Source organism: Agarivorans sp. QJM3NY_33, from assembly GCF_050870865.2.
In the GTDB taxonomy this organism is placed as follows: domain Bacteria; phylum Pseudomonadota; class Gammaproteobacteria; order Enterobacterales; family Celerinatantimonadaceae; genus Agarivorans.
The window spans coordinates 3432028-3489698 of the sequence record NZ_CP194039.2; the positions used below are offsets into that span (position 1 = coordinate 3432028).

50 protein-coding genes and 1 pseudogene are annotated in these 57671 nt (G+C 44.2%); 19 read left to right on the forward strand and 32 right to left on the reverse strand.

What is annotated here, in order from left to right; translation table 11 throughout:
* Nucleotides 1–57 precede the first annotated feature (57 nt).
* Both alc and ACRRSY_RS15515 read left to right on the forward strand, forming a co-directional pair.
* Nucleotides 58–1062 carry an allantoicase gene (alc, locus tag ACRRSY_RS15510; protein WP_432452338.1) on the forward strand — a complete coding sequence of 335 codons (1005 nt, stop codon included), beginning with the start codon at nucleotides 58–60 and terminating at the stop codon, nucleotides 1060–1062.
* An 8-nt stretch (nucleotides 1063–1070) separates the two neighbouring features.
* Complete coding sequence (locus ACRRSY_RS15515; protein ID WP_432452337.1) at nucleotides 1071–1574, forward strand: ureidoglycolate lyase; 504 nt, start codon at nucleotides 1071–1073, stop codon at nucleotides 1572–1574.
* A gap of 57 nt (nucleotides 1575–1631) precedes the next feature.
* On the opposite strand, the gene ACRRSY_RS15520 is transcribed toward ACRRSY_RS15515, so the two are convergent.
* The 3 genes from ACRRSY_RS15520 to ACRRSY_RS15530 all read right to left on the reverse strand — a co-directional run bounded on the left by ACRRSY_RS15520 (nucleotide 1632) and on the right by ACRRSY_RS15530 (nucleotide 4113).
* Nucleotides 1632–2168, reverse strand: a complete 537-nt coding sequence (locus ACRRSY_RS15520) for an NUDIX hydrolase (RefSeq protein WP_432456160.1) — start codon at nucleotides 2166–2168, stop codon at nucleotides 1632–1634.
* Nucleotides 2169–2271: 103 nt separating this feature from the next.
* Nucleotides 2272–3135, reverse strand: a complete 864-nt coding sequence (locus ACRRSY_RS15525) for a hypothetical protein (protein WP_432452336.1) — start codon at nucleotides 3133–3135, stop codon at nucleotides 2272–2274.
* Nucleotides 3136–3249: 114 nt separating this feature from the next.
* Nucleotides 3250–4113 (reverse strand): hypothetical protein, encoded by an 864-nt coding sequence (locus tag ACRRSY_RS15530; protein WP_432452335.1) that lies wholly within the window; start codon nucleotides 4111–4113, stop codon nucleotides 3250–3252.
* Nucleotides 4114–4942: 829 nt separating this feature from the next.
* Here ACRRSY_RS15530 and ACRRSY_RS15535 point away from each other — a divergent pair.
* A pseudogene (locus ACRRSY_RS15535) lies at nucleotides 4943–5065 on the forward strand (hypothetical protein); the annotation flags it as partial.
* Nucleotides 5062–5607: a nidogen-like domain-containing protein gene (locus ACRRSY_RS15540; protein WP_432452334.1), complete on the forward strand. Its 546-nt coding sequence runs from the start codon at nucleotides 5062–5064 to the stop codon at nucleotides 5605–5607. The pseudogene ACRRSY_RS15535 and the gene ACRRSY_RS15540, both read left to right, overlap by 4 nt.
* A 211-nt stretch (nucleotides 5608–5818) precedes the next feature.
* On the opposite strand, the gene ACRRSY_RS15545 is transcribed toward ACRRSY_RS15540, so the two are convergent.
* The gene (locus tag ACRRSY_RS15545; protein WP_432452333.1) at nucleotides 5819–6292 is read right to left on the reverse strand and encodes a DUF1348 family protein; all 474 of its coding nucleotides are present in this window, start codon (nucleotides 6290–6292) and stop codon (nucleotides 5819–5821) included.
* A gap of 362 nt (nucleotides 6293–6654) precedes the next feature.
* Between ACRRSY_RS15545 and ACRRSY_RS15550 the strand changes: the two genes are divergently transcribed.
* The 4 genes from ACRRSY_RS15550 (at nucleotide 6655) to ACRRSY_RS15565 (ending at nucleotide 11906) form a co-directional block, all read left to right on the forward strand.
* Nucleotides 6655–7239, forward strand: coding sequence for a TetR/AcrR family transcriptional regulator (locus tag ACRRSY_RS15550; RefSeq protein WP_432452332.1), 585 nt, complete (start codon nucleotides 6655–6657; stop codon nucleotides 7237–7239).
* A 260-nt stretch (nucleotides 7240–7499) separates the two neighbouring features.
* Nucleotides 7500–9953 (forward strand): EAL domain-containing protein, encoded by a 2454-nt coding sequence (locus ACRRSY_RS15555; protein ID WP_432452331.1) that lies wholly within the window; start codon nucleotides 7500–7502, stop codon nucleotides 9951–9953.
* Nucleotides 9954–10183: 230 nt separating this feature from the next.
* Nucleotides 10184–10885: a hypothetical protein gene (locus tag ACRRSY_RS15560; RefSeq protein WP_432452330.1), complete on the forward strand. Its 702-nt coding sequence runs from the start codon at nucleotides 10184–10186 to the stop codon at nucleotides 10883–10885.
* A 187-nt stretch (nucleotides 10886–11072) separates the two neighbouring features.
* Nucleotides 11073–11906 carry an N-acetyl-ornithine deacetylase gene (locus ACRRSY_RS15565; protein WP_432452329.1) on the forward strand — a complete coding sequence of 278 codons (834 nt, stop codon included), beginning with the start codon at nucleotides 11073–11075 and terminating at the stop codon, nucleotides 11904–11906.
* Between the two features lie 307 nt (nucleotides 11907–12213).
* Here the strand turns inward: ACRRSY_RS15565 and ACRRSY_RS15570 are convergent, their stop codons facing one another.
* On the reverse strand, nucleotides 12214–14928 hold the full coding sequence (locus tag ACRRSY_RS15570) for a bifunctional acetate--CoA ligase family protein/GNAT family N-acetyltransferase (RefSeq protein WP_432452328.1): 2715 nt from the start codon (nucleotides 14926–14928) through the stop codon (nucleotides 12214–12216).
* A gap of 521 nt (nucleotides 14929–15449) precedes the next feature.
* Here ACRRSY_RS15570 and ACRRSY_RS15575 point away from each other — a divergent pair.
* On the forward strand, nucleotides 15450–15854 hold the full coding sequence (locus tag ACRRSY_RS15575; protein WP_432452327.1) for a CBS domain-containing protein: 405 nt from the start codon (nucleotides 15450–15452) through the stop codon (nucleotides 15852–15854).
* A gap of 68 nt (nucleotides 15855–15922) precedes the next feature.
* Here ACRRSY_RS15575 and ACRRSY_RS15580 read toward each other — a convergent pair whose 3' ends face one another.
* From ACRRSY_RS15580 to pomA, 4 genes are all read right to left on the reverse strand, one after another.
* Nucleotides 15923–16426, reverse strand: a complete 504-nt coding sequence (locus ACRRSY_RS15580; protein ID WP_432452326.1) for a glycine cleavage system protein R — start codon at nucleotides 16424–16426, stop codon at nucleotides 15923–15925.
* Nucleotides 16427–16621: 195 nt separating this feature from the next.
* Nucleotides 16622–18079: a tRNA uracil 4-sulfurtransferase ThiI gene (gene thiI, locus ACRRSY_RS15585; protein ID WP_432452325.1), complete on the reverse strand. Its 1458-nt coding sequence runs from the start codon at nucleotides 18077–18079 to the stop codon at nucleotides 16622–16624.
* 298 nt (nucleotides 18080–18377) lie between these two features.
* A complete protein-coding gene (locus ACRRSY_RS15590; RefSeq protein ID WP_432452324.1) occupies nucleotides 18378–19289 on the reverse strand; it encodes a flagellar motor protein MotB in 912 nt (303 codons plus the stop codon).
* Between the two features lie 10 nt (nucleotides 19290–19299).
* Nucleotides 19300–20064: a flagellar motor protein PomA gene (gene pomA, locus ACRRSY_RS15595; protein WP_432452323.1), complete on the reverse strand. Its 765-nt coding sequence runs from the start codon at nucleotides 20062–20064 to the stop codon at nucleotides 19300–19302.
* 224 nt (nucleotides 20065–20288) lie between these two features.
* Here pomA and ACRRSY_RS15600 point away from each other — a divergent pair, with 224 nt between their 5' ends.
* The 3 genes from ACRRSY_RS15600 to dxs are packed head-to-tail and all read left to right on the forward strand — an operon-like array spanning nucleotide 20289 to nucleotide 23329.
* Complete coding sequence (locus ACRRSY_RS15600) at nucleotides 20289–20534, forward strand: exodeoxyribonuclease VII small subunit (RefSeq protein WP_432452322.1); 246 nt, start codon at nucleotides 20289–20291, stop codon at nucleotides 20532–20534.
* Entirely contained in the window at nucleotides 20531–21415 is an 885-nt protein-coding gene (gene ispA / locus ACRRSY_RS15605; protein WP_432452321.1) for a (2E,6E)-farnesyl diphosphate synthase, read from the forward strand. Before ACRRSY_RS15600 ends, ispA begins: the two co-directional genes overlap by 4 nt.
* Before the next feature lie 30 nt (nucleotides 21416–21445).
* The gene (gene dxs / locus ACRRSY_RS15610; RefSeq protein ID WP_432452320.1) at nucleotides 21446–23329 is read left to right on the forward strand and encodes a 1-deoxy-D-xylulose-5-phosphate synthase; all 1884 of its coding nucleotides are present in this window, start codon (nucleotides 21446–21448) and stop codon (nucleotides 23327–23329) included.
* A 76-nt stretch (nucleotides 23330–23405) separates the two neighbouring features.
* Here the strand turns inward: dxs and ACRRSY_RS15615 are convergent, their stop codons facing one another.
* From ACRRSY_RS15615 to glyA, 15 genes are all read right to left on the reverse strand, one after another.
* Nucleotides 23406–24941 (reverse strand): ABC transporter substrate-binding protein, encoded by a 1536-nt coding sequence (locus ACRRSY_RS15615; protein WP_432459809.1) that lies wholly within the window; start codon nucleotides 24939–24941, stop codon nucleotides 23406–23408.
* 100 nt (nucleotides 24942–25041) lie between these two features.
* Nucleotides 25042–26076, reverse strand: coding sequence for a peptide ABC transporter ATP-binding protein (locus ACRRSY_RS15620; protein WP_432452318.1), 1035 nt, complete (start codon nucleotides 26074–26076; stop codon nucleotides 25042–25044).
* Entirely contained in the window at nucleotides 26073–27053 is a 981-nt protein-coding gene (gene dppD, locus ACRRSY_RS15625; protein WP_432452317.1) for a dipeptide ABC transporter ATP-binding protein, read from the reverse strand. Before dppD ends, ACRRSY_RS15620 begins: the two co-directional genes overlap by 4 nt.
* An 11-nt stretch (nucleotides 27054–27064) precedes the next feature.
* Nucleotides 27065–27967, reverse strand: coding sequence for a dipeptide ABC transporter permease DppC (gene dppC, locus ACRRSY_RS15630; protein WP_432452316.1), 903 nt, complete (start codon nucleotides 27965–27967; stop codon nucleotides 27065–27067).
* 13 nt (nucleotides 27968–27980) lie between these two features.
* Nucleotides 27981–28991, reverse strand: a complete 1011-nt coding sequence (locus ACRRSY_RS15635) for an ABC transporter permease subunit (protein ID WP_432452315.1) — start codon at nucleotides 28989–28991, stop codon at nucleotides 27981–27983.
* Between the two features lie 58 nt (nucleotides 28992–29049).
* A complete protein-coding gene (locus tag ACRRSY_RS15640) occupies nucleotides 29050–30639 on the reverse strand; it encodes an ABC transporter substrate-binding protein (protein WP_432452314.1) in 1590 nt (529 codons plus the stop codon).
* Between the two features lie 532 nt (nucleotides 30640–31171).
* The gene (locus ACRRSY_RS15645; RefSeq protein ID WP_432452313.1) at nucleotides 31172–31651 is read right to left on the reverse strand and encodes a phosphatidylglycerophosphatase A family protein; all 480 of its coding nucleotides are present in this window, start codon (nucleotides 31649–31651) and stop codon (nucleotides 31172–31174) included.
* A 9-nt stretch (nucleotides 31652–31660) separates the two neighbouring features.
* Complete coding sequence (gene thiL / locus ACRRSY_RS15650) at nucleotides 31661–32650, reverse strand: thiamine-phosphate kinase (RefSeq protein WP_432452312.1); 990 nt, start codon at nucleotides 32648–32650, stop codon at nucleotides 31661–31663.
* A gap of 4 nt (nucleotides 32651–32654) precedes the next feature.
* Nucleotides 32655–33071 carry a transcription antitermination factor NusB gene (gene nusB / locus ACRRSY_RS15655; RefSeq protein WP_432452311.1) on the reverse strand — a complete coding sequence of 139 codons (417 nt, stop codon included), beginning with the start codon at nucleotides 33069–33071 and terminating at the stop codon, nucleotides 32655–32657.
* A gap of 15 nt (nucleotides 33072–33086) precedes the next feature.
* A complete protein-coding gene (gene ribH, locus ACRRSY_RS15660; protein WP_432452310.1) occupies nucleotides 33087–33557 on the reverse strand; it encodes a 6,7-dimethyl-8-ribityllumazine synthase in 471 nt (156 codons plus the stop codon).
* A 104-nt stretch (nucleotides 33558–33661) separates the two neighbouring features.
* The gene (ribBA, locus tag ACRRSY_RS15665) at nucleotides 33662–34774 is read right to left on the reverse strand and encodes a bifunctional 3,4-dihydroxy-2-butanone-4-phosphate synthase/GTP cyclohydrolase II (protein WP_432463623.1); all 1113 of its coding nucleotides are present in this window, start codon (nucleotides 34772–34774) and stop codon (nucleotides 33662–33664) included.
* A 68-nt stretch (nucleotides 34775–34842) separates the two neighbouring features.
* A complete protein-coding gene (locus ACRRSY_RS15670; RefSeq protein ID WP_432452308.1) occupies nucleotides 34843–35499 on the reverse strand; it encodes a riboflavin synthase in 657 nt (218 codons plus the stop codon).
* Between the two features lie 5 nt (nucleotides 35500–35504).
* Nucleotides 35505–36632: a bifunctional diaminohydroxyphosphoribosylaminopyrimidine deaminase/5-amino-6-(5-phosphoribosylamino)uracil reductase RibD gene (gene ribD, locus ACRRSY_RS15675; protein WP_432452307.1), complete on the reverse strand. Its 1128-nt coding sequence runs from the start codon at nucleotides 36630–36632 to the stop codon at nucleotides 35505–35507.
* Nucleotides 36633–36635: 3 nt separating this feature from the next.
* Complete coding sequence (gene nrdR, locus ACRRSY_RS15680) at nucleotides 36636–37085, reverse strand: transcriptional regulator NrdR (RefSeq protein WP_432452306.1); 450 nt, start codon at nucleotides 37083–37085, stop codon at nucleotides 36636–36638.
* Between the two features lie 1123 nt (nucleotides 37086–38208).
* Entirely contained in the window at nucleotides 38209–39462 is a 1254-nt protein-coding gene (gene glyA, locus ACRRSY_RS15685) for a serine hydroxymethyltransferase (RefSeq protein WP_432452305.1), read from the reverse strand.
* A 928-nt stretch (nucleotides 39463–40390) separates the two neighbouring features.
* On the opposite strand from glyA, the gene ACRRSY_RS15690 reads away from it, so the two are divergent.
* Nucleotides 40391–40654: an Lpp/OprI family alanine-zipper lipoprotein gene (locus ACRRSY_RS15690; protein ID WP_432452304.1), complete on the forward strand. Its 264-nt coding sequence runs from the start codon at nucleotides 40391–40393 to the stop codon at nucleotides 40652–40654.
* Nucleotides 40655–40699: 45 nt separating this feature from the next.
* On the opposite strand, the gene ACRRSY_RS15695 is transcribed toward ACRRSY_RS15690, so the two are convergent.
* Complete coding sequence (locus ACRRSY_RS15695) at nucleotides 40700–41611, reverse strand: L,D-transpeptidase family protein (protein WP_432452303.1); 912 nt, start codon at nucleotides 41609–41611, stop codon at nucleotides 40700–40702.
* Nucleotides 41612–41873: 262 nt separating this feature from the next.
* Here ACRRSY_RS15695 and ettA point away from each other — a divergent pair, with 262 nt between their 5' ends.
* On the forward strand, nucleotides 41874–43538 hold the full coding sequence (gene ettA / locus ACRRSY_RS15700; RefSeq protein WP_432452302.1) for an energy-dependent translational throttle protein EttA: 1665 nt from the start codon (nucleotides 41874–41876) through the stop codon (nucleotides 43536–43538).
* Between the two features lie 448 nt (nucleotides 43539–43986).
* Here ettA and prsT read toward each other — a convergent pair whose 3' ends face one another.
* The 5 genes from prsT to ACRRSY_RS15725 form a co-directional block, all read right to left on the reverse strand.
* Nucleotides 43987–46800: an XrtA/PEP-CTERM system TPR-repeat protein PrsT gene (gene prsT / locus ACRRSY_RS15705; RefSeq protein ID WP_432452301.1), complete on the reverse strand. Its 2814-nt coding sequence runs from the start codon at nucleotides 46798–46800 to the stop codon at nucleotides 43987–43989.
* A 135-nt stretch (nucleotides 46801–46935) separates the two neighbouring features.
* Nucleotides 46936–47691 carry an exosortase-dependent surface protein XDP1 gene (gene xdp1 / locus ACRRSY_RS15710; RefSeq protein ID WP_432452300.1) on the reverse strand — a complete coding sequence of 252 codons (756 nt, stop codon included), beginning with the start codon at nucleotides 47689–47691 and terminating at the stop codon, nucleotides 46936–46938.
* 245 nt (nucleotides 47692–47936) lie between these two features.
* Nucleotides 47937–48674: a ferredoxin--NADP reductase gene (locus ACRRSY_RS15715; protein ID WP_432456159.1), complete on the reverse strand. Its 738-nt coding sequence runs from the start codon at nucleotides 48672–48674 to the stop codon at nucleotides 47937–47939.
* A 105-nt stretch (nucleotides 48675–48779) separates the two neighbouring features.
* Nucleotides 48780–49304, reverse strand: a complete 525-nt coding sequence (locus ACRRSY_RS15720; RefSeq protein ID WP_432452299.1) for a lipocalin family protein — start codon at nucleotides 49302–49304, stop codon at nucleotides 48780–48782.
* A gap of 15 nt (nucleotides 49305–49319) precedes the next feature.
* On the reverse strand, nucleotides 49320–50081 hold the full coding sequence (locus ACRRSY_RS15725) for a sulfite exporter TauE/SafE family protein (protein ID WP_432452298.1): 762 nt from the start codon (nucleotides 50079–50081) through the stop codon (nucleotides 49320–49322).
* Between the two features lie 156 nt (nucleotides 50082–50237).
* On the opposite strand from ACRRSY_RS15725, the gene lhgO reads away from it, so the two are divergent.
* From lhgO to ACRRSY_RS15750, 5 genes are all read left to right on the forward strand, one after another.
* Complete coding sequence (gene lhgO / locus ACRRSY_RS15730; RefSeq protein ID WP_432452297.1) at nucleotides 50238–51434, forward strand: L-2-hydroxyglutarate oxidase; 1197 nt, start codon at nucleotides 50238–50240, stop codon at nucleotides 51432–51434.
* A gap of 65 nt (nucleotides 51435–51499) precedes the next feature.
* Nucleotides 51500–52561, forward strand: a complete 1062-nt coding sequence (locus ACRRSY_RS15735; protein ID WP_432452296.1) for a CobW family GTP-binding protein — start codon at nucleotides 51500–51502, stop codon at nucleotides 52559–52561.
* Nucleotides 52562–52608: 47 nt separating this feature from the next.
* A complete protein-coding gene (locus ACRRSY_RS15740) occupies nucleotides 52609–53082 on the forward strand; it encodes a peroxiredoxin (protein ID WP_432452295.1) in 474 nt (157 codons plus the stop codon).
* 60 nt (nucleotides 53083–53142) lie between these two features.
* Nucleotides 53143–53898 (forward strand): S1/P1 nuclease, encoded by a 756-nt coding sequence (locus ACRRSY_RS15745; protein ID WP_432452294.1) that lies wholly within the window; start codon nucleotides 53143–53145, stop codon nucleotides 53896–53898.
* Nucleotides 53899–53993: 95 nt separating this feature from the next.
* A complete protein-coding gene (locus tag ACRRSY_RS15750; protein ID WP_432452293.1) occupies nucleotides 53994–54953 on the forward strand; it encodes a YbgA family protein in 960 nt (319 codons plus the stop codon).
* A gap of 115 nt (nucleotides 54954–55068) precedes the next feature.
* Here the strand turns inward: ACRRSY_RS15750 and pelA are convergent, their stop codons facing one another.
* Both pelA and ACRRSY_RS15760 read right to left on the reverse strand, forming a co-directional pair.
* A complete protein-coding gene (gene pelA / locus ACRRSY_RS15755) occupies nucleotides 55069–56607 on the reverse strand; it encodes a pectate lyase (RefSeq protein ID WP_432452292.1) in 1539 nt (512 codons plus the stop codon).
* A 770-nt stretch (nucleotides 56608–57377) separates the two neighbouring features.
* Nucleotides 57378–57506, reverse strand: a complete 129-nt coding sequence (locus ACRRSY_RS15760; protein WP_432452291.1) for a hypothetical protein — start codon at nucleotides 57504–57506, stop codon at nucleotides 57378–57380.
* Nucleotides 57507–57671: the final 165 nt, after the last annotated feature.

Consider the following 57671-nt stretch of genomic DNA (forward strand, 5'->3'; position numbering starts at 1 on the left):
CATTTGACTCAAATCTTGAGTCTGTGAACACAACATACAAGAACGATAAGGACAATCATGAGCCAAGTAATCACCGCCAGCGCTAACACCGATGCGCCAGAGTTTAGCCGTCAATTTATCAACTTAGCCGATCACCGCCTCGGCAGCACTGTGGTTGCAGTCAGTGATGACTTTTTTGCCAAAGCCGACCGCATGCTTAATCACCTACCAGCGGTTTTTTATCCTGATAAGTATGACGATAACGGTAAATGGATGGATGGTTGGGAAAGCCGTCGTCGCCGCGATGCGGGCCATGATTGGAGCATTGTAAAACTGGGCGTAAAAGGTATCGTGAAAGGTGTACAAGTAGATACCCATTTTTTCACCGGCAACTTTGCCCCCGCCGTAAGTTTGGAAGTTTGTCATAGCGATCAGGAACAGCCCGACAGCGAAACCCAATGGCAAGCCCTGCTCCCTGCCAGCGCTCTCGCAGGCGACAGTAGCCAGTTTTTTGAAGTGAGCACAGCTCAGGCGGTGACCCATATACGAGTAAATATTTTTCCCGATGGCGGGATTGCTCGCTTAAGAGTATTTGGCCTGCCACAAGCCGATATTCAAAGTGACGAGAAAATCGATTTGGTCGCCTTAGTCAATGGTGGCCGGGTGGTTGGCTTTAACGATGCCCACTACGGTACTCCCAGTAATTTGCTGGCACCAGGCAAAGGCGTCAACATGGGAGATGGCTGGGAAACCCGCCGTCGCCGTGAACCCGGTAACGACTGGTGTATTATCGCCTTGGGTCAAGCAGGCAGCGTTGAAGAAATTGAAATCGCCACCACCCACTTTAAAGGTAACTTCCCCGATAAGTTATCGATTCAAGCGGCGCACATTAGTGACCCGAACGATTTAAGCCTCATTAGCCAGAGTATGTTTTGGCCGGAACTATTGGCAGCTCAGCCACTCAGCGCTGATCATGATCACCACTTCAGCCAAGTAAATCCACTGGGTCCGATCACCCATATTCGAGTTAACATCTATCCCGATGGTGGGATCAGTCGCGTCAGATTGTGGGGTAAGGCATAGGAAGTCATATGGTAAATCACATAGATTTATATCTGGAGCCTCTCAGCCAAAGCGCATTTAGCACCTTTGGCGAGGTGATACAAACCGATGGCAGCGAGCATTTCAGCATCAATGCTGGCAGCACCGAGCGCTATCACAACTTAGCCGACCTACAATGCAGTGGTCGCCACAGTAAAATGATCGCCTCAATCTTTCGAGGGCAAGCCTTTGGCTTGCCTTTAAGTATCAAGATGATGGAGCACCATCCTTACGGGAGTCAGTTATTTATGCCCCTGCAACAACGCCCCTATGTGGTGGTAGTTGCCCCCGCAGGCGAGCTAAAAGAAGGGCAAATCAAAGCCTTTTTGGCACAGGGTAATCAAGGGGTGAATTATCACAGCGGTGTATGGCACCATCCGCTGATTAGCCTTGAACAAGTTAGTGACTTTTTAGTGATTGACCGCAGTGGTGAAGAAGCTAATTGTGTCGAACAAAACTTAAGCCAATCCATCAGGCTATTGTTTTCTGAGTAAGCGCTTTGAATTCGGGCGGCAGCGTATCACGGCTGCGCCCGAGTGCAAGCCAACCACTTAAGCGCTAAGGCTGCAAGCACAGACTAACTCATCACGTATTCGCTGTAATAAGTAGCTTTCGCGCTCAATCGACATGCCTGCTTTGGGGTTATTAGCCAGCGTATCCAGATTATGGGCAATGGCTTGTTCGATGTTCACCCAACGCGGCTGCATCCCGTTGTTCACTTCATAATCTTCTAATGATGTTTTGCCAAGCTTTGGATCAATATTACAGGTGTAGCAATAAGAGCGCATATGCAAGTAGTCGGCGTCCTCTTTATACCAAGGACGATACTCTTCGTAGCAACCAAAAGCGGCAATATCGCGAATGTTTTGCGCGCCAGTTTCTTCGCTCAACTCTCGCACTAAAGCGGCAGTCAATGTTTCATCAGGATTGACCCCACCGCCAGGTAAGCTGTAGTCATGATAACGCTCGGTATACATTAGCAAAATATCATCGCCGCTTAATACAATCGCACGCGCCGCTAAACGCTCGAGGCTACGCCCTCCAAGACTGGCAATTTGAGGATGAACGGTAGATTGAAGAAGACGCATCGAAACAGCAAACCAGCAAACTAAAAATGAGGCGGCAAAATTACCAAACAAAATCGCTGTCCGCAAGCTGCAAGCGCTGCTCAACTCGCAGAGACCATGTGCATTAAGGCTGGTAAATATACTGCTGATAGCTAGGGTCGATGCCCTCGATATAGGGATTATCTAGTCGGAATATTTTACGATGTCTAAGATCCACAAAATCGAGACTTTCGCCATAGTATTTTTTCCATAACGCCATTAGAGAGCCATCGTAATAGGCCTTAAGCAAGCCTTGTTTAATTCGATTAGCCGCATCAGCATTTGCTTTATTGGTGAAAAAAAATCGAGGCAAAGGATAATAAAGCGCAATATGTTTATCGTATAGCAGCCCTTCAATGTTTTGGTGTGCTTGATACTCAGCTAAGAGCTCGTTACTACCCCGAGAAAATAAATCAAAGCGCCCTTTGGCGACCATTTTAAATAGCGCTTGATAAGTACCACCAAGCACTACCTTAAAATTATGATATTTTAAGATTTCACTATCAAGCCACCCAGCCCCCTGCCCAATCGTAAACTCTTTTAATTGCTCAATATTATCCACAGCCTGAAGCGCTTGCTGAGATTGAGCAGAAACAAAAAATACACGATAACCCACAATGCCCAAATCAACGGGGAAATCTGCATAACTATATTGCTTAAGATTTTCAGTTGAGACCGACAACTTAGTAAAAAAATTACTAAACAAATTCCCCTCAACGGACTTCAAGGCTCGACTAGAATTCATTCGAGGCACGAGATCTAGTTTATAGCTGCCATGAGAACTCACCGTTTTCTCTAAAGCAAGTCGAAACAAGGCGATACTATATTCACTACGCGTATCATTCACATGCTCTTTCCCCCGATAAGTAAAGGTTGTGAGCGCAAAAGAAGGTAATGATAATATCAGTAAACAAAGGCCAACTAGGCCATTGCGCAAAAAATAGCCCACGCATACTCCTCAATACATATTAACTATGCTTAAGTGTAATGTTTCACTCAGCGTTATCTTTTATCTCTATCGCAAGTTATAAAATTTCTGGGAGCAATAAATTGTATAAATCAATTAGGGTTGATAAATATACTGTTGATAACTGTTATCAATCCCTTGTAAAAATGGATTTTCAATCTGAAAAATCTTTCTATTCTTCAATTCGACCAAGCGAATACTGTCTGCATAATACTGGTTCCAAAGCTTCATCAAAGAGCCATCATCATAAGCCATTAATAATCCTTGTTTGATTCTTTGAGTCGCTTCAACATTCGAATGATGGCTAAAGAAAAACCTTGGCAAGGGGTAATATAGGGCAAGCCGTTTATCAATCAATAAATCGCCTATCGACTGGTGTACCTGATACTCTGCATAGATCTCATTACTACCGCGAGAAAATAGATCGAAACGACCTTTAGCAACCATCTTAAATAAACTCTCATAGGGACTGCCCAGAATCACGCGAAAACCATTGTGTTTAAGAATTTCGCTATCCAGCCAACCAATACCTTGCCCAATCGTAAAAGATTTAAGCTGCTCTATATTTTCGACTTCATCCAATTTATCTTTTGCTTGCGGCGAAACAAAAAATATCCGATAGCCAACAACTCCTAAGTCCACAGGAAAGTCGACATAACTAAGTTGCTCTAAACGCTTCTTTGAGACCGACTGCTTGGTAAAAAAATTAGGCCAAGTATTCGCTAATGCAGCTTTTAATCCTCGGGATGTATTCATGTTAGGAATAATATTTAACTGATATTCACCATGTGTCGAGACGGTTTTATCTAGTGCCAGACGAAACAGTGCAATATCGTACTCTGCGCGAATATCATTGGGGCTTTCCTTCCCACGGCAGGTGTAAATGGTGGTCGCTAAGCTAGAAAATGATAAGCCAACAAAGTACAGCGTAAGCACCACATACATAAGTAAAGATTTCACAGCGCCTCCTAGTGCCAGTGAAGCCATTCGCTTATTTGAGTATAAGTCAAAAATACAGATATTATTTTTGCCATATTCTCGCCTGATCGCGGTTCAAACAAAATCGCGCCAGGGCTAAGCTCTAGTGCGCTTTGACGGTCCATTTTTAATCTCGACCCGCACCTTGCCAATCAAAGTGAGAAGCAAATATGGCGCGCCTTTCTTACCGAAGAAAAAGAGTTTTTAACCGCCTCGCCGCTCGTTCCTTTAAGCTTAGCCAGGTTTAGTCGGTAACTGACACATTGGAACGCTTCGCAACCCTCTTCACTAGATGGGTAGCAAAATGCTACTGAATGATATCAAGAAGGCCTCAGCAGCTATCAACCGCAAAGCTGTCACTGAAATAAAACCTTACAAACTCATCAATTCATCACACCACATTACAAATGAATGTATCAGTAAAGTTTACAAAAAGTAACTCTATTATCAACAGAAATACCTAAGCGAATGATATTAAATGCATTACTACTTAGAGCGTTTTTACTTAAGAACTTGAAAATAATAAGACAGTAACGGAACTCTTCTTTGAGCATATTAAAAGAAATTAACAAGTGAATAAGAAAATTCTGGCCTTGACCGCTATTACAACGATTGTTATCCAAGCGAGTATGTTGACCAGTTTTGGCGGAGACGCTAGTTATGGCGAGCTTGCCATGCCTGCAGCGATGATAGCTCGTCTAATCGGCTCGACCTTCCCTTCGAGGTTAACTATTTTGGAAATCATGACCAAAGCTTCTTCGTTAATCATAATGGTAAGCTCACCTTCGAAAGCTCACTCAAAGGTTGTACGCCGCAACCCCTTCCGCTTGCGAACCAAGCGATGATTAGGCCATTTGGGGCCGACATAGACACACGTTGTGGCGATTGCGGGTCGGTCTATGTTGGTGGCCCATCCGATGGGTTGTGGCCGTGACCAGGGATAATGTTGGCTACGATGAAAATAATGACAATAAAACCAATAGCTTCCAAGCAGTGCTGATCGACCGATCTGATAAGGGTACAGGCAACTTTAATGTTGAATTTCGCTACGATCACCTAGACTGGACCACTGGTGATGCCTCTGATGGTAGCGGTGATTTTGGTGGAGCACCAGCGCAAGCAGGCGACGATGCAGGAGATGGCAAAAACTACTTTGCCTTATCGAGCTCATTCAGTGCCGAAATTGGTAATTTGGCCACCACTTCCAATACCGATGAAGACAGAGTGTGGCGCTTTGCGATTCGCGAGGGCGCGCTACCCGGAGCCACTCCCGAGAACCCAATTATGCCAGTGGTGGTTAACGGTGGTTGGTCATTTGACTTTAATGTTGGCGTCAATGAACCGATTTTTATCGATCCAGATGTGGCGGTCGGTCATGACTATATTGTTGACCAAGGCCCTAATATGATGCAACGCTCTGGCCTTCTTAAAAGTTTAGCGAGGCCAGAAGTCTTCGATTTTAGCGCTGTCATCTAAATACCTAGTGCCGAGAGATTCATCTTGCACTAAATCATATTTTAGAAGTGACCCCCTCCGCCGACCTCAGAGGTTTCAGCGGAGTTCCACAGACAAACCCGCCAAAATTCACTTTGCAGGTAACACTTGTCGGCTGACCAACTCGGCTCGGGATTGTGCATCCTGCTTTTCCTTACTGAATGATCACGCCTCAATTGTCGATACCATAAACCTACAAACCAAGCTCACTTAGCCCGAGATGCTCGTCTGGTCGACGCCCTAAGGGCCAGTGAAACTTTCGTTCCGTTTCATCAATGGCCAAATCATTAATACTGGCAATACGAAGTTGCATCAAACCATGCTCATCAAACTCCCAGTTCTCATTCCCGTAAGCCCGGTACCATTGGCCATCGGCTGCACACCATTCATAAGCAAAACGCACCGCAATTCGATGATCGCTATACGCCCATAGTTCTTTAATCAAACGATATTGCTGTTCTTTCTCCCACTTGCGCTGCAAAAATGCTTCTATCTGTCCTCGGCCCGTCACAAACTCAGCACGATTACGCCATTGACAATCTTTAGTATAAGCCGAGGCCACCTTCACCGGATCTTGAGAATTCCAGCCATCTTCAGCCACCCGAACCTTTTGTGCTGCGCTCTGCGCGTCAAATGGTGGTAGTGGTAAACGTTGTTCAGTGCTCATTGTCATCCTTCAATATTAGAGATTCATTAGAGTAAAAAATAAATAGCCTGTTGGTGATTTTTCCCTTAGCAAAATTTAAGGCCACGCTTTGATAAGACAAGATCAAGAATAACAACATCAAGCGAACTCGATGGACCTTCTCTGGCAATTCAAAGTCGTACAATTTCAACATGCTTATTTCCCTTGCTGCACCTTTAAGTGCCAGCCGAAGTATACAGACCTGTCTACTTCACGAGCAGTCTAGGAGACAAATCTGTCTACGTCAACTAAATTTTCACGCCACCTAAATGAAAAGAGGAGCCCAAAATCAACTTGTCGAAATGAGAGACAGAACGGTATACTAAAGAAAAACAGGACTTACGATGGCGAGCAGCAAACGAGACCAGCTTATCGATACCGCACAACGACTATTTTACCAACATGGCTTTCGTGCCACTGGTATCGATGCGGTATTAGCTGAGTCGGGGGTCGCAAAAAAAACGCTATACAATCATTTTAAATCTAAAGAAGAGCTAATCATTGCCACCTTAACAAGGCGTGACCAGCAATTTATGGATTTACTACAAGCAGAAGTGAAACGCTTAACGAGCAAGCAAGATTTTGCTCCACAGTTGGCCCCTATCATGGCCTTTTTTGATGGTTTAAATCACTGGATTAATTCTGATAGTTTTTTTGGCTGCATGTTTATTAATGCCTCAGCTGAATATCCACGTCACAATGACCCGGTCCACATCACCTGCGCCACTCACAAAGAACAAGTTATAAACTTCATTGAAGATCTACTCAGCGATTTACAACTCAATCACTCAGCAGCCATCGCTCGCCAGCTCTCAATCCTTGTGGATGGGGCGATTGTTGGTGCGCACACTACTGGTGATTATCATTCGCCACTCGATGCCAAAGCCATTGCTCAAGTGATACTCACTGCTCACCTCCAGTTGGCATAAAAATGCACCTATCACAACACCGACCTGCAAGCCATTTAAAACAACAACCATAGCATTCGATAGCGCAGCGGATAAAATAACAAATCGCTTATTTATTCTATTAACTATTTGATAAAGTGGCTAAAAATACTTATTTAAACAAGTGTAATCATTTTTATCACGACTAATTGACAACAAGGTTATTTACTTCCGTTCAAACATTGTTAAAACTAGCTATAATTTACTTCATTAATACTAATTTGAGCTAAATTCAAAGGAATATGATGGTTGTCGATGATGTTTTATTTCAAAAAGTTAAAGACTTTAGCCCACAGCCTTGGTCAATTGACATCGATAACCAACGATTAAACTGCTCTCGTCAACTCATGAGCGCTCTGGGTTACCCAAAGCAAAACATGCTCACTTTATCCCAACTTTATGCCGCCTTTGAAACTCAACAGTTACAGCTATTAAAACAACATATCTCTGAAGTTCGAGAAACCGGGATTGGGCTGAGCCAAACCACCGTCATCAATACATATAAACATCGTTATATCGCCGAAATAATGATTTGCGACATGCCCAAAAACGGAAATATGGTGAAAGGAACCATTCAATTTACGCAATATTTTCTAACCAAACAGCAAGAACTTGAGTTTCTTAAAAAACTATTTTCTAAGTCTAGCGAAGCATTCATGATTGCCGATGCAAACCATAGTATCTTGATTGTGAACCAAGCGTTTTGTGATGTTACTGGCTACGCCGAACATGAGCTGCTTGGCAAGCCAGCATCGATACTCAAAAGTGGTCGCTACACATTCTCCTTTTATGAAAAGTTATGGCAATACGTCGATGAACATAAAATATGGTTTGGTGAACGATTAGCTAAAACCAAACAAGGAGAAATTTTTGCTCATGAGGGCAGAATACAACGCATCGACTTAGAAGACTCTTCCCATGTATATGTTTCGGCGAGCCACAAACTCGATGTATCAACACATATGTGGCAACACGATAATCTCGAAGAAGTCTCTAAGGTTCATATTCCCGATAAACAATCCTTTATTAGCCTACTAGACGAAAGCTTTAAACAGCTGAGTCATGACATGACCATCATTTGCATTACTTTCGACCTTCAAATGCTACAAACACTCAGTAAACTCACACAACACTGGTTGATATCTCAACGCTTTGCTCGCTTAACCTTTACTGGTCACTTAGGCTTAGTCAACGAAAGTATGTATGCAGCCTATTTTGTTGTAAGCAAGCAAGTCGAGCCGATTGACCAAACCCTAAAAAAAGTCATATTCGTCTTAGAAGGCAATGATGAAAGCAATAACATGGGTTTATCAGCCAACATTACCGCTGGAGTATCAGTACTCTATATCGATGCCAAAAGTCCAACTCAGTTACTCAGTCACTCGGTCCAAGCCTTAATCGCCAACAGCCGTCTGGCAAAGTCCTCACTGTATTATTTTGACCGACGCCTAACCAAACGTTTTGATCGGAAAAATACTTTAGCCACCTTGTTAAAGCAGGCCTTAGCAAAAAAAAATATTGCGGTTTACTATCAACCCATTGTCGATATATCTGAGCTTAAAATAGTCAAGTTTGAAGCTTTATTCCGGGCACAATTAGAAACAGACATAAACTATTCCACCCAAGAACTTATCGAAATTGCCGAAGAATTTAATTGGATAGACAAAATTGATGACTTAGTCACAACACAAGCCTTAAAAGTTTTGCCCTTGCTACAAAAACACTACGCGAACGACCAAATAGGCTTGTCGATCAATCGTTCGGTCAATAATGATCGCATTGCTCACTGCTGCTTAGAAGATACGCTTAAGATCTTAGAACAAAGTAAAGTTGATTTAAACCTAGTCACCCTCGAACTCACTGAATCCGCATATTTCGAAGATTCAAACTATCATGCTAAATGGATTAATAAACTAAAAGCTCATGGCGTTTCTATCGCTCTCGATGATTTTGGTACCGGCTTTTCTTCTCTCTCTTATTTACGTCAGCTTCCAGTAAGCATTGTAAAAATAGACCGTTCCTTTGTGTCTGGCCTTACCAAGCAATCCAATGAATATGAAATGATTAATATGTTGTGTAGGCTAACACATAAAATTGGCGGAAAAATTATTGCTGAAGGCGCTGAAACCGAACAAGAGCTTCACCTATTATCCAGCCTAGGGGTTGATATGATCCAAGGTTATATATTTGATAAACCAAAGAGCTTACAGGACATACTCAGTACCCCAACTCATGGAACTTTCCTACAATTTCAGACGCTACTGTCTCGCGCTAATGCTGAGAATGCACAGGCAATCATGCGGCGTGACTTTCCCAAAATATCCACCGATGACAAACTAAAAAAAGCACTCGAGTCATTTACCAAACACAAGGCAAAGCAGCTCATCGTTATCGAACATAGTCAGTGTCGAGGGATATTACATATCTGTGATGTGAATGCTGCAATTAGCCCTTACCTCAATACCAAAGGAGAGCAACATAGAGACTTAGTCACGCTCAATAAAAGAGTTCATCAAGTGATGAGTAAAAACTTTTTAGAAGTTTCGATGGATACCCCAGTTAAACATTTCTATCCTAAACTCATCGAGGATCCTGATATGGTGGTGGTGGTGGTCGGCTCTAGCGGTGTTTGCGTTGGCGTAATTGCACTTAAAGATATATTAAGCCAACAAAGTGAAATACTTACATGCATCTAGACTTCAGACCTTATTCAAGTATTGGCGTCCACTTTCATACAAATTAACGGATCAATCATCGATTCAATTGAATGGTTATTTTGCCGACAAAGCATCCCCTGCGCAAAACCATATCATTCAACATAGAGTTCAGACCTTCAAACAAGCAACTCACCAAACAATAGTTCTTCTTGATAAATAAGTGCTAGAAACCCGAACCTGTATTCTATACTCATGTAATGAAAACAGGATTGAAAATACCTCTAACCATTTTGCTGGTAAGTCTTTTACTCCCTATCGGGCAAGCCTACCCAGAGACAATAATTCAAGTAGGGACGTTCAACCTCGACCTCGATAATAATCAGGAAGAGCCTCATCTACTTCATCTTAAGCAAGCCGCTAAGGCCTTAAACGTACAACTAGAACTAATACAACTCCCCGATGCGCGCTCGCATCATCTGGCAGAAGAAGGTCAATTAGGAGGAGAAGCATTTCCCTACGACCTGCCGAACCGCCAAGCGAGCAGCATGATGAAAGTAAATGTGCCCATCGAAAAAACAGAGCTTTGGGTATGGGTTCACAAAAGTAACTCATGCCTTAGCGATCATCGTCGACTCAACCAACTGAAACCCGTTGGAGTCAATGGGATCCCCTACTTTGAACTATTTTATCAGCTTTCCAATGTTGGTCATGCAAAAGTACAACATGCAGAGTCAATGCTAGAAATGTTGAACCGTCAACGAGCTGACTACTTTCCAGCATCGAAAAAAGCAGTCGCTTACTTGTTTAACCAAGTTCAACGCACCGATCTTAAAGCTTGTTTTGAACATCCCTATATAGAAATTCAAAGCTACTTCTATTTAAATAAACAATACCAACATCTCATTGAACCATTTGAGCAGCAACTACGAAAAGCCATTCAGCAACATACCGATGATGACACGTTGAAATAACGCCTCCGACCAAGAAGTCAACTTGATTTAAGCGAACTAAACGAGCATTGAGATAGAAAAAACTTAATCATGAGACACGAGTAGCCGCCTAGCCTAGTTAACTAATTTTCTAAAGTTAGTAGTGCCGCAATTCAACTGCTGCTACTGTTATGCCTCAATGATGCAAAACCACAGCAGGAGGATAGGTTTGAGTCGCTCTTCTTTCCAACAATTTCACTGGCATTCGAAACAATTTGCCTTAGCCAGTAATGACATTCATGCTTTTTACCACTTACTCGCCGAACAGATGCAGGGTTTAGCCTTGACCAAAAAGACCCTAGGTCATATTGAAGGCTATCCGCTGGAATTATATCAATCCGCTAATCCTCAACCGAAACTAGCAAATGTTTTGATTAGCGCGGGTTTTCATGGCGAAGAAGCAGCCGGCCCTTGGGGAATGCTCAAGTTTTTATCCACGCTTGACCCCAGTATCACTGAGCAACTCAACCTGAGCCTGTTGCCCTTGGTGAATCCCACCGGATTTAAAGCCGGTCATCGTTTTAATCAATTTGGCGAGAACCCTAACCGAGGTTTTCTTGTCGACAAAGGCCGTGCTAAACCAGCAGAAGATTGCTCGCGGGAAGGACAGCTATTAATCGCGCAACAAGCCCTGCTCAAAAACTTAAGCCAAGATGGGATCCTCACTTGTCACGAAGATGTATTACAACATAATTGTTATGTTTACTCTTTTGAGCCGGAGGCCGCAGCAGGTCCATTCAGCTATGCCTTACGCGATAGCTTAGCTGAATATTTCCCAGTTGCCGCCGACGAAAGCATCGATGGTTGCAAGCTTGAAGATGGTTTGATCCATAATCATTACGACAGCTCGTTCGAATCCTGTTTAGTTAAGCTAGGAGCCAAACGCGGTGCTTGTAGTGAGACACCAGCCTTAGAAGATTTTGATCAGCGCATCAATGCGAATTGCGCCGTGATGCAGCAATTTGTTAGTGCATCAATCGAATATCACACCAAACAAGTCTGAATATTGCCAGACTGAGGGGGATGAATCGTCGAGGATAAGTGTGGACAATATACTGATGGTGGATGTCTGCCAACCAGCCCCATGAAAGTTCGTCATCGACATAGTTCATGGGGCGAACCCGACTGTAAAACTGCCAGTAACAACAGGATTGCGTCGGCACTTAGATGTCGTAGCTTAGACGCTTATTCTTGCCGACAAAAATTCATCCGGTTCGCTTCCTTAAGTAAGCACCTAGCACTCGCTTCGATGATAAGTACACGTTTATCTCGAACTAAAATAAACCACGAAAACGCAATAACCGCCACGCTTATTCAGGCTTATTATCAGACTCTGACTGCAAATCAAGATGCATTTCGATGACCCCTTCTTCTAATTCAAATTTAACTCGAAACCCTAGATGTTTAGCCAATCCAGCCATGCCTCGATTTTGCATCATCGTAATACCACTTAAGGTCTGAGTTCCCGTACTTTGATAATAACGAATTAATTTTTGTAGCAATTGCTTACCAATTCCCTGCCCCTGTAAATCACTCCTAACCGCCATGGCAAATTCTGCTTCTAGGTTATCGGGATCAATCGAGGCTCGAACCACCCCTAAAATGGCTCGGTTATCACAGGCTTGTTCATCGACAGCAATAAAAGCCATTTCTCTGGCATAATCAATTTGAGTGAGCAAGGCCATTTCTTCGTGGGTCATTTGTCCACGAGCGCCAAAATAGCGTTTATAACGATCCTCTTCACTTAAAGAAGAGTCGAACGCTAAATGATTCGGCTCATCCTCAGGCAAAATAGGCCGCAGCAATACCCGAGTGCCACTCTTTATTTGGCAGTATTCTTCCAGCTCCTTAGGATAAGGACGAATCGCTAAACGTTGTACGCTCGGTTGCTCAGCATTCTGTAAGCGCATATTAACATCGAGTAAAATAATGCTATCTCCAGCAGCAAGAACCGGATTTAAATCTAAACGAGCAATTTCTGGACAATCGATGATCAAATTAGAGAGCCGAGTCAGCATGGTACATAAAGCCTCCATCTTCAGGCCATTGGGCAATTTTCGGTCTCGGATCTTTTGAGTCTTTAAGGCACTAATGACTAAGTAACGCGCCAAGCTCATATTTAATGGTGGCAGCGCTACGGCAGCATCTTTGGTTTCGTCCCATTCCGAGCCGCCTTCGCCTAAGAAAATCGCAGGGCCAAACACCGGATCGGTAATCACCGCAACTCTCAGTTCTTGAGCGCCTGCGGTCAGCGCCATTCGTTGCAAAATCATACCTTCCATTCTGGCGCTAGGAAAAGCCTGCTTCACTCGCGCCAACATCGATTCGGCTGCAATTGCCAACTCCTGTCGATTATTGATATTTAGGCTCACACCATGCACATCCGACTTATGTAGAATGTCCGGTGATTGTATTTTTAAGGCGACAGGGTAACCGATATCATCAGCACACCGCACCGCTTCTTCAACGTTAGGCACCAACCAGGTATCAATGGTTTGCAAGCCATAAGCTTGTAGTAATTGCTTCGCATCATGAGTTTCCAAGACCATTTTCTGTTGCTCTAAGGCTTGATGCAGTACCGCTTTGGCAGAACCATCGGGATCGAAAATGGGTTCGTCCATCGTACTTGGAGTTTCCGATAACAGCTTTTGATTGCGCCTAAATTCGACCATATGCATGAACGCCCCCACGGCACCCTCAGGCGTTCGATAACTTGGGATCCCAGCTTCGCTAAACGCTAAACGACCAGGATAAGCCGTTTTCTCCCCCATCCAATTAGTCAAAATATTAAGCCGTCGAGCGCGGCTATCTTGTTTAATTACCTCGATTAAAGCCGTAGCGGTGGCTTCCGCTCCCGCCAAGGCCGAGGGCGCATACATCAATAACAAAGCATCCGCTTCGCCACTACCAGCAACTATATCTAAGGCCTTCGCGTAACGACTCGGATCTGCATCACCAATAATATCTAAGGGATTTTGCCCGGACCAACCAACAGGTAACACCTTGGCCAAGTGAGCCAGAGTAGCGCTAGAAAACTGAGCTAGCTTTCCCCCCCGCTCCAATAGCGCATCAACCGCTAACACTGCAGGTCCACCACCATTACTAATGATCGCTAAACGTTCACCCTTTAAAGGATTGGCATAAGTTAATGTTTCAACAGCGGCGAACAATTCATGTAAGTCATTGACTCGTAACATCCCCGCGCGCTTAAACGCCGCATCATAAACCGCATCATTCCCCACGGGCCCGCCAGTGTGCAACGCCGCAGCCTGTGCCCCTAATCGACTACGACCAGACTTAATCACCAATATGGCCTTGTTACGCGACGCAGCACGTGCCGCCGACATAAAACGCTGGGTATCCTTGACCGAATCAATATATAGCATGATCACTTGGGTTTTCGGATCTCGTGAAAGATAATCCAGTAATTCGCCAAAATCGATATCTAAGGCATCTCCCAGAGAGATAAACGATGAAAAGCCGATCCCTTTGTTATTCGCCCAGTCTAAGACCGTGGTACATACCGCTGCAGACTGTGAAACAAACGCAATTTTTCCAGATCGGCAGTAAGTGTGAGCAAAAGAAGCATTTAGCCCGATATTTGGTAACATAATACCAAGGCTATTTGGTCCTAATATTCGCATCCCATAGCGCTGGGCAAACATTCGTAACTGCTCAAGAACTTTTAGCTCATTTTCGTCTTCAGCACTGTCCAAAACTCCTGCCGTAATAATTGCGGTTTTGCAGCCAAATTGGCCTAACTTTTCAATCTGCTCTGGAAGTCGCGCGGCATTCACACATAGAATGGCTAAATCGGGGCGTATAGGTAATTTCTCAATACTGGGATAAGCAAGCACCCCGAGCACCGCCTTATACTTTGGCGTCACTGGCATCACGGGTCCATTAAAGCCTGCGCTCATTAAATTTTTCATAACCACATTACCCGAGCGTAAACTTCGATTCGAGGCGCCAATAACCGCTATCGATTGAGGAGAAAACAGATCGTGGAGCTTTCGCTGACTCATTCTTTAATTCTCACATTAAATAAATTTAACTAGGGCCTGTTGAACTAATACGGTCAATATTAGCTCAAAATAAAACTACGTTAATCGTGTAGAAAGATATAAAACTTGGTTTAATAAGCGATTCCCTTGCAAACTTCCTTTAAAAGAGACAATTCTAAAAAACCGTTGAGCGCTATTAGCGAAGAATCAATACCCCGGAATCATCCGGAAATCACCTCTCCCATTGGCGTAATTAGAACTCTCTTTGTCGTTTGCCAAACTCAAGCCATCCACTAGCGCCATCCAACATTTATAGCTGAAAAATCGAGAAAAATTTTAAATTTGCCACTGGCTCAATAGATGCCGCCTGATGAAAATCGAAGCCACCTTGCAACATAGCAACTACAATAAACACAAAACAACTTAAGTTTTTTTAAGTTGAGCTACTTTTTCAAACAAATAACTAGACAAAAAAGTGTTTTTTATTCATACCTAGGGCATGTTGATACAAAACAAACCCTGCAATTTTAAGGAAAAAAAGCATGGCCTTAAGTTCTATGAGAGCAATCGACCACATGACCAAAAATCCGGTAACAGTAAAACCGGCGACCTCACTTTTTGAAGCTATTGATATCATGTTAGCTGCTAAGGTATCGGGTGCAACTGTGCTCAACGAACAGCGTGAAGTCGTAGGGGTAATTTCTGAGATAGACTGTTTACAAGCCATCCTAAAAGGCACCTATCATGGAGAGATCGGTGGCATGGTAAAAGAATTTATGACCGAAGAAGTGGATAGCGTGAGCCCAGATATGGATATCCTCGCCGTTGCCGAAAAACTCATCAACGATAAGCGCCGCAGATTACCAGTCGTAAAAGACGGCAAATTTATTGGTCAGTATAGTATCCGCAGTATTCTGAATGCAGTAAAAGACTTTAATATAAGCTAGCAGCAATTCGCACTTATATACCAATAGGCAGCAAACCGTTGCCTATTGGTGACGTTTAAAGCAAGCTTCTAAGCAGTTTGGTTCACCACCATTTGCTCTTGTAAACCTTCAATCTCAGCAATGATGTTTAGAGTGTTTTCACTATCAGGGATCATCAAGTCAAGCTCTGCGGTAAATACGTTTCCTCCAGCATCTGGCACACTCATACGATGACACTCTAACTTATTGACGCTCACCCCATGCCCCATCAATAAACGGGTTATATCATTAATCAAACCAGGGCGGTCCTCCGCATCAATCACTAAGCTCACCGCATCAGCACGACTAAGGTGGGCAGCCTTACACTCACAAATACTTAATTGTACATCGGGCAGATCTTGAAGGGCTTGTTGCAAGGCTTGATTATTCTTTTGCGGTACTTGCACTTTAAAGATGCACGCAAGCTGGCCATCAAGGTTCACCACTCGACTACTCAACCAAGTTCCTTGGTAGGAGTGGGTCAAATCAGCCAAGTTATTGAGTGTGCCTGGTTTATCTTCACCAATAACAGAAACTAAAAATAGCGCGCTCATACGCCTACCCCTTTTGCTATAAACCTAATTTAAGTCTATACCAAATAGGGGCGAACAGTGTGACCAAAGCCATTTTTTGATGGTGTATCTAGTAAAAGCCTTCAAAAATACCAAATAAGGACAAAATACTTTATTTTTTAATTACTTTTATATTTCACTCACAGAAATAGTTTGTGCTGCTCAAGCACAAAGCGACTATTGTTGGTAGACGCCTACATTGCTAAAACCAGCATCTTGTAAGTACAAAGCTTGCAGTTTACTCATGACGCCACGATCGCAATACAGCAGGTAATGTTTGCTCTGATCTAAGTCGCCAAATTGAGTGGCCAGTCTAAAGAAGGGAAGATGAATCACCGCCACCTTATCCATGGTAAAAGGTTTGAGCTCTTGCTCCTCTGGTGAGCGAATATCTAATACAACCGCTTCTTTGTCATTTTCAAGTTCAACAATATCAACTTGGTGAATTTGCGCATCGGATTCTTTCACAATGTCTCGAATATCGGTGATCCGGCATGCTTCGACAACCTGCTCCAAAATGCCAAAATCGAACTTTTCTTCTTCTGCCAATAATTTTGACTCAACCGCCTTCACGGTCGGTTTATTCGAAATCACCCCACAATACTCTGGCATTGTTTCAGCAAAATCACCGGTGCCAATACGCTTGGCAATATCGATAATATCTTGTTTATCGGTTGCAATCAGTGGCCGCAGGATCAATGTTTCGGAAACTCGGTCAATCATGCCTAAATTCACTAAGGTTTGGCTGGAAACTTGGCCCACAGCTTCACCTGTCACTAAGGCAGGGATATCGAGTTGTTGAGCCACCTTGGATGCTGCGCGTACCATCATCCGTTTCAGGACCACCCCCATTTGGCCGTTTTCAACTTTTTCCAAGATCTCATTCACCACCGGATCAAAATCAACGGCAACAAATTTAACCCGATGTGAAGAGCCAAAGCGTTTCCAAAGATGATGGGCAACTTGCTTCACGCCTAATTCGTGGGCCCGGCCTCCCAAATTAAAGAAACAATAATGAACCTTCGCCCCTCGCTTAATCAGCTGGTAGCTGGACACACCTGAATCAAAACCACCAGAAATTAAAGATAATACGCTTTCTTGAGTAGCAATTGGAAAACCACCCAAACCTTGATGTTTTGCCTGCACTAGGTAAACACAATCATCGGTTACTTCCAATTTCACGGTCACGTCTGGGTTTTTAAGCCGAACCCCATTACTCTCACAATGTTGATTTAAACCACCACCAACATAACGCTCCACTTCAATCGATGAGAAGTCTTGTTTGCCACTGCGCTTTACGCGCACGCAAAAGGTTTTATCTTTGAGCCGATCTTTCCACACGTCGTAAGTGAGTTCATACAAACTATGTAAATCGGTATAACTTTGCTGAGACACTTCTAAGAAATGGACAATACCGGGTGTCGACGACAGTGCGTCAATCAAGGCCTCTCGGTTTTGTTCGCTATCGTTACGAGAAGTAACAACCATCCGATCCCAATCTAAGCGCACCCGAATCGTTTCATCAATAGGACTGAGTACGTTACGAATATTACTTTGAAGGATCTTACTAAAGCGCTTGCGCACCGGCTTACTCTTCATCGCAATTTCAGGGAATAGTTTAACGATAAACTTCATAACTCAGGGCCTCGACAAATTTGGCCGCGAATTATAACGCGAGTTCAGCCAACGAGCCAATTTTGTTTAATGTGAACCCAAACTTAAGCGCGCAGCCAAACAGGGAGATAACATGCCAACAAGAGATGACAAGAAAAAGCCTCCCCTTAATAGGGAAGGCTTCGTTCACCAAAAACGACAGAAAATATGCTTGAAATTAAAAACAGACACTCGCCAAGTGGCAAATAAAACACGATTACCGCGATTCATTTCAAGACGAAATTAACCACGGCTATTTACCGAATGCGCTATAAAAAGATTATTGCTCGGAGACCGCAATCTCACCCGATTGCGCCGCTTTCCCCTGCATAATACCTATTTCAACTCGACGATTACGTCGACGATTCTCTTCGGTGTTATTTTTAACCAAAGGTTTGGTATCGGCCATACCGCTAACAATCAGACGATTTTCGTCAAACCCTTTCACTTTAATCAATTCATGAGCCACCGAAACCGCTCGCTGGCTAGAAAGATCCCAGTTAGAGCGATACAATTCCGACTCAGTTTGTTGATTATCCGTATGCCCGGAGACTGTGACTACCCCGGGGATATCTTTAATCACTTCCCCAACCCGCTGGATCACTGGACGGAACTTAGGTTGTAAGAATGCCGACCCCGAAGGAAAGGCTCCTTTTTCTCGGACCCGAATGATAATCTGTTGGCCCAGAGACTCAACTTCAATCGCCCCGTCTTCAATTTGATCGCGCAGTTGTTGAGCAATCCGCTTAGCCGTTTGATTCTGCTGACTCTGCTGCTGAGCCTGACTTTGTGCAGACTGCGCTTGAGTGGCCGTGGCCCGTCCACCGCTTTGTTCCCCAGTCTTATTTTGGCCCCCGGCATCGGCTTCTTCACCATCATGAAATTCAAGCTTTGCCTGAGTCATATCAATGGTTTGTTGCATAATGGTCTCAATCGGAGTTGGCTCTGGCCGACCAGGGCGGAACTCCTGAGCGATCACCGAAGTCCCTTTGGGAATATCCTTCACTTCAAGTAAGTTTTGTACCCCAAAGGCATATTTCATCGAGCCTGCAATCTGCTTGAACTTCATTACGTCCATTTCAGAGAATGCCAAAAGCAATACAAAGAAACACATTAATAAAGACATTAGATCAGCGAAGGTACCCATCCATGCAGGCAGACCAGGAGGAGGACATTTGCAAGGTTCTTCCATACTCAATCACCTATTCGTCAGTGGTACCCAAAGAACGCTTTCCTTCAGGAAGGTAATTTTTCAGAACACCTTCAATGACCCGCGGGTTTTGGCCATCTTGAATTCCCAAAACCGCATCCAAAATTAAACTACGATTGAGCTTTTCTTCACCCGCTCGTAAGCGTAACTTATCGGCAATCGGTATCGCGACCATGTTAGCTAAAACCGCACCATAAAGCGTGGTTAACAGCGCGACCGCCATCGAAGGTCCAATCGATTTTGGATCATCCATATTGGATAGCATCGCCACCAAACCAATCAGAGTACCAATCATCCCCATCGCTGGCCCTACATCGCCAATGGCCGTAAAAATTCCAGCACCAAATTCATGCCGTTCGGTGGTTAGCGCAATGTCTTTTTCCATGGTTGCGCGCACCACGTCCGCATCATGCCCATCAACTAACATATCGATGCCTTTTTGCATGAAGGGATTGGTAATTTCTGCTTCTTCTAAAGCTAGAAAACCACCTTTACGAGCTGCATCAGCCATCTCCACCGAGCGCTCAATTAAGTCATCAGGCTTATCGGTCTTAAACATAAAAGCCTTTACAGCTATTTTCACAGCCCCCAGAAACTGTCCTAAATTGTATTTCATCAATACAACAAACAAAGAGCCACAAAAAACAATTAATATCGAGGGGACATCGACAAAAATCCCGATCCCGCCCCCCATCACCATCGCCATTACAACGAACGCGAATGCACCAATAATCCCGATCAGCGTTGCTAAATCCACTACTTATTCCTTTTAACCGGTAGCCTGGAAACTCTAATTAAACTAATACTAGTCTACTCTCAAAACAGAATCGAAGGTATTTTTGTGTTCGTTTATCAATATCTTGAAAAAGTCTATCGTTCTTTATTTATCGACCGAAATTAAAATACTTGAATCACAAGTTTGACCTACCTAAACGCCTAGGGTAAGTTTGCGCCAGCAGAAGCATCATGGAGGCCTTAGCAATGGTTGCCAAAAAACCCGAAAAAATGAAGTTTGAAGAGACCTTAGACGAACTCGAAGATATTGTTCAACAACTAGAACAAGGTGAACTGAGCCTTGAAGATTCTCTCAAGCAATTTGAACGCGGCATTAGTCTAGCCAATGCAGGACAAAGTAAGTTGCAGCAGGCTCAACAACAGGTCGAGATTCTCCGCCAACAACACCATGGAGATAGCTTAGAGCCCTTAACACAGGAGCCCACTGAGTGAATCACAAATTGGCTCATGTTCTCGGCCACTATCAAACACAAATCAATACCTATTTAGAACAGGTATTACAGCAGCAGCCCGTCAGTGATCCCCGTTTATTAGCGGCGATGCAGCATGGTCTATTATTAGGTGGAAAAAGGATCCGTCCTCTATTGGTCTATTTAGTGGGCCAACTCAATCAAGCCCCAATGGCGGCATTGAATGCCGCGGCGGCCGCAGTTGAATGTATTCATGCCTATTCCTTAATTCATGACGACTTGCCAGCCATGGATGATGATGCATTACGTCGCGGCCAGCCGACCTGTCATATCAGCTTCGATGAAGCAACCGCCATCTTAGCTGGAGACGCCTTACAAAGCCTCGCCTTCAACTTACTCGCCGAAGCCCCCGTGAATGATGCGCAAAAAGTGGCGATGTTAAAAGTATTGAGCCAAGCGGCAGGTTACAATGGCATGTGTGGCGGACAAGCCTTAGATATTGCGGCGACCGACCAAACGGTTACGCTGGCACAGTTAGAAACCGTGCATCAACATAAGACTGGTGCATTGATTCAGGCAGCGGTCATGATGGGCGCAATTTGTGCCAATATCAGCCATGCTGAACAGCAAGCCTTGCTTCGGTACGCCGACGCGTTAGGCTTGGCATTTCAAGTCCGAGATGACATTTTAGATATTATTAGCGATACCGATACCCTAGGTAAACCACAGGGCTCAGACCAAGCTTTAAATAAAAGTACCTACCCCAGTTTATTGGGTATCGAGGGCGCTATCGCAAAAGCCGAAACTCTTGGTAAAGAAGCACTTCAAGCCTTAGAGACTTTGCCTTACAATGGCGAACAGCTCGCCCTTTTGGCGGATTATGTCGTGCATCGAGACAACTAGTCGCAGACGATAAAAAACGATAAGCATTTTATGACACTGAATATAAAAAATTACCCAACTTTAGCCTTAGCCGATTTGCCAGAACAATTACGTCAGCTAGAGCTACAACAGCTTCCTCAGCTGTGTGATGAACTTCGCCAATATTTGCTTAACAGTGTCAGCCAATCGAGTGGCCATTTGGCCTCAGGACTCGGTGCAGTAGAACTCACCGTTGCGCTACATTATGTCTACAATACTCCCTTCGATAAACTGGTATGGGATGTCGGCCATCAGGCTTACCCGCATAAGATCCTCACTGGTCGCCGTGAGCAAATGTCGACCATTCGCCAATTCAAGGGACTACACCCTTTCCCTTGGCGCGAAGAAAGCGAATATGATGTGCTCAGCGTGGGGCATTCCAGCACTTCGATTGGTGCAGCCCTAGGCATCGCCATAGCGGCCGAGAAAGAACAATTAGACCGTAAAGTAGTCGCGGTCATTGGCGACGGCGCAATTACCGCTGGCATGGCTTTTGAAGCCCTCAACCACGCGGGAGCCGCTCACAATGACATGCTGGTGATCTTAAACGACAACGAGATGTCGATTTCTGAAAATGTCGGCGCATTAAACAATTCCTTAGCAAATATTTTATCCGGATCGCTGTATTCTTCACTTCGAGAAGGAGGGAAAAAAGTACTCAGCGGCATGCCACCCATTAAAGAGCTCGCCCGCCGCGCCGAAGAACACCTGAAAGGAATGGTTGTCCCAGGCACCTTATTCGAAGAATTTGGCTTTAACTACATCGGCCCTATCGATGGACACGATGTCAAAGGCTTGGTGAGAACCTTAAGCAATATGCGCGACCTTAAAGGTCCGCAGTTGCTACATATTATGACCAAAAAAGGCAAAGGCTACTTACCCGCAGAGCAGGATCCGATTGGTTATCACGGGGTTCCCAAATTTGACCCGAGCCAAGATAACCTACCTAAAAGCAAGGGCTCTGCCCCCACTTTTTCAAAGGTATTTGGCGACTGGTTATGCGACATGGCGGCAATAGACGATAAGCTGATGGGTATCACTCCTGCCATGCGAGAAGGCTCAGGTATGGTGCGCTTCTCCAAACAATTTCCCGAACAATACTTCGATGTTGCGATTGCAGAACAACACGCGGTAACCTTTGCAGCAGGTTTGGCAATTGCTGGCTACCAGCCTGTGGTCGCCATTTATAGTACCTTTTTACAACGTGCCTATGACCAAGTCATTCATGATGTAGCCATTCAAAACTTACCGGTATTATTTGCTATCGACCGCGCCGGAATTGTTGGTGCTGATGGCCCAACCCATCAAGGAGCCTTCGATCTGAGTTATCTCAGAGCCATTCCAAATTTAGTGATTATGGCTCCAGCCAATGAAAATGAATGCCGACAAATGCTTTATACTGGCTATCAACATCAAGGCCCGGCAGCGGTGCGCTATCCTCGAGGAGGGGCAGATAACAGCCCCATCAACCCAGAGATGCAGGCGCTAGAAATTGGCAAGGCGCGTAGCATCCGAAAAGGTCGCTCGATTGCGATACTGAACTTTGGCAGTTTATTAGCCAAAGCCCTGCCCGTTGCGGAAGTCTTAGACGCCAGTTTAATCGATATGCGTTTTATCAAACCTCTCGACCAAGATTGTATTCGTAGCCTCGTGGGTCAACACCAACTACTGGTCACCTTGGAAGAAAATGCGATTCAGGGCGGTGCCGGTTCAGCGGTCAACGAGTTTTTGTTCGCTGAGCAGCTCAACCAAGTGCAGGTGTTAAATATCGGTTTACCCGATCATTTCATCGAACAAGGCAGCCAAGCAGAAATCTATCAGCTGTTAAAACTAGACAGTGACGGGATCCGTCAACAAATTGAAGCTTTTAGCCTAAAATCTCAAGGCCTTAACTAAGCGCCTTACAAAGTCGACATCAGTGATTGAGTCACTCGCCCCAGCGCGTGTTGCTTAGTCACTTGATGATTGACGATTAATTAAATTGTTCTAGATGTTCAAATAAAGGAACTGGACTCGCAGGATTAATACTTTCAAAGTTAACTTGCTGATTTATTGCCCAAATAGTGCGTTGCCAATAAAGTGGCACAAACACCGCTTCTTGATAAAGTTGTCGCTCTAGAACTTGAACAATCTTCGCCCGTTTCACTTCATCCAACTCTTGTTCACCAGCTAAGATAAGCTGTTCAACTTTATCACTTTGATAGCTGGCACATCGACTGGGCTCTGCATAGCTTTCAGGATCTTGCAAAAACATCGAGCGAGCGATGCTTAAAACATTTCCTGCATCACTCTGACGACGCGTTAAAATTACATCACTACTGCAGTGCTCAATACTTTGCTGATATTGCTGCTCATCCAGCCATTCCGGCTGCAAATTAATATTGACTCTATCCAGCATCGTCACTAATTGCTGAACCACCTTGGCGTTATCTTCAAAGATCCATTTTGGTACTGCCATACTCAATTGAAAACCTTTTGCATAGCCAGCTTGCTGCAATAATTGATGCGCCAGCTGCAAGTTATAACGTGGCACTAAATTCGAGTTATAACCCAGTTGCCCAGGAATACTGAGTTGAGTGGAAGCCACAGTATAAGGGCCAAGTACCTCCGCTAGATGAACATTATCAATGGCTAGATTAAGCGCTTGGCGCACCACCCGATTGGCCAAAGCGGGATGCCTTTGATTCAGTTCAATAGCCAGCCATTTCAATCCTTCGGTTTGGATCACCCGTAATTGCTTATCTTTATTTAGCATATCGACATAACTATCTGGCACATGATCAACTATATCAACATCACGAGAGAATAGACTCGCCATACGCATTGTTGCCTGCTTGATCGGCACCACTTTAACTTGAGTAATGTTGCCTCGATTCGCCCGCCAATAGTCAGAGTTAAGACTAAACTCCGTCACAATTCCTGGCACATAGCGACTTAACTTAAATGGTCCAGTGCCCGATACAATTGGTAACTGCTCTGATGATTCAGAACCTTCCTCTAAATGGGATAAATAGAACTGCTTATCCGCCGGAAAAATAAAACTAAGCCTTTGTATAAGTTCTGAAAATGGTCGATAGGTGCGAACTTCAAACTGTAATTGGTTAAGCGCAGTGATGCTCTTAATGGGGGCAAATAGTGCTTGTAGGTGGGGCAGATAACGTAATTGTTCAAAGGTCCATGCTACATCCTCTGCGCTTAAGCGGTTTCCAGAATGAAAATCCACATTTTCCCGTAACTGAAATTGGATCTGGGTTGGCGAAATAACTTTCCATTTAGTCACCAAACGCGGGGTTACTCGGCCCTGTTGATCGAGTAAAAAAAGTGGATCAAATAATAGATGATTCATGAAGTTACTATTGGCGTCAACTTCGTCCACGATAGCGCTTGGCCTTGTCTGAAACGCGGTCCCCCAAACTAATAATTTGGCTTCTACCTGAGTCAGCCCAATACAGCTTAACACTAGCATCAAGCCTAAATGCTTTAATCTTGCTTTGTAACGACTACGCAATCGGAGATCCTAATGGCTTTCTTAGCTTTCTGGCTAAGTTACACCGGATTAAGCAATAAAAAAAGCGGGACTCGCCCGCTTGTCATGGTTTTCAAATAACTTAGGCTATTCGCCCCTCTTCTCGAGCAAAACAAGCTACCTGAGCTAGACCATCAACAACCAACGACGGTTGCTCGGCGTAACAACGTTCCTTAGCATAACGACAACGCGCATGGAAAGCGCAGCCCACAGGCGGATTTAGCGGTGAGGGTAATTCCCCTTCCAGCTTTATCTTCTCTCGACGATGCGCTGGGTTTAGCCGCGGTGTACTCGACAACAAAGCCTGAGTATAGGGATGTTTGGGATTGGCAAACAACTCTTCACAACTAGCATATTCAACCGCTTTCCCAAGGTACATCACCATCACTTCATCAGCGATGTGTTCCACTACCGATAAGTCATGAGAAATAAAGATATAACTTAAGCCCATCTCCTCTTGCAGATCCATCATCAGATTAAGTACCTGTGCCTGTACCGACACATCTAAGGCAGAAACTGGCTCATCGGCAACCACCACCTTTGGATCGAGCATTAAACCACGAGCAATCGCGATACGTTGCCGTTGTCCACCCGAGAACATGTGCGGGTAACGATCGTAATGCTCGGGACGTAAACCAACTTTAGCAAGCATTGCTTGTGCTTTTTGTTTACGTTCAGACTTGCTCATACTGCTATTAATCAATAACGGTTCTTCTAAGATCGTTCCAACCTTCTTACGCGGATTGAGCGAACCATAGGGATTCTGAAAGATGATTTGGATCTTCTGCCGTAGCGCCTTCGCTGCATCTTTACCTAAGCTTAAGATGTCTTTACCATCAAAACACAACTCACCAGCAGTGGGGGTTTCGATCATGGTCAATACTCGGGCTAAGGTCGACTTACCACAGCCCGACTCTCCCACCACCGCCAAGGTTTTCCCTTTCGCTAATTCAAAGCTTACACCATCGAGGGCTTTCACCGTCGCATCGGGCTTAAACATCCCTGCTTTCACGTGATAATGTTTTTTCACAGCATTCACTGACAACACTGGCTCCAATACTTCAAGCTTAGTGTTCACAGTACTCAGTGCTGCGGCTTTCATAATACTGTCACTCATGCACTTGGTCTCCCAGCATCATCTAGGGGGGTGAAACAACGCACCTGACGCTCGCCATCGTGCTGCATCGTCGGTCGTTCATTGCGGCAACGATCGCTCGCATAGGCGCAGCGAGGATTGAGCAAACAGCCAACCGGACGATCAAAGGCACCGGGAACAACTCCGGGTAAGGCATCTAAACGCGCCTTACCAGCAGAGGACTCCGGTAACGAGCGAAGCAAGGCCTGCGTGTATGGGTGTTTAGGATTCGAAAAAATAGCATCGGCAGGACCAGTTTCGACCACTTGCCCTGCATACATCACAATCACCCGATGGGCTGATTCGGCGACTAAAGCAAGATCGTGAGTAATCAACACTAGGCCCATATTTTTTTGTTTTTGTAGATCTAATAACAAATCAACAATTTGCGCCTGAATTGTCACATCTAATGCGGTAGTGGGTTCATCGGCGATTAACAATTTGGGATCACAGGCAATCGCCATCGCAATCATCACTCGTTGGCTCATCCCACCAGAGAGTTGGTGAGGGTAAGTTTTTAAACGTGACTCAGGATCGGGGATCCCCACCTGATCCAACAGTTCAATCACCCGCTGGCGACGCCACTTCTTATTACCACTTTGGTGAATTTTCAGCGCTTCGCTAATCTGGAATTCAACCGTATAACAAGGGTTGAGACTCGACATTGGCTCTTGAAAGATCATCGCGATCTCTGCCCCGGTAATCGCGCGGCGTTTATTTTCCGACATCGCTAATAAGTCTTGGTCTTCAAACTTCAAGGTATCAGCACTCACTTTTCCTGGGTAATCAATCAGCCCCATGATCGACAAGGAACTAACACTTTTACCGGAACCTGATTCCCCTACAATCCCAACAATTTCACCTTTTTCAACACTGTAAGCCACTTGGTCTACTGCACGAAAAGGATTGGGGCCATCACCGAATTCAACAGTGAGGTTGTTCACTTCTAATAAAGACACGGATTCATCTCCTACTGCTTCAGTTTCGGATCGAGGGCATCACGTAAGCCATCACCCATTAAATTAAAGGCTAACACCGTCAGTAAGATCACCAGTCCAGGGAAGGTCACCACCCACCAAGCACTTTGCACAAACTGTAATGCATCCGCCAACATACTTCCCCATTCTGGCCTCGGTGGCTGAGCACCCAAACCAAGGAAGCCTAAAGCAGCCATATCTAAAATGGCATTTGAAAAGCCCAACGTTGCTTGCACAATCAGCGGAGCCAAACAATTAGGTAAAATGGTAATAAACATCAAACGAAAAGAACCTGCGCCAGCAACCCGCGAAGAGATCACATAATCTTTATTGAGCTCAGCAATGGTCGAGGCGCGAGCCAAGCGAACATAGTGAGGCATCGAAACAATCGCAATCGCCATCGCCGCGTTAAAGATACTGGGGCCTAAGATAGCCACAATCGCAATCGCTAACAATAAACTGGGCATGGCCAGCATAATGTCCACGGCTCGCATGATGATCGTTTCTACCACCCCGCGATAGAAACCAGCAATTAAACCGAATAGTACGCCAAAACCTAAGGAGAGCGTCACCACCAGGAAGCCAATAAATAACGACAACCGAGCACCGTGAATTAAACGCGATAAAATATCTCGTCCCACCGCATCGGTCCCCAGTAGATAAGTGCTATTGCCACCTTCTGCCCAAGATGGGGGTATTAATAAGGCATCCCGATATTGCTCGAAAGGCGAATGGGGAGCAATCAGCGGCGCGAATATCGCAAGCAAGATCATCGAGACAATGAAAATCAAACCAATCACCGCACCGGTATTCTGGCTAAAATAGCTCCAAAATTCCTGTAAGGGGGTTTGTACTTTTGGCCCTGTCACTTCAGGGCGAACAGTTTGTTCAGACATTAACAGTACTCCGCTATTTGCCGTGACGGATCCGTGGGTTTACCACGCCGTAAAGAATGTCGACCAACAAGTTGACCAGAATAATGATCGTCGCCACGATTAGAATGCCCCCTTGAACGACAGGGTAATCACGTCGACCGATCGATTCGATGAGCCATTTTCCAATCCCCGGCCAAGCGAAAATAGTTTCGGTTAAAATCGCTCCTGAGAGTAAGATCCCCACCTGCAAGCCAATCACGGTAATCACCGGAATCAGTGCATTACGTAAAGCATGAACCACGATCACCCGCATCGGTGCCATTCCCTTGGAACGGGCGGTTCGAATATAGTCTTCACCTAATACTTCAAGCATTGACGAGCGAGTCATCCGGGCAATCACCGCCATCGGGATGGTGCCAAGTACAATACTAGGTAAAATTAAATGATGCACAGCAGAAGCAAAAGCCCCCTCTTCACCCGACAACAAGGTATCAATTAACATGAAACCGGTGACTTCATCAATCCAATAGGTCACGTCAAGCCTGCCGGAGACTGGGGTAATGCCGAGGTTAACCGAAAAAACCAGCATTAATAGTAAGGCCCACCAAAAAATCGGCATCGAATAACCGGTTAAGGAAAAGGTCATCACCGAGTGGTCAAATATCGACCCTCGTTTGACCGCCGCAATAATTCCGCAGGGCAGCCCCACAAAAATAGCGAACAAGGCTGCACAAGAAGCTAATTCCACAGTCGCTGGAAACAGCGTAAGAAATTCTTCGGTAACGGGTGTCTTGGTAATTAATGAACGGCCAAGGTCACCACTCGCAATGTTTTTTACATAATCAAAGTATTGGACCAACAAGGGTTGGTCTAAGCCTAATTCGGCACGCAAGGCTGCGTGACGCTCAGGTGACACGCCTCTTTCCCCTGCCATCACTTCGATAGGATCACCAGGTATCATCCGGATCAGCGTGAAAGTAAGAAGAGTAATGCCGATGAAAGTGGGAACCACCAACATCATTTTTTTTATAATAAATTGGAACATAACTACAGCTCTGTGTCTGAAGGAAGGAAAGGGGCTGAATCCAGCCCCTTCGATATGGCTATTTTAGTGACACGCCATAGAAGTAATGACCGCCAAGAGGGTCAACTTTAAAGCCTTGAACTTCTTTACGAATTGGCTTGTAAGCCACCGAGTGGGCGATGGTTAACCACGGCGCCTGCTCTTTGAAGATTTTCTGTGCTTGTTTGTAAAGTTTAGCGCGATCCGCTTGAACCGATAGTTGCTTCGCTTTGTTGATTATATCGTCAAAGGGTTTGTAACACCACATGGCACGGTTACTACCGCCAACCGCATCACAGCTTAACAACACACCTAGGAAGTTATCTGGGTCACCATTATCGCCAGTCCAGCCTAGTAAGGCAGTATCATGCTCACCTTGCTTGGTACGCTTGAGGTATTCCCCCCACTCGTAACTAACAATGTCAGCCTTAACACCAATTTTCGCCCAGTCGGCTTGGATAATCTCGGCCATACGACGTGCATTAGGGTTATATGGACGCTGAACAGGCATCGCCCAAATATTAGTTTTTAGATTAGTAACACCGGCTTCCGCCAACAACGCTTTCGCCTTCACTGGATCATATGGATAATCAACGGTGTCTTCGTCATAAGACCACATTGTTGGTGGAATTGGGTTCTTCGCGATTTTACCGCTACCCTGGAAGACCGCATCGATAATCGCTTGTTTGTTCACTGCAAGACTTAGAGCCTTACGAACCTTCACATTATCGAACGGTGCTTTTTGAGTATTAAAGGCCAAGAAACCAATGTTCAAACCTTCCTGACTTAATAGATTAATATCCGGATCTTTCTTCATCTGCTCAACATCGGCAGGGTTAGGATAAGGCATCACATGACACTCACCCGCTTTTAGCTTAGCGTAACGCACTGAGGCATCAGGCGTAATGGAGAAGACTAAACGGTCGATAGCCGGTGCGCCGTTCCAGTATTCTTTATTGCCAACGTAACGAATTAACGAGTCTTTTTGATACTGTACTTTTTGGAAAGGACCAGTGCCTACTGGGTCAAGATCCAGTTTTTCTGGCGTTCCCGCCTTCATCAGCGCATCGGCTTGCTCAGCTGAGAAAATTGACGCGAAATCCATCGCAAGGTTAGCGATGAATGGTGCTTCTGGTTTGCTTAGTACAAACTTCACGGTGTAATCATCTACTTTGACGATTTCTTTCACCAATTCTTCCATGCCCATACCGCTGTAATACTCATAAGAGCCACCGGAGACTTTATGGTAAGGATGATTTGGATCATCCTGACGCTCGAAGCTAAAGACCACATCATCAGCGTTAAAATCGCGAGTCGGCTTAAAACCTTTCTTCTGGGTATGGAATTTCACCCCTTTGCGTAAATGAAAGGTGTATTCCAAACCATCTTCCGACACATCCCATGATTCAGCCAAAGCAGGGATCACATTGGTTGTACCGTTCTCAAACTCAACCAAACGGTTGAAAATGGTCTTAGACGACGCATCAAACGTAGTTCCTGCAGTATATAAACTGGGGTTAAACCCTTCTGGACTGCCTTCAGAACAGAAGACAAATGTTTGAGCTTGTACGCTCATAGCTACTGCGCCAGCAACTAATGCTAAAGACAGCTTCGCTAATCCTTTCTTCATTATGATTCTCCATGTGACATCATGTCATAGCTGTGACCTTTATGGTCACATTTCAGTGTGTTTGCGAATAGACCAATAATTTTAGTTTTTGTTAAGCCTACTCCTTAGCTCACAAAAAAAACTCATTTTATGGTAAGGCTAGGCTTAAACAAGCCCGTTCCGCTTTTTTGCCATATTAAACTAGTATTTTTATCTGCCGCTGTAAATAGCATATACAGGATTTTATATAGTAAAAGCTAAAACAAACAGATAAAGTGATTATAGATTCGATATATCATCATATTTATGCAATGCGGAATATAGTTATGCGGTTTTGATATAAAAATAAACTGAATACTGGTTTGGAAAAATTGAAATAAATATGAGATTTTACGAGTGACGTAGCGCCATAGTTATTGAACAACTGACGTCCAAAATAGAGTATATACTCAAACCTTAGGAAGAAGGTAGATTTTATGCGCATGCTACTTTGCTTGTCTGCTTCGGTTCAACAATAGCGATAGCTGGCACAAGAAGTATGACTGAAGGCGTATTAACCGATTACAGGGAGTATGAGTTGTAAACAAATGGCCGCAAAAATACCCGCTAACACATCATCAATCATGATCCCAAAGCCACCGTGTACCTTTTTATCAAGTAGTTTAATCGGCCAAGGTTTCCATATATCGAAGACTCGAAACAGCACAAAACCTAAACCCACCGCCAGCGGAGAAAGTGGTACTGCAATCATGGTAATCCAGTAGCCGACAAACTCATCCCAAACAATGGCGCCATGATCATGCACGCCCATTGCTTGACTCGCCTTATTGCAACACCAAATACCGAAAATAAACGACAATAACAATACAGCCAAATATAGCCATAACGGTAATTGGGCGAGCAATAGGTAGAAAGGAATCGCCGCCAAGGTACCAAAAGTACCGGGTGCTTTAGGGGCAAGACCACTGCCTAAACCCACCGCACACAAATGTAAGGGGTGACGTAAATTTAATTTAGCGACAGGATTATCCATTAGTACGACTTATTTGTTTTCATGACTAAAATGATCCCAACCCAGCCCTTCCAGATGATAGGGTTGCTCTTGGTAGTGCAGTCTAATTTCACCGGTACCGGGAGCTAATTGGCCAATCACCGTGTAGGGAACACCACTATAGGCTAAAGCGGTTTCTAAGGAGCCCTTGTTAGATTCTGGCACGGTAAAGCATAACTCGTAGTCTTCTCCGCCAGTTAAAGCAAATTGTAAACCCCGATCGACCCCAACCGCTTCGCTAAGCGTTTCTGACATAGGGATATGCTCCAAATTCAAAGTCGCTGAACAGTGACTCTGTCTAAGAATATGTTGCAAGTCATTATATAAACCATCAGAAATATCGATCGCTGCGCTAGCTACATCACGTAAACCATAACCTGCTAATACCCGAGGAAGAGGATAATAATGTCGTTTTAAACTCAACTCTAATTGTTGAGGCGTCAAAGACAATTGCTGCTGTAAATGCGCTAATGCAAGGCCCGAGTCACCCAGACTCCCGGTAACATAAACTCGGTCTCCGGGCTTAGCACCACTGCGATATAAGGCTTTCCCTGCAGGAACAATACCATGAACAGTCACCGTAATACTTAATGGCCCCTTGGTCGTATCACCACCAATTAAACTGACATTAAAGTATTCGGCCAAGTCAAAGAATCCGCTGCAAAACTGCTCTAACCAAGCTTCATCTACACCCGGTAAAGTGATAGCCAGAGTCACCCAACGCGGTTCCGCTCCCATCGCTGCCATATCACTCAAATTCACAGCGAGAGCTTTATGGCCGAGAGCATGCGGAGGAATATCAGAGAAAAAATGTACGCCTTCAACCAAGGTATCGGTTGAGATTGCAATCTGACTGTTTTCTGCGGGTATCACCAGCGCCGCATCGTCGCCAACACCAAGCAATACATCTTGGCGCAACTTACTTTGCTGGAAATACTTTTCGATAATATCAAATTCACCAAGAGGTGACGAAGAACGCATAAAACTATGACTTAAATTGTTGTAAACGAAGTACTTTATCTAATACGCCATTCACAAATTTATGGCTATCTTCGGCAGCAAAAGACTTTGCGAGTTCAATCGCTTCATTGATGACCACTTTGGGTGGAACATCAGTTACCATCAACAACTCATAAACACCAATCAATAAAATTGCGTGTTCAACTAAATCTAACTCTTCTAACTTACGCGATAACGATGAACTCATCGCTGCATCCAGCTTATCACTATTGCCAACAACACCAGCAATTAAAGTAGAAAAATAAGGAACATCGGCTTTACTCATATCCTGTTCGGTTAAGAACTGATGTTCGATAGTAGCAACGCTGTCCTTGGTCACTTGCCATTGATAAATTGCCTGAGTAGCAAATTGCCTAGCTTTACGACGTGCAGCTGGTTTCACAGAGAGATCCTCAATTTAAACTTCTATCTGATTAACTAAGTTAATCATTTCTAAAGCGCTTAGGGCGGCTTCAGTACCTTTATTACCCATTTTAGTACCAGCGCGTTCAATCGCCTGTTCAATAGACTCGGTAGTTAACACTCCAAACGATACCGGAATATCAAACTCCAACATCACTTGAGCCAAGCCCTTATGACATTCATTAGACACCAGTTCAAAGTGGTAAGTACCGCCACGAATCACGGTACCTAAAGCAATAATTGCATCGTACTTTTTAGATGCGGCGATACGCTTGGCTGCTAAAGGAATTTCTACAGCGCCCGGGACGCGAACAACGGTAATATTATCGTCATTCAAACCACCTTGGCGGGTCAATGTGTCCACAGCCCCTGATAACAAATTCTCATTAATAAAGCTGTTAAAACGAGCAATAACAATCGCGACTTTAGCATTCGGAGCCGCTAAATTTGCCTCTATTACTTTCATAAATCTTTTGCCTTTTCTTTGAGTCCATCAAAAAAATCGCGCTATTCTAGCACAACAATAAGGATAGACTGGTAATTTAATTCATTTGCTCAAATTTGTGCGAGCTATTCTTGGTCGATATATTCAACCACCTCAAGGCCAAACCCAGAGAGGGCGTGATAACGCTTAGGTGAACTCAACAAGCGCATTTTACTTACCCCAAGATCAGCTAAAATCTGCGAACCAACGCCCACCATTCGCGAAGCACTTTGAGCTTCTTTTGGGGCTGGTGTTTCACCGATATCTTGCAAAGCAAAAGCTTTCACCTGTTCAACCAAATTATCACCATTATCGTCGGTACTCAGTAATACTAATATCCCTTTCTCATCGGCGATTTTGGCTAAGGCTTTATCAAGTGGCCAACTCATTTTTCCGGCCCGGTCACTTGCCAGTAAGTCGCTGAAAGGATTATGTAAATGAACTCTCACTAGGCTTGCTTGCTCGGCTTGTACTTCACCCGCTTGCATCACAAAATGAACTTTGTTGTCGATGGTATCTCGGTAGCTAATCAATTTGAAATTACCGTAACGGGTTGGCATTTCACACTCAGCTACTCGCTCAATGGTGGTTTCATGATTGTTACGATATTCGATTAAGTCAGCAATTGTGCCTATTTTTAAACCATGTTGCTGGCAAAAAACTTCTAGATCTGGGCGACGCGCCATGCTGCCATCTTGATTCAAAACCTCAACAATCACTGCTGCTGGTTCTCGCCCGGCTAAACGCGCAAGATCAACCCCCGCTTCAGTATGCCCGGCACGGGTTAGCACCCCACCTTCTTGAGCCATTAAAGGAAAGATATGCCCAGGCATCACGATGTCCGCAGGCCCAGCATTTGCAGCCACGGCGGCTTGTACAGTGCGAGCACGATCGGCGGCTGAAATGCCGGTAGTTACACCTTCTGCCGCTTCAATAGAAACGGTAAAATTGGTTGAAAATTGTTCGGTGTTTACATCTACCATCAGTGGCAATTTGAGTTGCTGACAACGCTGTCTCGTCATGGGTAAACAAATTAGACCGCGACCATGGGTGGCCATGAAATTGATCGCTTCTGGGGTCACCATGTCTGCGGCCATAATAATATCGCCTTCGTTCTCACGATCTTCATCATCCATGAGCACCACCATTTTTCCATGGCGTAAATCTTCAATAATTTCTTCAATACTGCTTAATGACATAACAAACCTTCTAAACTTAATAAGGGGGCCTATTTAGCGTGCTAGCCTTTGGAGCACTAGGCACCGCTTTATTTCACAAAACCATGTTGCGCTAGAAATGCAGCATCGATCTTCGATGATGATTTATTCTCTTCTGCGTAACCAAATAATCGCTCCACATAGCGAGCGATGACATCGACTTCCAAGTTAATTTTTTGACCTACAGACCAATTTGCAATGGTTGTTTGTTCAGCTGTATGCGGAATGATAGTCAGGCGCAACTGTTGCTGATTGACCTCATTCACCGTGAGACTAATGCCATCGACAGTGACCGAACCCTTATGGGCAATATAACGCGCGAGATCCTTGGGGACTTGTAGCCAAATGTTCACCGCACGGGCACTAGGACTAATGCTAAGTACTTCGGCTAAACCATCCACATGTCCACTAACAATATGTCCCCCAAAGCGACTTGTGGCTAACATCGCCTTTTCCAAGTTCACTTTATCACCCTGCTTACAACCAGCTAAAGAAGTTAGACTCAAGGTTTCAGTTGAGACATCTGCACAAAAATATTGTCCGCCATACTCAACCACAGTTAAACAAATCCCGTTAACTGCAATACTATCCCCTAAACAAACATCTTCCATATTTAGCTTGGCGCAGGCAATTCTCAAACGTACATCACCCTGACGATGCTCCAAGCTCTTTATTTCACCGAGAGCTTCAATGATACCAGTAAACATTATTATTACGCTTCCTCATTCTGGGGAACCCAGATGGTTTTTGTGTCTGGACCAATACGACGAATATCTAGGCAACGCCAAGATTGAAGCTGCTTCATCTGTTGGTATCCGTTAAGAGCCACCAAACTTTGAGCATCCGCGCCCATCAGTAGCCCCGCCTGATAAACAATCAACTGGTCAACCAAATTTGCTTTGAGTAAAGCTGCCGCCAAACTGGCCCCAGCTTCGACCCACAAGTCATTAATCTCCGCGGAAGCTAAAGCTGCCATAAGGCGCTCTAACCAATGCTCACCCTTAGCAATTGTGAATTGTTTCGCCACATCAAGTTGGTTTTGCTCAGCAAACCCAGCCAAGCATAGCGATGATGGGTCCTTAAAAATATCCAGTGTTTTTGGCGCAGAGTTCAAGCGTTGCTGACGATCGATAATCACCCTAAGCGGCTGGCGTAAGGTCGATCGATCGAGCTGTTCAGCCAAGCTGCCCAGTTGATGATGACGTACATTTAAACTTGCGTTATCCCGAATGACAGTTGTTGCAGTGGATAATATAGCGTGACTAGCAGCCCGCTCTCGTTGCACATCACTGCGGGCATGAGTCGAGGTAATCCACTGACTTTCACCATTGGCTAATGCCGTTTTAGCATCGATAGAACCCGCTAGCTTTAAGCGTACAAAGGGTCGCTTTCGCTCAACTCGGCTCAAGAAGCCAGGATTTAACGCACGAGCCGCCGATTCCATTAAGCCAAGACGAACCTTAACGCCTGCCTGTTCGAGCATGGCAATTCCCTTGCCCGCGACTTGTGGGTTGGGATCAATCATAGCAATTACCACTTCCGTGATCCCTAGCTCGACGATCATGGCAGCACAAGAACCAGTTCGACCTACATGGCTACAAGGTTCTAAGGTGACATAACAACACGCGCCATCAAGGCTGAAACCGGCTTGTTTTGCATCCGTAACTGCGTTTACCTCAGCGTGTCCTTGACCCGCTTGTCGATGGTAACCTTCACCGATGATACGACCATCTTTAACAATGACACAACCAACGTTAGGATTTGGTGCCGTGGTATATCGGCCCAGCTTCGCTAAGGCTATCGCCCGAGCCATAAATTGACAATCAAGTGCAGAAAACATTCGCTACTTTTCCAACTTAGCAATCTCTTCGCTAAACTCTTTAATGTCTTCAAAAGAATGATAAACCGATGCAAACCGCACATAAGCGACTTTATCCAACATGATCAACTGCTCCATCACCACCTTACCAATCAGTTTGGTCTCGACTTCTCGCTCACCAGTGGCTCGAAGGTGAGACTTTATTTTGTTCACCGCTTGTTCAACCTGATCAACACTCACAGGACGCTTTTCTAGCGCGCGCATCATACCTGAGCGCATTTTCTCTTCATTAAAAGGTTCGCGAATACCGTTGCCTTTGATAACTCGGGGCATCACCAGTTCCGCGACTTCAAATGAGGTAAAACGCTCATGACACTCTAAACATTCTCGACGTCTGCGCACTTGGTGGCCATCAGCAACCAAACGAGAATCAATAACTTTAGTTTCATGAGCGGAACAAAATGGACAGTACATGCGCATAACCTTTAAAAAACCTGCCGTGATTTTATCCGGTTAGGCAACGAAGGTACAGGCTCGCTATAAGCTAAGTGAGGAATATTTTGCAGCTTAAAATCATTCGCACTGATGAATCACACCATACATAGTTTATCAGCTCGTTCCAAAATAGCGCTCATCTACAACAGTAAATACCTATATTTAGCCAAATAATAATGCTCACAACTCAACGATTCCAAGCACAGTATCAACTAACTAGATATATTTAGAATATGCTTACCGCTATTACGAGTATATTTGACTATAAGCTTTGCTCACTCCAGTTCGACCAAAAGTAATCCTCTTATCAAAAGAATCACCAAGGAGGAAGCCAACTTTATTGGAGCTGACTCTGATCGATACTCAAACAGTAGTTGCACACTAAATGGATGATTTACACACTCGTTTGGCAACACCATCACCTTGCTCAATGAATCGGCATTCACGCTCTCGCCCGCCCTGAGAAGGATAAAAATTACATGTTTATAAAGAGCAACAAACTCTGGTAGTAAGGCCATTGGGATAGCGTAGCTTTGCTCACGGCAAAATAATTACCCGGCTAAAAATATCACCGCATGATTAATTCTAAATACGAGGCATTGATACAATGAAGATGCATAGTTTAACCTACGAGACATAAACCTGTAAGGCTCGAACCCGAAGACTGAGAGTTAAAGAGTAGGATAGCGAACGCCGCCGTATGCAAGCAGCTCGACGAAAATAGCTAGACTGCACATATAAAAATGCACGATAGCGGTTTACCTTCGCTAATTAGCAAGCACTAACAACATAAAAGCCCCCCAAATAAACAACTGTAGGATCACCAAACGCTTTGCATTTTTTAAAGTGCTCATATCCATTACATTTCTCTCTCTTAGAATTGACCAACCACGGTAGTAATTTGACTGTTCCTTACTATTTGAGATAACAAGCAAAAATAGCACCAATAATAAAGTAGTATCATTACTGAACCCAACCCACTAGTAATAAATAAAACAATAGTAGTTATTGACAACAAAGTCTATTTTACACACCAATAAAAAAAAGAGGCTCAAAGCCTCCTTTTTTAACACTGTTAGTCCCTAACTATTTCACTGGCTACTTAACCATAGACAGGGAAACGTTGGCAAAGTTCTAACACTTGGCCTTTGACACGCTCAATAACAGTATCATCTTGTAAATTATCCAGTACATCACACATCCAGCCCGCAAGCTCTTTTGCAGCTGCGACATCAATACCGCGACGAGTAATTGCTGGAGTACCAATACGTAAACCACTGGTCACAAAAGGTGAACGAGGATCATTTGGCACCGAGTTTTTGTTCACCGTAATATTGGCGCGACCCAGAGCTGCGTCAGCATCTTTGCCCGTAATATCTTTGTCGATTAAATCGACCAAGAACAAATGGTTTTCAGTACCATTTGACACGATTTTATAACCACGCTCTTGCATCACCGCAACCATCGCTTTAGCGTTATCTAAGACGCGCTGTTGGTATTGCTTGAACTCTGGCTCCATCGCTTCTTTAAAAGCGACCGCTTTAGCAGCGATCACATGCATCAAAGGACCACCTTGACCACCGGGGAATACCGCTGAATTTAGCTTTTTCTCAATGGCTTCGTTAGCACGAGCCAAAATCAAACCACCGCGTGGACCCGCTAAAGTTTTATGCGTTGTGGTTGTCACCACATCAGCAATTGGCACTGGGTTTGGATATAAACCTGCAGCGACCAAACCAGCAATATGGGCCATATCTACAAATAGGTAAGCACCGACTTGATCCGCGATATCACGGAAGCGTTGCCAATCAACGACCCCTGAATATGCAGAGAAACCAGCTATAATCATTTTAGGTTTATGTTGTTTTGCTAAGCGCTCAACTTCTTCATAATCTAACTCACCAGTTTCTGGATTAATGCCATACTGAACAGCATTATAGATTTTACCAGAGAAGCTAACGCTCGCACCGTGAGTTAAATGACCACCGTGCGCTAAGCTCATTCCTAAAACCGTATCACCCGCATTCAGTAAAGCCATAAAAACAGCTGAGTTTGCTTGTGAACCAGCGTGAGGTTGAACGTTAGCATAATCGGCACCAAACAATTTTTTTGCACGCTCAATCGCGAGCATTTCTGCTTGGTCAACATACTCACAACCACCATAGTAACGCTTACCAGGGTAACCTTCAGCGTACTTGTTAGTGAGGTAAGAGCCTTGTGCTTCCATTACACGTGGGCTGGCATAGTTCTCAGAAGCAATCAATTCGATATGCTCTTCTTGGCGAACTTCTTCTTTCGTAATGGCTTGCCATAGTTCGGCATCGTAATCGGCGATATTCATATCACGCTTTAACATCAGTATCTCCTGACTCTTATATAACATGTTGGTGGGTGATTTTGCGAAGGCGCATTCTAACCTGAGTCCCTTACAGATCACAGTAAAATTTTAGCTTATAAACGGTCACCACAAAGGAGCATTCAAGCCAATACTTCACTCATCTTCACCGAAGTATGATGAGATTTCTAGCGAGAATAAGCAATTTTTTACTCACTTGCTTTAAAGTTTATGAAATTTATTCACCTTTAAAAAACTTCTAACAAAAGCTAATTAGCTATACCCGCTCAGACTATTTAAGGACGATTAAGCATCTGTCATGATGGCATTTAAACAAAGCAGATGATGCAAATCATCGGCATTGTCGATCAATCTACGCACAACGGCAATCAGCCGAAACACGAGTAAACTGCAGTAGCAACCTTTTTACAAGGAACAGCGACCAAGGTTAACGCAAATGAAGCAAGCTACATATCTCCTAGCTCAATAAAAATACACTTAGCTCAACCAGCAAGGGGAACAAGCGGGCATTTCAGTGCCTGCAACTCAGTAGCAGAACGCTTGCGACTTAACTTTTACGCCAATAAACATTTTTCATCTTGCTAAGCACAACGCAGTGCGTGGCTTAGCGAATACTTGATGTCTATGCTTAGAAAGTTGATAAAGCTGCTTAAATAAAGTTGCCAATATTCACACAATCTGAACAATGCGTTTGTATTAACATATTTTTTGAAAGGTTCCACCAACATGTTAATAAGTTGTTACCGAAAGACTTAAATACCTGTATTACACACAATTTTCTTTTGCTTTTATCAACAAAGGCTTGCAGCTTGATATTATTGAGCCATAATCATAGCAGCGGCTCACTGCTCGCAGTGAATGGCTTTGCATAAACAAATCGACGATCTAATATCGATCGCTAGAATTGATAAAAAAGGACGGACTTACCATGAATAAGTTTTTAGTTGCAGGCGCTATTGCTTCTACTATTTTACTAGCGGGTTGTACTAACACCACAGCTCTAGAAAACAACGTACAATCTTTAAGCGACAAAGTAGACGCCTTGTCTAACGAAGTTGCAGCTCTTCGTACTGAGCAAAGCTCTTTAAGTGGCGACATCAAATCAGCTCAAATGAGTGCTGATCAAGCAAAAGCTGAAGCGATGCGTGCCAACGAACGTATTAATAACATCGCATCTTCTTACACTAAGTAAGTAACTGCTGATGTAGTCAAAGGTGATGCTTAGCATCACCTTTTTTTATCCGCGTTTTTCGCCGACCAACAGGGCAATCCCTTGCTGATTTTTCAGCGCTTGATTCACAATGGCACTATCCACGCCAGTTTGCGTCACAAACTTTATATCTTCGCGAGTCAGCTTCAAAGAAGTAGCTTGATGTACTTCTTCTATCGAACGATTTAAAGGTTGGTGTACTTCAAGTAAATATTCGCCATTGGGCTCAGCAGAGTGTTTGATAGATTGATCAATAATCCTGACTGGTGTGTTTAGCGCGACCTGCTTAAATAAATACTCGATATCCTTAGGAAATAAACGAATACAACCTGAGCTCACTCTTAAGCCCACACCAAACTCTTTGTTAGTTCCATGGATTAAATACTCGCCGCTTCCATAGGCAAGCCTTAATGCATATTCACCGAGAGGATTTTCGGGCCCAGCTGGCACCACTTTTGGCAAAATCACCCCTTTCGCTGCATATTCATTACGGATATTTTGGGTTGGAGTCCAGGTTGGTTTTTCACGTTTTTGGCTAACCACGGTTTTCATCTCCGGCGTTTCTCTGCCGATCCGACCGATACCAATAGGAAAAACATCTACTTTGCGCGAATCAGGATGAAAATAGTACAAACGTAATTCAGCCAAGTTAACCACCACCCCTTGATATTCTGCATTCGGTAATAGAATTTGGGTGGGGATCAACAACTTGGTACCCGGTTTGGGGAGAAAGGGATCCACCTCTTTATTGGCAGCCATCATCGCTAAAAAACCGACTTGATAATGTTCGGCAATCATCGCAACAGTTTCACCTTTTTGTACCGTATGCCACTGATTTCCGCCAATCAATCGGCTTCCTTCGTTTGGTAAGTCATAGGTGAGAGCAGCAGCAGAAAATGCTAAGCATAGAGCCAAGCAAGCAAACAGCATTCGTTTCATGAGTAACTTTAGTCTGATAAATGTATGACAAACATAACACTAAATACCGATAAATTGGAACACGCTTTAAATGAATAAAGAAAATGATAAAGCTCAGAACATCGTGAAGGATCCATCATGTCACTTCAAAAACTTAAACAATAAATTATTCTTCCCCTAGTATCCCTTAACGAAGCCAGTATCATAGCGTCCTATGGTATTGAAGCTGTTTATATCTTTACAAAACACAGCAAATTATTAAGACATCTTAAAGGAAAGGCGAATGGCCCAATTTATTTATACGATGAACCGTGTTGGTAAAATCGTTCCCCCTAAAAAGCATATCCTAAAAAATATTTCCTTAAGCTTTTTCCCAGGCGCAAAAATTGGCGTATTAGGTTTAAATGGCGCAGGTAAATCTACCTTGTTACGCATTATGGCTGGGGTCGACACTGAAATTGAAGGTGAAGCCCGTGCTAACCCTGGGACCAAAATTGGCTACCTTCCTCAAGAACCGCAAATGGATTTAAGCAAAACGGTTCGCGAAGTTGTAGAAGAAGCGGTTGCGGTGGTTAAAAACGCCCAAGTTAGACTCGATGAAGTGTACGCAGCTTACGCCGAACCCGACGCTGATTTTGATGCGCTCGCCCAAGAGCAAGGAGAATTGGAGGCTATCTTAGCCACTCATGATGCGCATAGCCTCGACAACCAATTAGAGCGTGCCGCCGACGCATTACGCCTCCCTGATTGGGACGCAAAAATAGCACAACTTTCCGGTGGTGAGCGACGTCGCGTCGCCTTATGTCGACTATTACTAGAAAAACCAGACATGCTGTTACTCGATGAACCAACCAACCACTTGGATGCTGAGTCCGTCGCATGGTTGGAGCGTTTCTTACATGACTATGAAGGCACCGTTGTTGCCGTAACCCACGATCGGTACTTCCTCGACAATGTCGCTGGCTGGATCCTTGAACTCGATCGCGGTGAAGGTATTCCTTGGGAAGGAAATTACTCTTCTTGGCTAGAACAAAAAGAAAACCGCTTAAGCCAAGAAGCATCTCAAGAAAAAGCACGTATGAAATCGATTCAGAAAGAGTTGGAATGGGTTCGCTCTAATGCTAAAGGTCGCCAAAGCAAGAGTAAGTCTCGTATGGCTCGTTTTGAAGAACTAAATAACCAAAGCTTCCAAAGTCGTAATGAAACCAATGAGCTATTCATCCCTGCCGCCCAGCGACTCGGCGACAAGGTGATTGATGTTACCAATCTCAGTAAGTCCTTCGATGGTCGAGTCCTGATTAACGACTTATCGTTTAGCATTCCAAAGGGAGCTATTGTTGGGATCATTGGACCGAATGGTGCAGGTAAGTCGACTCTGTTTAAAATGATTACCGGTGTTGAACAAGCAGATTCTGGGAATATCGAGGTGGGAGATACCGTACAAATTGCCAGTGTTGATCAGTTTCGTGATGACATGGACAATAAAGCAAGCGTTTGGCAAGAGGTCTCTGGAGGCTCCGATATTCTCAAGATCGGTAATATCGAAATCCCAAGCCGAGCCTATGTGGGACGTTTTAACTTCAAAGGCTCCGACCAGCAAAAACGGGTTGGAGAACTCTCTGGTGGTGAGCGCGGGCGTTTACATTTAGCCAAGTTATTACAAGCGGGTGGCAATGTATTGCTGCTCGATGAACCGACCAACGATTTAGACATTGAAACCCTACGTGCGCTGGAGAATGCACTGCTAGAGTTTGCCGGCTGTGCCATGGTCATTTCACATGACCGTTGGTTCCTAGACCGCATTGCTACCCATATTCTCGACTACCGAGATGAGGGACAGGTGAACTTCCATGCTGGTAACTTTACCGAGTATGAAGCGTGGCTCAAAGAAACCATTGGTGAAGCTGCGGCTCAACCGCACCGTATCAAGTACAAACGGATCAACTAGCAAGCTCACCAAGCAAGTCATGCCGTTCATAGCTCTTGAACGGCATTTTTATTTCTAGGCCTGCTTCGTTTGGCCGAATCAAATTGTCGATTTACGCCAACCGATCCTTGGGCTGTGCTTATTGGGACTTGCTAAGCCTTTTCCCGTTTAATTTCGAAGAGTAAATGGCATAGCACAACGGTTTTTCTTGTTATCAAAAACCCGTAGACAAGCGAAAAATCTACTTTTGCGAAGTAAAGCTGAAAAACTTACAGCGTCTTCAACAGGCAGATCCCGCGCAACAGGCTGCATATTCGACAGCGCCAAGAATGTACTAAATAGTGCGATTAATGGCCCCACTCGCATGGCGAATATTCACTGTTACGGCAAAGGAGCAGCAATAAAAAATCCGAGAGGGTATCATCTCTCGGATCATGAGTATAAGACGCTCCCAGATGACTTTTGTTTATTAGGCTTTATTCTTTTCTAAATCGCTGAGCAATTGTTTTGCGTCTTCATATTCCGCAAAATTTTGCGCAATAGCCAAAGCCGCTTTCAATTCAATTTTGGCCTCTGTGACACGACCTAGCTTGGCTAAAACATAGGCAAGGTGATAACGAATCGTTGGATCCGAGGAATCGGTGGTATAAGCTTCCCGCAAATACAACAAGGCTTGGTCGAAGTGACTTCGCTGGGCTTCTATCCAACCAATTGTATCCAGCGTCGCTGAACTTTTACTACCTTGTTGAAGGCTAATTTCGATCAAAGCAAAAGCCTTATCTAAATCACTCTTCGCATAAATATTAGCCAAGTTATTAATTAAACTAGGCTCATCTTTTAGGCTTGGGAATTTACGCAAGGCTTCATAGTGCGATTGGGCCTTGGCATAATTTTTTTGCCGCATATAAGTATCGGCTAACAAGCGGCGATGCCAAGCCATTTGCGAACTGTTATCAAGTAAACCTTCAAACTGTTCAGTGAACTCATCAACTGCTATATTTTGTTGCGCCAGTTGATATAGATGAATTGCAGCACCTCGATTAAATTTATTTAGAGTCAAGGCTTGGCTATAAGCTTTCTGGGCTGCCAAGGGATCATCTTTAGCGAGAAATATGCCACCTTGCAAAGCATATAATTCGCTGCTTTCACCAAATTGTTCTGTCAATTGGCTCACCACAACTTCAGCACTGGCGATGTTTGCTTGAGCCAAGTCGATTTGCCCTTGCATGAGCAAGGTTGACATATCTTCTGGGGCTAAAGCGCGGGCTTTTGCCAAGCTCGCTTTCGCCCCATCAAGATCCTTCGCTCTTACTTGCAAGCTTGCAAGCAACTTCAGTTTAGGGGCTTGTTCCTTCCATAAACTATCTAACAAACCTAAAGGGTAGGCTGTATCTTGATAGCGCTCTAATTGTATCAATATCTCGGCATAACGAGTCAGGTAAGCCTCATTTAGAATATATTCTCTATTCAACTTTTCCACTAAAGTTAAGGCTAAGGGCCATTGTTGAGTTTGCATATAAATATCTAATTTCAACTCTTTCGCTACACGATTATCCGGCTCATATATCAATACTTTATCTAGCTGAGCTGTCGCATCAGCATAGGCTTGTTGTTGGAAGTAAATACGGGCGACAACTAAGTGACTCGGTGAATGCTGAGGTTCAATTTTTAGAATTTGTTGAAAGATGGTCAAGGCTTGGTCAAGATCATTATTCGTTTGAAAAATCAGCGCCTTATTAAACATTGCACTGATATTTTCTGGACTTTTCGCTAATACTTTATTTAGATATTGAAGAGCTAAATCAGCTTGATTCATCTTAATATAATAGGCGGCAATCAAATTTTGGGCCTGAGTCGTATTCACCTTACGTTTAATCAGGCTATCGATGCTTAGTTTCGCCGCATCTATATCATCAATTTCTAAAGCCAACTCTCCTTTGAGTTGCAACCATTTTAAAGGCGATTGATCATCACTATAAGGCAAAGACGTGAGCTGCAAAAATGCTTGTTGAGGCTCCCCACTCGCGCGTAATAACTCAGCTTCTAAAATACCAATATAATTAGATTTACTATGGTACGCCCGCATCTGTTCAAAAGCTTGTTGCGCCGCCCGAATTCGCCCGGATTCAATATACAAATAGACCAACTGTGCTGATAAACCCAGATCGGGAAGAATGTATTCGAAATTATCTTGTAGCAATAATTGCAACTTATAAGCCTGATCTGAGCGAAGGTAAACCTTGGCCAACATTCGAGTCGCCCCTAAGTCACTCGGTTTTGCCTTTAAATACTGACTCAAATACTGTTGCGCTTTTTCATCATTCTGGCGAATAAACTCCGATGCGCCTTGAATAAACAGCAGCATACTGGGGTCAGTTAACTCACTCCCTTCCGCTGCAGAAATTTTCTGGGATAACTCGGCCAGGCTTTGCTCTGCAAGCTCAAATTCGTCTTGCTTCGCGAGTAAGGTCGCATTGATCAGAATGGCAGTCGGATCATTGGGGGTTTGTTTTTGAATACGCTGTAGGTAATGCTTAGCTTGCTCAAGACGATTCAACTTAAGATTGGTCATCACCAAACTACGCAATATCTTAGGATCCTCTGGATCAATGGAAATAGCATGTTCATAACTCACCAAAGCTTGCTCGAGCATGCCTTGAGCCGCGACCAGATCACCCTTCAACTTCCAAGTTCGTTCATTATTATTGTTAATTGCTAAGGAGTGAGTGACTAATTTATCCGCTAAAAGGTATTCCTTTTGAGCTAAATAAAGGGTTGCCAGCGTATTGATTGCACTCGATTGATTCGGCGCCAACTGCAGTGCTTGTTCAAATTCTAACTTCGCGAGCTCAACTTGTGATTTGCGTAAATAGATGCGTCCACGTAATAGCTTCCATTCAAATTGACTATTTTTTGAAAACTCAGCAGAACGTTGCTCTAGCGCCAACACAGCGTCAACTTTCCCTTGCAGCAATAGCACGTTACCGAGCAAGGGGAGAACCAGATTAATATCCGCACCTAGAGATAAAGCTTCTTCTAACTGCTCCTCTGCTGCAGCTAAGTTATTTGCATTAAAATACACTTTAGCTAATAACAATTTAGAAGAGAGATGTTGTGGATTTGCTTTTAAGGCATTTTTCAAATGAATGAAGGCTTCATTCTCGTCACCTAATTGATAAGCCTTAACTGCCAGTTCATAGTTATTGGTTTGTTCGTCGGCAAAGGTAACGTTTCCCATTAACAGCAGCGTGAGAGCAATAATCGTTTTATTCATTCTTAACATGCATTTCCTTTACTTCGCGTGAACAATCAATTGATTCAACAAGCAGTATCTAATGAACAAGCAGCAAAAAAAAGACAAAAAAATACGAAATACAGCGTATTTCGTATTTTTAAACTAAAAAGGAGTTCAGTTAAATTATGCTTGGCGCTTGTTCTTACGTAAAGCAAGTCCAAATAGACCCATGGCTAACAACATCACCGTGCCAGGTTCAGGAACACTGGTTGCTGGTTGTAAAGGATCTTCACCTGGAGTCGCCTTAGCCCCCGCTAATTTAAAGGCATCGTTGTTATCAGACCAACCTAAGCTTCCAAATATCGGATTGTATGCCCCAATCAACCAGTATTTAGAGCTAGCACTGGAATCAATGGCCTGATAGGCAAATTCATCTGCATCCGCAACTTCCGCTTCGGTGGTCCAACCCAAGCCAGCCAAATCGTCCCAAGTTTGGCCATATAAAACTGGCGTATCACTACCGGAATAGGCGAGAACGCTCACATCGGCACTACTTGATGAACTATAACCGTAGTCTTCATAGGCCCAACCAAGCGTAAAACCAGACAGGTTAACTGACTGATCAAAGCTTAATAGCACCATGTCATGGTCATTACCAAAGCTGTCGATAGCATGGCTCGGTGACCCAGAGCGTTCGTCCTGATTTTTAGACATCAGGCCCCAATAATCGCTATAACTCAATCGAGTATTCGCTAAGGTTTCATCTTCGCGACGAGTCCCGGTATCGGACCAACCTTGAACACTCAAACCATCTAAATCTAGCGTATTGCCATAATTTGTTCCGGACAGAGTTCCATCATCGAAATCCCACACTTGCTCTGCAGCAACAGCCGACAAAGATAAAGCACAACTTGCTACTAACAAAATATGTTTAAACACAACGCCTCCCAACTAGCATCCTGCTATTAAAATTTAATCTTTTACTGCCTCATACAAAGCAAATTTCAAGCCAACTATAATTAATCTATTTAAACAATAACTTACAAACCAAACCTGATATTTTAAACGCTAAGTGTAAAAAAAGCTGACAAATGATTCCTTTGCTTTACATGCCGCAAAACTGAATGCAGCTGTAAACGCAGTGTAATTTTCAAGCGATTCTATCACAATAAAGTCAATCCACACTACCAATAGCGCTCTACGGTGATCTGTCCGGGCTTCCTGCGCAGGTTTTTAATCAAAGCTTTATGCTCTAGCTCTCGCTGTGCATCCGCGATCATCTCAGGATTTCCACAGATGATCACTTGCGAATTGTCTACCTTAAACTCTAAACCAACGGCGCGCTCCAGAGCCCCATTGGCGATCGCCAAAGGAATACGACTCTTGAGTGCATCAGGATAAACTTCGCGAGTCACCATTGCTTGAAAAATAAATTGCTCTGCATATTGAGCTTTATATTTATCAATCAACGGTTGATAGGCGATATCTTGAGCGTAACTGACGGCATAAACTAATACAATTTTTTCAAAGCGCTGCCATACCGCAGCAGTTTCTAACATTGAAAAATATGGACCAATCCCCGTCCCACTGCCGAGCAGCCATAGATGCTTCCCCTCAGGGACTTCATCTAAAACCATAAAGCCTGAGGCTCTGCTGGATACTTCGATACAATCGCCAAGCTGCAGGGAATGTAGATTGGGCGACAATAAACCTTGCTCAACTTTAATGGCTAAAACCTCTAAATAATCACTGTCAGGAGGATTCACCAAAGAATAAGCTCGAGCGATACGTTTTCCATCTCGCATTTCCGATAACTTAATGAACTGGCCGGCAGTGAATGGTTCAATATCGGCTTTTATCCGTAAGCTAAATAATTGTTCATTCCAATCAATACGTTGTATAACCAAACCTTTAGTCCACATCATGGTTCCCTCGTGACTAAATCAAAATATGCAACACTGTTATATTGCTCATAAAGCGCATAGCTCTCAGCTCAGGAATAGCACCAAATTTGATTCAACAATGATTTATCGTCGCCGGCGTTGTTCGACAAAAATCAATTGACTGGTATCAAAACCATAGCTTTTGGCTTTCTTTAATAAATCAATTCGAAGCTGAGGAGAGATCTCGGGATGACGCGCCAAAATCCATAAATAATCTCGATTGGGTCCAGCAACCAACGCATATTGATAGTTTTTATCTAATACAAAAACCACATAGGCTCCGTAGAAAGGACCAAAGAAAGAGACTTTTAAATGCGCAACCTTTGGTGAATCGACAAACTTGGCGATGCCCTTCGCCTCAGACCAAGTTTGTTTTTGCTCAGAGAAGCCTTTGTTAAGCACTCTCACTCGGCCATCCCTAGCTAAACTGTAAGTCGCAGTCACTTGGCTTAAGCCTCGCTCAAAGGAATGATCGAGGCGCGCAATTTCGTACCAAGTCCCCAGATAACGAGACAAATCAAAGTTGTCTACAGGCTCTATACCCTCAGGCTTAGCAGTGCAAGCAGACATCAACAGCAGACTAAAGCAAACCAGTAACAAACGATTCATGAGCATGCTTCCAAATTAAAACCAAAGCGCCGCAATACAGCCCACTAAGGTCATCACAAATAAAAACCACTTCAAAGTTGTGGGGGCAGCCTTAATGGCAAATTTAACCGCATAATGCGCGCCAATGATATAACCCACCGCTAATACGCTCCCTGGTAACCACAACACTTGGTCACGAACAATAAAGATCACCAAGGCAATGCTAGTAAATGCCAAAGTGCAAACTAACTTAAGTGCATTTGCTCTCACTAAATCGTAGCGTAGACTGCCAGCTAAGGCCGCGACCAATATGAAACCGACGCCCGCTTGAACAAAGCCCCCGTAAAAACCAGACAAGGCCAGACTCCATTTGGCGGCGGGCGTCTGCCTTACTTTTTTAGCTTGGGTTCCCGGTTCCGCAGCAACGACACTGGGTTTAATCAGTATCAGTCCAGCCATCGTCAACATCGCACCGAGCAACAAATATTTAATGATCCAGCTGGGGGCATAAGAAGCAGCAACGGCCCCGAATAATCCCCCCACCATGGTTGGCCACAAGATAGGGACCACATCTTCGATGTCTAATTGACCATGTTTCTTGAAACCTAAGGCTCCCGTGAGGCATTGTAAAAAAATACCAACACGGTTAGTAGCATTGGCGATTTCGGCGGGCATTCCCATGACCATTAAGGCTGGTAGCGTTAAATTTGAGCCGCCCCCCGCTAAAGTATTGATGACCCCTGCTACCAAGCCAACTCCCAACAGCAACAAACCATGCCAAATCGTAAAGTCGATCATTAAACGAAACTCCTCATCGATAAATTCACCTTAGCATTGCCTTAAACAATAATCATTAACATCTTGTATCCTTTAATCTTGCTCACACTAATTTTGTATCAACAGCAGTGCTCGGGCACAATGACAGCATGATGCTCGAAACGGAAAGTAACTAAAATGTACAATTACATCATTATCGGCGGCGGTATTGTTGGACTTTCTACCGCTTGGCAGCTTCAGCAACACCACCCGCAAGCCAAGATCCTGCTAATCGAAAAAGAAACTCAATTGGCGCAGCATCAAACGGGACATAACAGCGGCGTGATCCATGCGGGTGTGTATTACCAACCGGGCAGCCTGAAAGCCAACTTTTGTAAACAAGGCCACCAGCAAACGCTCGCGTTTTGTAAGCAGCATCATATTCCGGTAGAACAATGTGGAAAACTGTTAGTTGCCAGTAATCCCCTAGAACTCAGTAGAATGCAGGAACTCGAACAACGCTGCCAAACGAATGGCATTCAAGTTGAACGACTCGATGGCCAACAGCTCAGGGAATTGGAACCGAACATTTGCGGCTTAGCCGCTCTCAAAGTAGCCGCCACAGGGATTGTCGATTACCAACAAATTTGCCTTAAAATAGCGCAACTATTTCAAGACCTAGGCGGTGAAATAAAGCTCGCTCAGCAAGTAATAAAATTAAACGAAGATCCCCACAGGATCCGCGTTACGACCCAACAAACGAGCATTGATACCCAGTATCTAGTCGTATGTGGTGGTTTAATGGCCGACCGCTTATGCCAAATGTTAGACATAGACATCGATTTTCAAATCATTCCCTATCGCGGTGAGTACTATCAATTGACTGCGCGCCATAATCAACTCATTAAACACCTGATCTACCCGATCCCCGATCCAGAACTTCCATTTTTGGGCGTACATCTCACCAAGATGATCAACGGTTCCATTACGGTGGGGCCTAATGCAGTTCAGGGTTGGTCTCGCGAAGGCTATCAAAAAGGCGCATTTAATCTTTGTGATATCAAGCAAATGCTAGCTTTCAGTGGGTTTTGGAAGGTCGCCAAACAACACTTTCGCAGTGGCTTGAGTGAAACCAAAGACTCATTCTTTAAATCTGGATATTTGCAGCGTGTACGTAAATACTGCCCGAGCCTACAGCGCCATGATCTTGGCCCCTACCCAGCCGGGATCCGCGCCCAAGCTGTACTTCGTGATGGCACCTTAGTACATGACTTTTTATTTGCCCAAAGCGCACGTAGCTTACATGTTTGTAATGCACCCTCACCTGCGGCAACCTCAGCATTTCCAATTGGCGCGCACATCTGTGATAAATTAGCGGCATTGAGTCAGCCCTAATGAAAGAATAATCGACTAAACGCTGCATTATAAATTGGCGCTGTCGATCTCTAGGTAAAAGTTATATGCAAATCATCACTAAAGCGGTGCCAACCAATCTTATCTCTGGATTTTTAGGTGCAGGCAAAACTACCTTAATTAAACATCTGCTAGCCAACAAGCCTCCAGAGCAACGTTGGGCCGTTTTAAGCAATGAATTTGGCGAAATAGGTCTCGATGCCGACTTCATTTCCGCCGCAGACCCCGACTCAAAGGTATTCATCAAAGAAGTCCCCGGAGGATGCCTATGTTGCGCTGCAGGGGTGCCGTTTCAGGTGGCGCTGACACAACTATTACGAACGGCAAAACCAGACCGTTTATTAATCGAACCGACCGGCCTCGGCCATCCCAAACAAATTCGGCAACGCCTGCAAAGCTTAAGTGCTCAAGCACACTTACAGCTCGCGGCGACACTCACCTTAGTAGATGCTCGAGTAATTACCGACCCTCGCTATACCTCACACCCCAATTTTGCAGCACAGTTGGCAATTGCAGATCTGATCCTTGCCAGCAAAAGCGAAAGCTATCAATCGAAGGACCTAGAAGAACTGCAAGCTTTTCTTCGGCAGCTCGGGCTATCTGCCACCCCCTTACTCGCAATCCGTAGAGGAAAGTTAGCTCTAAACTATTTAGATGTAAACGGGCCTAAAGCAAAGGAACCAGAGCCATTCAGTCTAGGCTCAAATTCAATCGATGGATCTCTACAAGAGCAAGCGCTCACAGCCGTAAACGATCAACAAGCCCCGCTAACTAAAGCTATCTGCAAGGTTCAGCACCTTGAAGGATATACCAGTATCGGCTGGCATTTTCCTGCACAATATCGTTTTGAAGCGCAACAACTAGCTGCATTTATTAACACATTAGAGTTACTTCGAGCCAAAGTCCTATGCCAATGTGACCAAGGAAGCTTGTTACTGAATCGCCTTGGACAACACACTCACATCGAATACTTACCTGCCAATACCATCAACAAACTAGAACTGATTGGTCAAGACCTGCCCCAACTCGAACAACTTAATCATCAGTTACTGGCCTGCTGTCTCAATCCCAGCCAAGACTTGCTTGCCCAACTCAAGAATAGGCTCTAGTCTTAGCAATCGAGTATTCACCTGATTCAATCTAAAAGGAAGTCAGCATGATCGAAGTTGGACAAAAGTTACCCGAAGCTAGCTTAAGCGAATTAACCACCGACGGTATGAAAACCCATAAGCTGAATCAATTGTTTGCTGGCAAAAAAGTGGTTTTATTCGCGGTACCCGGTGCTTTTACGCCCACCTGCTCCGAAGCCCATCTACCAGGTTTTGTGGTCTTAGCCGATCAACTCAAGGCTAAAGGTGTGGATATTATCGCCTGTGTCGCAGTGAATGACGCTTTTGTAATGCAAGCCTGGGGAACAGCGCAAAATGCTGAGCAAATAATGATGCTAGCCGACGGAGATGCGAGCTTTACCAAGGCGCTAGGTCTAGAAATGGACACCGCTAGTTTTGGCGGTATTCGTTCACAACGCTATGCCTTGATTATCGACGACTTAACGGTCACAACGGTGAATGTTGAACAAGCAAAAAGTTTTGAGCGAAGTAAAGCAGAAACCATTTTAGACTTGCTGTAAATCCCAATCACGCTCGCTAACAGCTTTCGAGTGAACTGTTAGCGACATTGAGGTCGCAACTTGAAACGTTTTCATCTGCTATTGTGCTGTTGCTTGATTTCTTTTCCCTGTTTTGCTTTTGGTCATTTGGGCCATCAGTTAGTGGCTTATATTGCCCAACAGAATTTAACGCCTACCGTCACTCAACGGGTGAGCGATATTCTAGATGGAAAGTCACTGGTCGACGTCGCAAGCTGGGCCGATAAAATTCGTGACCAAAAACAATGGCAACATACCGGACCTTGGCATTACCTGAATATAGACAAGGGTAAAACTCTTGCCCAACAACGGCGCTCAGCAAAAGGTGATGTGCTCAGCCAGCTCGAGTATTTCGAGCGACAACTCGCTCAAGCAGCGAGCCACAACAAACAACAGCAAGCCTTAAAGTTTTATGTACACCTACTCGCCGATCTTCACCAACCCTTACACCTTGGTTATGCCCAAGATCGCGGCGGAAATACCCGCAAAATTAGCTGGTACGGTAAGCCCTCAAACCTCCATCGAGTCTGGGATAGTCAGCTATTAAATACCCGCTACGACTCCCCTGAGAACTATGCCAAGTGGCTCATCAAACACTATTCCAAACAAACTTTCGAGATTCATTTAAGTTATCCTCAGTGGATAGCCGAGACTCGTCAGCTGGTGCCACAGGCCTATCAATTTTCTAGTCCTCGACTTGGCCAGTCATATGTTAATCGTCACCGGGCAAGCCTAGAATTACAAATCGTCAAAGCTGGCCTCCGGCTCGCAGCCAAACTGAATCAACAACTAGGATAGACAGACACGACCAAAGATCGAATTTTTTTCAGCGTAAAGTGATCGCCCCACGCTCACTTGCGTATTAAGAATGAAGACAACCAGGGGAAAGCATCATGAACCGATTCTCTAGCGACAAAATTTCCGTCGGCATCAGTAGCTGCTTATTAGGCCAAGAAGTTCGTTACGACGGCGGACATAAGCAATCACGCTTCTGTCGTGTCGAGTTGGCTGAGTTTTTTAGCTTCGAGCCCACCTGCCCAGAGATGGCGATTGGCATGGGTAGCCCTCGCAAAGCGATTCGCTTAGTTCAGGATGACCAGCGGATCAGTCTGCAGGCCAGTGATGGCAGCTTCGATGTCACTGAAAAAATGCATGATTATACCGAGCGTCGCTTGCCGCAACTCGGTCATCTTAGCGGTTATATCGTCTGCGCTAAATCACCAAGCTGTGGCATGGAACGAGTCAGTGTTTATCATCCGCAGAAGAACAACGCAACTAAAGATGGCAGCGGCCTATTCACCGCTAAATTAATGCAGGCCTATCCCTTGCTTCCTGTAGAAGAAGATGGCCGGCTGAATGACCCCTTACTTCGGGAAAACTTTATTAACCGAGTGTTTGCTTACCATGAGTGGAAAAGCTTGGCCGACGAGGGCCTGAGTGTCGCGAAAGTACAGCGCTTTCATGCAAAATTCAAGTACCTATTGATGGCCCACCACCCAGAAAAATATCGTCATTTGGGTCCCTTAGTCGCGAATCTAAACGGTAATCATGACCAGAGCGGTTTTAACGCCTACATCGCTCAGTTTATGGCAATTCTTAAACACAACTGCAGCCGTAAAAATCACTGTAATGTATTGCTGCACTTGCAAGGTTATTTCAAACGCGAATTAAATCCCGAACAAAGACAAGAGCTGAGTGAACGGATCCACCAGTACCGTGAAGGCTTACTTCCCTTACTGGTTCCGATTAGTTTAATTCAACACTACTTGCGCGAGCACCCTAATCACTATGTTGCGATGCAGGCTTACCTAAATCCGCATCCAAATCAGCTGAAGTTACGCTATAGCCTTTAAAAACAAGGCCCATCACAGCGCTTTATTTCACAAAAAAAAGCTTTAAGCCTTTCGGCTTAAAGCTTTTACTTAACACAGGAACAAGGATTAAAGAACAGGATTAAGGTCTTTCTATTTACTCAGCTAAAACGTTCACCTTAGGCGAGTATTTCGCTTGCCATTTAGGATAATTATTTTTAATTAATTTACCCGGTGACGTTACCAACCAACTATATTTCACCCGACGCTCGTAGCTTACTTTTTCGTAAGCATCCAAGTGATCGCCTTGGCGATTAGAGAATAGCGGTTGCAGAGTTTCGGTATTGATAAAACGTGGCCATACGGTGCTACCTTGTTTATCAATCACAATTCGGTTGCGACCAAATTCAAGAGTGTCGTCTTTGGTCTTCACTAATTTTTTATCTTTAATGCTCTGAGACTTCAAGAAAGCCACAGAACTATTAATCGCATCAACAACTTCTGATGATGGTTTATCAATGCTCATCAAAAATTTGATCACTTTCACGCTCTCATCACCACTAATTGATGCAAGCTCGTATGAGCGACCGCGTTCACAGGCAAGCGTATCCACATTATATTGGGCACACCATCCGGTCTTCACGCCATTCACGACCACTTGGTTATCGAGAATAAAGCGGATCCCTTTATTCATTGAGGCTTTCGCGCGGGTCGCTAGGTCATCAGAAACAAAAGCAAAATCTTTAGTTTTATTCGCCACTTCTTCTAAAATATTGAGCGTATTAGAAATAGCATTATCATTGAACGTCACATGACGATGATAGCCTCGAGTTTGTGGGAAGAATTGTGGCCAACCCCCGTTGTCATATTGCCCATTAATTAAATACTCAACCCCACGAATGATGCTTTCTTGTAAACGTTGCTCTGAATGCTGTTGGTTAATCTTCGCCAACACTTCAATTTGCAAGTTCGTGGCATCGTTATCAATCGTAGATTTCTGACGATAAGTGGGAAAAGTATCACGATCATAAGCAACCGATAAATCATTAGAGCTACCAATCTTAAACCAGCCGCCATCTACATTTTGGTTAGCTAGCATAGCCTCTGCCACATTCTTCGCTTCTTTAGAGGCAAACCACTCTGGTTTTTGTTTGAGAATAGTCTTGGCCGAAATTTTGCCCTTATGCGCTTTAAAGATGGTACCGCTAGGGCGTAGTAGCGTTACTTCGGCAATGTGTCTAGATGAATTCCAAGTATATTTAGCGCCGAGTCCTTCAAATACAAAGCGAAATGGCACATACAAGGCCCCCTCTATGATCTGGGGTGCGGCTGGAGCCTTGACCGTTTTACCATTCACTACAGCATCAGCAGAATCAAGCACCATCGACACAACTTTTTTATTTAAACGATACTCAACCGTCTTACCATCAAAAGACATTTCACCGTTTAATTCATCAAAAATATCGTCTAACGGCGCTATCACCACCTTCTCTTTAGTCATCAGTGGTTTTAGATAATAAGCATCCAGTAGCTCATGATAACTCCCGTCGACTTTCATCATCGGCTCACTCATGATCAATGAAACCGTATGTAAGTCACTATTTTCCCAAGTCACGGCTTGTTCTGCATAAGCCGAACTTGCAGTGCAAGCGGCTGCCAGCATCAGGGCTAAATAAGTTTTTTTAACCAACTTCATTCTGCTTCTCCAAATACTTATGTTTAGTCGTCGACAAGCTTCTCTGCTTTACCACAGCCAATGAAATAATCGACAAATGCTCTGTACAAAATAAAACATCGCTAGCACTTTTACGGTTGGCCATTGAATGACCAATGACGACCCAGTTCAGCTAACTATATCGGTACAGCTTTAAGAAACGATGGTTGTATATTATTAAAAAGCGGTTTTAAAAAAGAAGATCGAAGTCTGGTTTTTCTATATATGATTTGAATTGATTCACAAAAACAAACTTCCGTAGCAAAAAATATCCTTTATTTTAATAAACTTACCCATCATTACTAACTCCCCCAAAAAAGTTGACTCACTCCAGGAACCACAAGCTGGCATAGGGCGGTCGTCATCGAGAACCGATCACTCTAATTAGATAAGCTCTTACTGAGATAAAGGCTTAATTCATATGATGGGCAAAGGTATGGAAACAGCGTTTTAACTCACCGAATGCCACGCCTAAGAGCAAACACTTTGGCTATCGCCTGTTTATAGGGACCACATACGCTAGATTAAGTAAAAATTAGCCCTTGTTGGTGCGACATTACGGGCTATTTGTTCGAGATATTTTTATTGCGCAGCGCTAACCACGCTTGCTCACTTGGCATCTCTTAAATTTGGGTACAGAATCCCCCCAAAAAAATCAGAATTCCAATCAGCTCTTGAGTCAACATAAACATAAGCTGCAACGTCTGCCTTGATCCGTGTGGAGAATAAACCAAGCAGCCCCCAAACGAACTTTAAATCCGATGAAGTATTTGGACCCGAGCTTCCACAACAACGACAAAAATCGCAGGTAACTCTCCAGACAAGATAAATGAGACTTCACTACACAAACAGCTTTCTTTCATTTCATCTCCATACCACATTCACGCTCCATCGCTCGAAGCGAAATGGTGCATCCTGCGGAATGTTTTAACATCATCCTTTGTAACTGAAATGCCGACATAAACTTCGAATGGACTATCCAGCAAGGCTTCTGTCGTGAAATGCTTGATAAAATAAATGAACTTTGTGTTCTAGCTCGATGGGAA

Excerpts from the sequence above, each read along its gene's own strand:
- ACRRSY_RS15725 (WP_432452298.1), bottom strand. The coding sequence starts at position 50,081 with ATGATCGACTTTACGATTTGGCATGGTTTGTTGCTGTTGGGAGTTGGC.
- ribH (WP_432452310.1), bottom strand. The coding sequence starts at position 33,557 with ATGAAAGTAATAGAGGCAAATTTAGCGGCTCCGAATGCTAAAGTCGCG.
- glyA (WP_432452305.1), bottom strand. The coding sequence starts at position 39,462 with ATGTTAAAGCGTGATATGAATATCGCCGATTACGATGCCGAACTATGG.
- dppC (WP_432452316.1), bottom strand. The coding sequence starts at position 27,967 with ATGTCTGAACAAACTGTTCGCCCTGAAGTGACAGGGCCAAAAGTACAA.
- ACRRSY_RS15635 (WP_432452315.1), bottom strand. The coding sequence starts at position 28,991 with ATGTTCCAATTTATTATAAAAAAAATGATGTTGGTGGTTCCCACTTTC.
- ACRRSY_RS15690 (WP_432452304.1), top strand. The coding sequence starts at position 40,391 with ATGAATAAGTTTTTAGTTGCAGGCGCTATTGCTTCTACTATTTTACTA.
- thiI (WP_432452325.1), bottom strand. The coding sequence starts at position 18,079 with ATGAAGTTTATCGTTAAACTATTCCCTGAAATTGCGATGAAGAGTAAG.
- ACRRSY_RS15645 (WP_432452313.1), bottom strand. The coding sequence starts at position 31,651 with ATGGATAATCCTGTCGCTAAATTAAATTTACGTCACCCCTTACATTTG.
- ACRRSY_RS15590 (WP_432452324.1), bottom strand. The coding sequence starts at position 19,289 with ATGGAAGAACCTTGCAAATGTCCTCCTCCTGGTCTGCCTGCATGGATG.
- ACRRSY_RS15545 (WP_432452333.1), bottom strand. The coding sequence starts at position 6,292 with ATGAGCACTGAACAACGTTTACCACTACCACCATTTGACGCGCAGAGC.
- ribD (WP_432452307.1), bottom strand. The coding sequence starts at position 36,632 with ATGTTTTCTGCACTTGATTGTCAATTTATGGCTCGGGCGATAGCCTTA.
- ACRRSY_RS15570 (WP_432452328.1), bottom strand. The coding sequence starts at position 14,928 with ATGAGTCAGCGAAAGCTCCACGATCTGTTTTCTCCTCAATCGATAGCG.
- ACRRSY_RS15740 (WP_432452295.1), top strand. The coding sequence starts at position 52,609 with ATGATCGAAGTTGGACAAAAGTTACCCGAAGCTAGCTTAAGCGAATTA.
- ACRRSY_RS15760 (WP_432452291.1), bottom strand. The coding sequence starts at position 57,506 with ATGTGGTATGGAGATGAAATGAAAGAAAGCTGTTTGTGTAGTGAAGTC.
- alc (WP_432452338.1), top strand. The coding sequence starts at position 58 with ATGAGCCAAGTAATCACCGCCAGCGCTAACACCGATGCGCCAGAGTTT.
- ACRRSY_RS15735 (WP_432452296.1), top strand. The coding sequence starts at position 51,500 with ATGCAAATCATCACTAAAGCGGTGCCAACCAATCTTATCTCTGGATTT.
- ACRRSY_RS15750 (WP_432452293.1), top strand. The coding sequence starts at position 53,994 with ATGAACCGATTCTCTAGCGACAAAATTTCCGTCGGCATCAGTAGCTGC.
- ACRRSY_RS15555 (WP_432452331.1), top strand. The coding sequence starts at position 7,500 with ATGATGGTTGTCGATGATGTTTTATTTCAAAAAGTTAAAGACTTTAGC.
- prsT (WP_432452301.1), bottom strand. The coding sequence starts at position 46,800 with ATGTTAAGAATGAATAAAACGATTATTGCTCTCACGCTGCTGTTAATG.
- nrdR (WP_432452306.1), bottom strand. The coding sequence starts at position 37,085 with ATGTACTGTCCATTTTGTTCCGCTCATGAAACTAAAGTTATTGATTCT.
- ribBA (WP_432463623.1), bottom strand. The coding sequence starts at position 34,774 with ATGTCATTAAGCAGTATTGAAGAAATTATTGAAGATTTACGCCATGGA.
- dxs (WP_432452320.1), top strand. The coding sequence starts at position 21,446 with ATGACACTGAATATAAAAAATTACCCAACTTTAGCCTTAGCCGATTTG.
- ACRRSY_RS15670 (WP_432452308.1), bottom strand. The coding sequence starts at position 35,499 with ATGTTTACTGGTATCATTGAAGCTCTCGGTGAAATAAAGAGCTTGGAG.
- pelA (WP_432452292.1), bottom strand. The coding sequence starts at position 56,607 with ATGAAGTTGGTTAAAAAAACTTATTTAGCCCTGATGCTGGCAGCCGCT.
- ACRRSY_RS15520 (WP_432456160.1), bottom strand. The coding sequence starts at position 2,168 with ATGCGTCTTCTTCAATCTACCGTTCATCCTCAAATTGCCAGTCTTGGA.
- ACRRSY_RS15695 (WP_432452303.1), bottom strand. The coding sequence starts at position 41,611 with ATGAAACGAATGCTGTTTGCTTGCTTGGCTCTATGCTTAGCATTTTCT.
- ACRRSY_RS15640 (WP_432452314.1), bottom strand. The coding sequence starts at position 30,639 with ATGAAGAAAGGATTAGCGAAGCTGTCTTTAGCATTAGTTGCTGGCGCA.
- ACRRSY_RS15515 (WP_432452337.1), top strand. The coding sequence starts at position 1,071 with ATGGTAAATCACATAGATTTATATCTGGAGCCTCTCAGCCAAAGCGCA.
- lhgO (WP_432452297.1), top strand. The coding sequence starts at position 50,238 with ATGTACAATTACATCATTATCGGCGGCGGTATTGTTGGACTTTCTACC.
- ACRRSY_RS15715 (WP_432456159.1), bottom strand. The coding sequence starts at position 48,674 with ATGTGGACTAAAGGTTTGGTTATACAACGTATTGATTGGAATGAACAA.
- ACRRSY_RS15620 (WP_432452318.1), bottom strand. The coding sequence starts at position 26,076 with ATGAGTGACAGTATTATGAAAGCCGCAGCACTGAGTACTGTGAACACT.
- ACRRSY_RS15580 (WP_432452326.1), bottom strand. The coding sequence starts at position 16,426 with ATGAGCGCGCTATTTTTAGTTTCTGTTATTGGTGAAGATAAACCAGGC.
- ACRRSY_RS15575 (WP_432452327.1), top strand. The coding sequence starts at position 15,450 with ATGGCCTTAAGTTCTATGAGAGCAATCGACCACATGACCAAAAATCCG.
- ACRRSY_RS15720 (WP_432452299.1), bottom strand. The coding sequence starts at position 49,304 with ATGAATCGTTTGTTACTGGTTTGCTTTAGTCTGCTGTTGATGTCTGCT.
- ACRRSY_RS15600 (WP_432452322.1), top strand. The coding sequence starts at position 20,289 with ATGGTTGCCAAAAAACCCGAAAAAATGAAGTTTGAAGAGACCTTAGAC.
- ACRRSY_RS15550 (WP_432452332.1), top strand. The coding sequence starts at position 6,655 with ATGGCGAGCAGCAAACGAGACCAGCTTATCGATACCGCACAACGACTA.
- ettA (WP_432452302.1), top strand. The coding sequence starts at position 41,874 with ATGGCCCAATTTATTTATACGATGAACCGTGTTGGTAAAATCGTTCCC.
- thiL (WP_432452312.1), bottom strand. The coding sequence starts at position 32,650 with ATGCGTTCTTCGTCACCTCTTGGTGAATTTGATATTATCGAAAAGTAT.